Source organism: Mycobacterium sp. 050134, from assembly GCF_036409085.1.
Lineage (GTDB): Bacteria > Actinomycetota > Actinomycetes > Mycobacteriales > Mycobacteriaceae > Mycobacterium.
The window spans coordinates 225,058-280,633 of sequence record NZ_JAZGLV010000002.1 but is presented as its reverse complement, the minus strand read 5'-3'; the positions used below and the strand labels follow the sequence as shown (position 1 = coordinate 280,633).

Sequence of the window (55,576 nt, the reverse complement as noted above, 5' to 3'; positions counted from 1 at the left end):
CACACGCCGTCCGCCCCGCGCAGCCGGCCGGTCTGGTCGACGGGGCACCGCTGCCCGTCGGCGCCCGCGGCCGCCGTGCCGGTGGGGTGGAAGGCGGCCAGATGCAGGCTCCGGGGGGCGCTGCGCCGCAACGCATCCTGCAGCTCCGGCGGCGACGTCACCGTCGGCGCGTGCGGCAGACCGGTGAGGACCTCTACCGCCCCGGCGGCGAACAGCAACCGTCCCATGGCCTCGATCGCCACCATCAGCTTCCCGACGTCGGACCGGTCGATGTTGTAGCGCAGCAGCGTCTCGCCCCGCACCGAGGTCACCGAGCCGACGCCCTTGTCGGCCACCATGGCGCCGAACGTCGCGACGTGCGTGGCCCGGTCGAGCCAGCCGAGCAGGTCGGCACCGTAGCCGGGAAAGACCATGGACCCCATCCCCGGCGGGGTCGAGGTCGCTTCGATGAGCACGCCGTGTGACTCGTGGAACTCGTGCACGGCGGCGCTCTGCAGCACCCCGCGCCAGGCGAGGACGTTGTCATCGAAGCGGCCGGCGAGCATCGTCGCCGGATGCACGGCGAGGTTGCGGCCCAGCCGCGGGTGCGCACCAAGCCCGCTGCGCCGCAACAGCCCCGGCGTCTCGGTGGCGCCGGCGGCCACGATCACCGTGTCGGCCAGGACGTCGAGCGCCGTGCCGTCGGGCCGGCGGGCGCGCACCCCGCGGGCACGCCCGTTCGCGTGCAGCACCCGTTCGACGCGGGCCTGCGCGATGATCCGCGCGCCCGCCGCGCAGGCCTCGGGCAGGGCGTTGAGGTGGACGCCGAACTTGGCGTTGCGCGGGCAGCCGATGGCGCACTGGCAGCAGCCCTCGCAGCCCGGCGCGTTGCGCGGGATGGGCGCCGCCTGCCAGCCGAGCGTGTGGGCGGCGTCGAGCAGCAGCCGACCGTTGCGCCCCATGATCTGCAGCGGCACCGGGGCGACCCGCAGGGTCCGCTCGACGTCGTCGAGGTGGCCGGCCAGCCGGTCCGGGTCGGCCAGGCCGAGCCCGTACTCGTCGCGCCAGCGTCGCTGCACGGCCGTCGGCGGCCGGTAGCAGGTGCCGGAGTTGACGACGGTGGTTCCCCCGACGGCGCGGCCGATCGGCAACACCACCGACGGGCGTCCGAGCGCCACGGTGGCCCCCGCCCCGCGGTACAGGCCGGCATAGCGGTCCATCGGGTGGGTCGCGCGGAACTCCTCGACCGTCCAGCGCCGCCCCTCCTCGATCAGGACGGTCTCGAAGCCGCGCCGGGCCAGCGTGCGGGCCGCCATCGCGGCGCCCGCGCCCGACCCGACGATCACCGCGTCGGCGGTGACGACCGACGGGCTGTCGTCGGATCCGATGACGGTGAGGGCCGCGTCGGGGCGTGCCACGTCGTGCTCCTGAGCGCGGGCCAGCAGTTCGGGTGCGTAGGTGGCGGCGCCGTTGGCGAGCAGCACGATCGCCTTCATGGCCTCCAGGGCCGCGCCGACGTCGGGGTTCAGGCCGGCGACCCGGCGCAGCACCCGGTCGCGGTCGCCGGGGCCGAGCCGGGACAGGGGTCGACCCGTGGTGAGGTAGCTGGCCGCCGACACCCCGAAAAGCCCGGCCCGCAAGGCCATTCGTGAGCTCGCCGGCAGTTGGGTGAGGTAACGGTCGACGCGGTCTTGGAGGTCGGCGGGCGCCGGGCCGCCGTGCTCCTCGGGCAGCAGCGCGCCGCCGAACGAGGCGGCGAGCCGGCTCATGCCCGCCCTAGCCGGCGGCCCAGCTTGATGAAGAGCGGATAGGTCGCGAAGAGGCCGCCCGCGGCGGCGTGCATGGGCCAGTCGAGCCGCTCGGTCTGCACGCCGAAAACTCCACTGTTCCACATGAAGTCGCGGCCGTTGCGGGCGCGGAAGGGGCGCCACAGCACGCCCAGCCCGGGCACGTTGTTGTAGAGCCCGAACGACCCGCCGAAGAACACCCCCAGGGTGGCGGCCTCGGCCAAGTCACGGCGCCCGGCCGGCAGGCGGCGCTCGATCAGGACTCCGGCGGCAAGCAGCAGCGGCGGGTCGAAGAGAAAGCTCATGCGGGGATCCTTTCGTTGAGGGCGGGCGCTCCCGAACCGTCCGGGGTGCCGCGCAGGCCGACCTCGGCGTGCCCGGTGCCCAGCACCGACCAGTGCCGGTCGTCGATGTCGAGGTGGATGTCGGCCTGCTCGGTGTTGGTGCACACCGCCGTGGCGCCGTCAGGGTCGGTGTAACCGAGGCTCACGCATCGTTCCGGAGGCTGGTCGACCCGGATCAGCACCCTGCGCCCGCCGATGCGTCCTTCCAGCTGCCAGTGCCGGAGGCCGAGCGTGGTCCGCATCCGTAGGGACGGCAAATTCCCTGCGGGCCAATCATTTCCGTCAATGCGGAAACGCACGAACGCCAGCGGCGCCAGCCGCCGCAGCCCGGGCTTGTGCGACACCGCGGTGACGGCCTCCACGAGGTCGCCGCCGCCGAGGTCCGCGTGAATCCAGCCCCAGCGCTTGGCGTTGCCGTGCCCGTAGATGTGGGCGACCGCGCCACGCCAGCCGTCGACCCGGAGGGGCTGGTCGGCGACGGTCACCGAGCCGGCGAAGTCGGCGGTGGGGGCGAGCACGACCTGGGCGCCGGGCAGCAGCTCCCGCTCCCATGCGGCCCGGGGAAAGGTCCATAGTGGCGCGCCGGAGTCCTTCCAGGACAGGTCCCAGGCGATCGACCGGGCGCGTCCGCCGAGGTGTTCGGGGCCGAAGCGCGCGCCCGCGGCGTCGAACCACAGGGCCCCGGCGGCGGGGCGGACGGGTTCCGGGCCGAATCGTTCGGTGCGCGGCGGCCCGTCGGCCGGAAACCAGGTCGCCCAGCCGTGGGCGTAGGCGTCGGCCCGCGGCGGTGCCACCGTCTCGCAGTGCACCCACAGGGCGGCGCGGGTGACCGGGTCGGACAGGGTGGCGTACCAGACCTCCAGCCGCCCGGGCTTGCCCCGCCAGCGCGGGGACGCGGCCGATCGCAGTTCGTCGTCCATTGTTCACCTCCGGTCGATCGGTCCACTATATTGGTTGAACCAATGAACCAGTCAAATCCCTTTCAGCCTCCCGACCGGCAGCGCCTCGACGAACAGATCGCCGCGTCGATCGCCGACGCCATCCTCGACGGCGTCTTCCCGCCCGGCTCGGCCCTGCCGCCGGAGCGCGAGCTGGCCGAACGGCTGGAGGTCAACCGCACGTCGCTGCGGCAGGGGCTGGCCCGGCTGCAGCAGATGGGCCTGATCGAGGCCCGGCACGGCAGCGGGACCGTGGTGCGTGACCCGCAGGGGCTGACCCACCCCGCGGTGGTCGAGGCGCTCGTCCGCAAACTGGGCCCCGAGTTCCTCGTCGAGCTGCTGGAGATCCGGGCCGCGCTTGGTCCGCTGATCGGCCGGCTCGCCGCCCAGCGCGGCGGTCCCGAGGGCACCGATGCGTTGCGCGCCGCGTTGGCGGCGGTACAGGGCGCCGACGGCGCCGCGGCGCGCCAAGCCGCCGACCTCGACTACTTCCGGGTGCTCATCAGTTGCAGCCGCAACCGCGCGCTGGGGTTGCTGTATCGCTGGGTCGAACAGGCCTTCGGCGGCCGCGAGCACGAGCTCACCGCCGCCTACGAGGACGCCGACCCGGTGGTGGCCGACCTGCGGGCGATCACCGAGGCGGTGCTGGCGGGTGACGCGGCGGCGGCCGGGGCGGCCGTCGAGGCGTACCTGCTCGCCAGCGCGCAACGAATGGTGTTGGCGTACACCAACATTCAGCCGGACTGAGCCCGCGGTTATTCGGCGATCCGTGTCGCAGGGTGCACCGCGACGAGGCCTAACTTGCTGCGGCGCTTACACATTGCCGCCAGCTCGGCGTAAGCCTTGGCGCCCAACAGCTCGGTCAGCTCGTCGGCCATGCTCTCCCACACCTGCTTGGCGCCGACGTGGGCGCCGGGATCGCCGGTGCAGTACCAGTGTAGATCGGCACCGCCGGAACCCCAGCCGCGCCGGTCGTATTCGGTGACCCAGGTCTTGAGGATCTCGGTGCCGTCCGGCCGGGTCACCCACTCCTGGCTGCGCCGGATTGGTAGCTGCCAGCAGACGTCGGGCTTCATCGTCAGGGGCGGCACGCCCAGCTGGAGCGCCTTGATGTGCAGTGCGCATCCGGCGCCCGCGGCAAACCCCGGCCGATTCAGGAAGATGCACGCTTCCCTGTGCTTGCGGGTCCGGTACTGGGGCTGGCCGTCGTGCTCGTCGAGTTCGAGGTACCCCTTGCGGCCCAATCCCTTGTCGCGGAACTGCCAGTCGTCGTCGGTCAGCTGCTCCACCGCGGCGTCGAGGCGGGCACGGTCGTCGTCGTCGGACAGGAAAGCCCCGTGCGAGCAACAGCCGTCATCCGGGCGCCCGGCCACCGTACCGTGGCACGCCGGCGTGCCGAACACGCACGTCCACCGCGACAGCAGCCAGGTGAGGTCGGCCGCGATCAAGTGTTCGGGATTGTCCGGGTCGTAGAACTCCACCCACTCACGGGCGAAGTCGAGCTCGACCTCGTGTCCCGGCCCCGGCTGCGAATTCGCCACGGGGTCAACGTTAGACCACGGTTCCCGCCGCTCGCTCGGTCGACACCCGGCCTCACCACCCCGGGTAGCGATACGCCGGTCCCGTCGCCCCGCTAGTTTGATTACCGTGCGATTAGGCGTGCTCGACGTGGGCAGCAACACGGTTCACCTCCTGGTGGTTGATGCCCACCGTGGCGGGCATCCCACACCGATGAGTTCGACGAAGGCCACCTTGCGGCTGGCCGAGTCGATCGACAGCTCGGGGAAGATCACCAAGCGAGGCGCCGAGAAGCTGATTTCCACGATCGACGAGTTCGCCAAGATCGCGGACAGCTCGGGCTGCGCCGAGCTGATGGCCTTCGCCACCTCCGCGCTGCGCGACGCCGTGAACTCCGACGACGTGCTCGGCCGGGTCCGCAAGGAGACCGGTGTCGAGCTGAAGGCGCTGAGCGGGGTCGACGAGTCGCGGCTGACCTTCCTGGCGGTGCGCCGGTGGTACGGCTGGAGCGCGGGCCGCATCATCAACCTCGACATCGGTGGCGGCTCCCTGGAAATGTCCAGCGGCGTCGACGAGGACCCCGAGGTGGCGCTGTCGCTGCCGCTGGGCGCCGGGCGGCTCACCCGAGAATGGCTGCCCGACGACCCGCCCGGCCGGCGCCGCGTGGCGATGCTGCGGGACTGGCTGGATGCCGAGCTGGCCGAGGCCAGCGAGCAGGTGCTCGACGCCGGGCCGCCCGACCTCGCGGTCGCGACGTCGAAGACCTTCCGCTCCCTGGCGCGCCTCACCGGTGCGGCACCGTCCGCCGCCGGGCCCCGGGTGAAGCGCACGCTGACGGCAAACGGCCTCAGGCAACTCATATCTTTCATCTCTAGGATGACCACCGCCGACCGCGCCGAACTGGAGGGAGTGAGCGCCGAGCGGGCACCGCAGATCGTGGCGGGTGCCCTGGTGGCGGAGGCGAGCATGCGAGCCCTGTCGATCGAGATGGTGGACATCTGCCCGTGGGCGTTACGGGAAGGTCTCATCTTGCGCAAACTCGACAGCGAAGCCGACGGAACCGCCCTCATGGAGACCTCCATGCGCGATGCTGGAGGGCAGGCGGTGGATCGGGACGGGAACCGATCGAAAGGCGACAAATGACCGGACCACACTCCGAGACCGAGAGCCCCGGCACTCGGCCCATCTCGGTGGCCGAGCTGCTGGCCCGCAACGGCACCATCGGCGCCCCGGCGGTCACCCGGAGGCGTCGCCGTCGCCGCGGTGACAGCGACGCCGTCACGGTCGCCGAGCTCACCGGAGAAATCCCCGTCGTCCGCGTCGACGACCACGACGAGAGCGAGCCGCCCGCGGCGGTTCGCGTCGACGAACCGGTTCGCGAGCGCGCCCAGCGCGCGGCCCCGGAGAGCCCCGAGACCCTCGCCCCCCGGGACCGCCCGACGACGGCCTACTGGTCGGAACCCGAGCCCCGCTGGCCCAAGTCGCCGCCGCAGCCCGAGCGCGCGTCCGGGCCCGAGCGCAGCGAGTACCCGCGGCCGCTGCGCCACGCCGACGACGGGCGCGCCGAGCAGGGCGGCCAGGCCGGCGCCGAGGACATGAGCCCGGACCCGATGGACCATTACGCGGACATCCCCGTTGACGTGATGGATGCCGAGGTCCGCGAGGCGGAGCTCGGGGTCGACGACGATTCGGCGTACGTGCGCTCCTACCTGCGCGACTCGGACTCCACCCTGTTCGGCGGCCAGACCCTGGCCGACGAGCTGGCGCGGCAGGGCGGCGCCAAGCCGGTGACCGCGGCCGACGAGGGCCCGGACCACGACACCGAGCGGGGCCCGGCCGGCGCCGAGCCCGACGACCGCACCGGACCCGGTGGCCGGCTGGAGGCGCTGTGGCGCGGCACCGTGGTGGTGTTCCAGTCGGCCCTGGCCGTCGTGTTCGGGGCCGGGCTGTTCGTGGCGTTCGACCAGCTGTGGCGCTGGAACAGCATCGTGGCGCTGGTGCTGTCGGTGCTGGTCATCCTGGGCCTGGTGGTCGGGGTCCGGGTGGTGCGCAAAACCGAGGACATCGCGAGCACCCTGATCGCGGTGGCGGTGGGCGCGCTGATCACCCTCGGCCCGCTCGCGCTGTCGTTGCAGTCCGGCTAGGCGAGCCCCCGGACCGTTGCGCCCCGCCATCAAAGTCGGACTGTCGACGGCCTCGGTGTACCCCCTGCGGGCCGAGGCCGCGTTCGAGTACGCGGCCCGGCTCGGCTACGACGGGGTTGAGCTGATGGTGTGGAGCGAGTCGGTCAGTCAGGACATCGACGCCGTGGCGAAGCTGTCCCGGCGCTACCGGGTGCCGGTGCTGTCGGTGCACGCCCCCTGCCTGCTGATCTCCCAGCGGGTGTGGGGCGCCAACCCGATCCCGAAGCTGGAACGCAGCGTTCGGGCCGCCGAACAACTTGGCGCGCAGACCGTCGTCGTCCATCCGCCGTTTCGCTGGCAGCGCCGCTATGCGGACGGATTCAGCGAACAGGTAGCGGACCTCGAGGCGTCGTCCGAGGTGCTGGTCGCGGTCGAGAACATGTTCCCGTTCCGCGCGGACCGGTTCTTCCCCGGTCAGTCGCGCGAACGGATGCGCCGGCGCGGCGGCGGCCCCGGGCCGGCCATCTCCGCGTTCGCGCCGTCCTACGATCCGCTGGACGGCAACCACGCCCACTACACGCTGGACCTGTCGCACACCGCAACGGCGGGCAGCGACTCGCTGGAAATGGCCCGCCGCATGGCCGACGGGCTGGTTCACCTGCACCTGTGCGACGGGAGCGGCCTGCCCGCCGACGAGCACCTGATCCCCGGGCGGGGCACCCAACCGACCGCCGAGGTGTGCCAGCTGCTGGCGGCCGGCCAGTTCGCCGGCCACGTCATCCTGGAGGTGTCCACGTCCAGCGCGCGTTCGGCCAGTGAGCGCGAAAACATGCTCACCGAATCGTTGCAGTTCGCCCGCACGCACCTGCTGCGTTGACACCACAGGAGACCATGAACGCGTTATTCACCACCGCAATGGCGTTGCGGGAGGCCGAGCCCGGCGTGTTCGAAGCGGAACTGAACAAGCACTGGACCATCGGGCCGAAGGTGCACGGCGGGGCCATGCTGGCGCTATGCGCCAACGCCGCCCGCGCCGCGTGTGATGGGCAGGAGCTCGCGGTCGAGCCCGTCGCCGTGTCGGCGAACTTCCTCTCGGCGCCGGACCCAGGGCCGATGCGGGTGGTGACGTCGATCCGCAAGCGCGGGCGCCGGATCAGCGTGATCGACGTCGAGCTCACCCAGGGCGAGCGGACCGCGGTGCACGCCGTGGTCAACCTCGGGCAGCCGGAGCACTTCCCGCTCGACGGGTCGGGAGAGGGCGCCAAGCCCCTGCTGTCGGCGAACCCGGTCCTGCACTTGATGGCACCCGAACCGCCCGACGACATCGAACCGATCGGTCCCGGCCATCCGCTGGCGGGCCTGGTCCATCTGGGGGAGGGCTGCGACGTGCGGCCCCTGCTGTCCACGATGCAACCAGGCGCGGACGGCCACCCGCCGATGATCCAGATGTGGGCCCGCCCCCGCGGCGTGGCCCCGGACACCTTGTTCGCGCTGATGTGTGGTGACCTGTCGGCGCCGGTCACCTTCGCGGTGAACCGCACCGGCTGGGCCCCCACCGTGCAACTCACCGCCTACCTGCGGGCGGTGCCCGCCGACGGCTGGTTGCGTATTCTCGCCACCTGCATGGAGATCGGTCACGACTGGTTCGACGAAGACCACATCGTGGTCGACAGCCTGGGCCGGCTCGTCGTGCAGGCGCGCCAGCTGGCCCTCGTCCCTGCCGCTCGCTGACCGTCGCCGTCTGCGATGCTGTCCGGCATGGCAAGAATCGCGATCATCGGTGGCGGCAGCATCGGGGAGGCACTGCTGTCGGGTCTGCTGCGCGCCGGCCGGCAGGTCAAGGACCTGGTGGTGGCCGAGCGGGTACCCGAGCGCGCCAAGTACCTGGCGGACACCTATTCGGTGTTGGTCGCACCGGTCGCGGACGCGGTGGACAACGCGTCGTTCGTCGTCGTCGCCGTCAAGCCGGCCGACGTCGAGCAGGTGATGGGGGAGGTGTCCCGGGTGGCCGCCGCGGCCGAGAGCGACACGGCGGAGCAGGTGTTCGTGACGGTGGCGGCGGGCGTCACGATCGCGTACTTCGAGTCCAGGCTGCCGGCCGGGGCGCCCGTGGTGCGCGCGATGCCGAACGCGGCGGCGCTCGTCGGCGCCGGGGTCACCGCCCTGGCCCGGGGCCGGTTCGTCACGCCTGCGCAGCTCGAGGAGGTCTCGGCGCTGTTCGACTCCGTCGGCGGCGTGCTGACCGTCCCCGAATCCCAGATGGACGCCGTGACCGCCCTGTCCGGCTCGGGGCCGGCCTATTTCCTGTTGATGGTCGAGGCGCTGGTCGACGCCGGGGTCGCGGCGGGCCTGACCCGGCGGGTGGCCACGGACCTCGCGGCCCAGACGATGGCCGGGGCGGCGGCCATGCTGCTGGAACGGCTCGACTCGGACGCCCAGCCCGCGGTGGACCGGCTGCCCGACGCCACCCCGGCGCAACTGCGGGCGACGGTCACCTCACCCGGCGGCACGACCGCCGCTGCGCTGCGCGAACTCGAACGGGGCGGGCTGCGGGTGGCCGTCGACGCCGCGGTTCAGGCCGCAAAAAACCGCTCTGAGCAGCTAAGAATTACATCGGAATAATTAGAGATTTTGGAACTGATTGTCCCCCACCAGTACCAGTAACCCCATCAGTCCCGCTATTCTCCTCTTTGTATGCACGCGTGGGTGCCAGCGGAGGGGAAGCCGCTGGGGTTGCGTGTGCCTGACACGATTGGGTTGCGATGACGTCTACGAACGGGCCATCAGCGCGAGATTCTGCAGGTAAGGCACGGGAAACCGGAGCCGGGGATGGCCAGCAGGCCCGGACGCAATTTCTCACGGTCGCCGAGGTGGCGGCCCTGATGAGGGTGTCCAAGATGACGGTGTACCGGCTGGTGCACAACGGCGAACTGCCCGCGGTTCGGGTCGGGCGGTCTTTCCGGGTGCACGCCAAGGCCGTGCACGACATGCTGGAGACCTCGTACTTCGACGCGGGCTGACCCTGGCCCGGCCTGCGCCGGCGGTGCTGTGACCCGGCGGCCGACCCGGGCGCCATTTGGTGTTCGGTGCGGCCGCCCGGGTAAAGTGGCGGGGTCCTTTTCCATAGTCCTTTCAGGTCCTGCCAAGCAGTCACTGGTCAGATAGCGGAGTTAGCGGAGTCCATGGGTTCAGTTATCAAGAAGCGGCGCAAGCGTATGTCGAAGAAGAAGCACCGCAAGCTGCTGCGCCGCACCCGGGTGCAGCGCAGAAAACTCGGCAAGTAAGCCCCGCGCCCCACCGACCTTGACGTTGCCGTAAACGCCGCTGCCGCGGTTTGCCATTAGGCTAATTTGGATGGATTCGTCGAGCGGGGTAGGTCCCGACACTGGCGGCGCCGGGGGTGGCGCGGTGGGCGACACCGTGCACTACCCCAAGGTCGTCCTGGTTACCGGTGCGTGCCGGTTCCTGGGCGGCTACCTGACCGCTCGGCTGGCCCAGAACTCCTTGATCAAGACGGTGATCGCGGTGGATGCGATCGCGCCGAGCAAGGACATGCTGCGCCGGATGGGCCGCGCCGAGTTCGTCCGCGCCGACATTCGGAATCCCTTCATCGCCAAGGTGATTCGTAACGGCGAGGTGGACACGGTGGTGCACGCTGCGGCGGCGTCGTACGCGCCTCGGTCCGGCGGCACGGCCGCGCTCAAGGAAATCAACGTGATGGGCGCGATGCAACTCTTCGCGGCCTGTCAGAAGGCACCGTCGGTGCGGCGCGTCGTGCTCAAGTCGACGTCCGAGGTCTACGGCTCCAGCCCGCGTGACCCGGTCATGTTCACCGAGGACAGCTCCAGCCGAAAACCGTTCCGCGGCGGCTTCGCAAAGGACAGCCTCGATATCGAGGGCTACGCGCGCGGCCTCGGCCGCCGCCGCCCCGACATCGCGGTGACAATTCTGCGGCTGGCCAACATGATCGGGCCCGCGATGGACACGACGCTGTCGCGGTATCTCGCGGGACCGTTGGTGCCCACGATGTTCGGCCGCGACGCGCGACTGCAGCTGCTGCACGAACAGGATGCGCTCGGCGCGCTGGAGCGTGCGGCGATGGCGGGTAAGGCCGGCACGTTCAACATCGGCGCCGACGGCATAATCATGCTGTCCCAGGCGATTCGGCGCGCGGGCCGTATTCCTTTGCCGGTGCCGGGATTCGGCGTCTGGGCGCTCGATTCGCTGCGGCGCGCCAACCGGTACAACGAGATCAGCCGGGATCAGTTTGATTATTTGAGTTACGGCCGCGTCATGGACACCAGCCGGATGCGGGCGGAGCTGGGCTACCAGCCGAAATGGAGTACGGCGGAGGCGTTCGATGACTACGTTCGTGGTCGCGGCCTCACTCCCATTATCGATCCTGATCGGGTACGCTCCTGGGAAGATCGCGCCATAACCCTCGCGCAACGCTGGGGTAGCCGAAATCCATTTTCATGGGGTGGGGTCAGGTAGATATCGTGGCGGCCGACAACAGAGCCAATGTTATTCCACTGCATACTAATCGGGGTCGGGTAGCGGCGCGTCGCAGAGCCGATCAACGGTCCGATCCGTCCCGCCAGCACCCGTCGCTGCTGACGGATCCGCGGGAGCGGGCGTCGGCCGAACAGATCGCCGCCGTCGTCCGCGAGATCGACGAGCACCGGCGCGCCGCGGGTGCGGCCGGCACCACCGAGGCGCCCCTCAGCGAGCTCGCTCAGCGCGTCGCGGCGGTCGCGGGATTCCTGCGCCAGCGGTTCACCGGTGACTACACGGTCGACGAGTTCGGCTTCGACCCGCACTTCAACAGCGCGATCGTCCGCCCGCTGCTGCGGTTATTCTTCCGCTCTTGGTTCCGGGTGGAGGTGAGCGGCATCGAGAACCTGCCCGCCGACGGCGCCGCGTTGCTGGTGGCCAACCACGCCGGGGTCCTGCCGTTCGACGGACTGATGCTGTCCGTGGCGGTGCACGACGAGCACCCCGCGCATCGGGACCTGCGGCTGCTGGCCGCCGACATGGTGTTCGACCTGCCCGTGGTGGGCGAGGCAGCCCGGAAGGCCGGCCACACCATGGCCTGCGTGACGGACGCGCACCGGCTGCTCGCCGCCGGCGAGCTGACCGCGGTGTTCCCCGAGGGCTACAAGGGGCTGGGCAAGCGCTTCGAGGACCGTTACCGGTTGCAGCGGTTCGGCCGGGGCGGCTTCGTGACGGCGGCCCTGCGCACCAAGGCGCCGATCATCCCGTGCTCGATTATCGGCTCGGAAGAGATCTACCCGATGCTCACGGACGTGAAGCTGCTGGCGAGGCTGTTCGGCCTGCCCTACTTCCCGGTCACACCGCTGTTCCCGCTGGCCGGGCCCGCTGGCCTGGTGCCGCTGCCGTCGAAGTGGCGCATCGCGTTCGGGGAGCCGATCTACACGAACGACTACGCCGCGTCCGACGCCGAGGACCCCATGGTGACGTTCGAGCTGACCGATCAGGTGCGCGAGACCATCCAGCAGACGCTGTATCGGTTGCTCGCGGGGCGCCGCAACATCTTTTTCGGCTGAACGTTCGCTGACCTTCTTCACTTCGTTTCCCTGCGCGGAAACGGCGAACGCCCCGGAGCCAACGGCTTCCGGGGCGCTTTCGCTGACGAGTTACTTGACCATCGTGAACTGGCAGACGTTGGTGTAGCCGTCGCGGAACAGGTCCGCGCAGCCCCGCAAATACTTCAGGTAGATGTCGTAGGTCTCCTGCCCCTTGAGGGCGATCGCCTCATCCTTGTGCGCCTCGAGGGCGTCGGCCCAGGCCGTCAGCGTCGGGACGTAGTTCTTGCCGATGAAGTGGTGCCGCTCGATCTTGAAGCCCGCATCCTGCGAGTACTTGTCGACCAGGTCGACCTGGGGCAACTTCCCGCCCGGGTAGATCTCCTTGAGAATGAAGCTGATGAACCGCAGCAGGGACATGGTGACCTTAAGGCCCATCGCGTCGCCCTCTTCGCGGCTGGGGACCACGATCGAGTGCAGCAACATGCGGCCGTCGTCGGGCAGTAGGTCGTAGTACTTCTTGAAGAAGGTGGCGTAGCGCTGGTACCCGGCGTCACCGGCGCCGTCGGCGAAGTGCTCGAACGCACCCAGCGATACGATGCGGTCGATCGGCTCGTCGGGGAATTCTTCCCAACCCTGGATCCGCACCTCCTTGCGGCGCGGGCTGTCCATCTTCTCGAACTCCGCCACGCAGTGCGCATACTGATTCTCGCTGAGCGTCAGGCCGATGACGTTGACGTCGTATTCGGCCACCGCGTGCCGCATCGTCGAGCCCCAGCCGCTACCGATGTCCAGCAGCGTCATGCCGGGCTCGAGATTCAGCTTGTCGAGTGCGAGCTTGCGCTTGGCGTACTGGGCCTCTTCCAACGTCGCTGCGCCCTCTTCCCAGTAACCGCAGCTGTACGTCATCGACGGGTCGAGCCAAAGCTTGAAGAACTCGTTGGACTTGTCGTAGTGGGATCGGACTGCCGCAACCGGCGGCTTCAGCTGGGTGCCACCCGTTTCACCCTGTGACGTCATTAAATTGACCCTACTTTCCACCCGATATTGATGCAATTGCGGCGACGGTGTCTTCGGCGCTCGCCTCTTGATGCGCGGCTTCCCCCAGCATCGTGACGACACCTGTGACAACCGGCTTGCCCTCGGCGTCTGTGATCTCGCTGCGGATTTCGGCGAGGACAGTGCCGTGTGACTCGATCACGGAGTCTAAGTAGGTGTCGAAGAACAGCTTATCGTGAGCCAGGATCGGGCGGTGAAACTTCAATTTCTGGTCGCGGTGGAAGACCCGGGCGATGTTGATCGGGATCTTGAACTTGGTGAAGATCTCCAGCTGCACGCGCCGACCCGCGATCGCCGCGAAGGTCAGCGGGGCGACCAGGCTCGGGTAACCGAGTTCGGCGGCGTCAGCCTCGTTGTAGTGCGCCGGGTGGTCGTCGAGGATGGCTGCCGCGAACTCGCGGATCTTCTCCCGCCCTACCTCGAAATAGTCCGATCCTCGGTAGTTACTGCCGATGAGTCCTTGCGCTTCTTCCGGGACTGTCATGCCGCTGTGCTCCCCGCTCGATTACGTCTAGCGGCGGAGCTTATCAGCGGGATTGGCGCCGGGATGCCAGTGCAGCCAGCGCGCCGCCGGCCGCGCCGAGGGCCAGCGCCGACGGCACCCCGATCCTGGCGGCCTTCCGCGCGGTGCGGAAGTCGCGGATCTCCCAGCCACGCTCGCGCGCCAGCGTGCGCAGGCGGGCGTCGGGGTTGATCGCCACCGCCGTGCCGACCAGGGACAGCATGGGCACGTCGTTGTAGCTGTCGGAGTAGGCCGTGCAGCGCTTGAGGTTGAGGCCCTCCCGGATCGCCAACGACCGCACGGCGTGTGCCTTTCCGGTGCCGTGCAGGATGTCACCGACCAGCCGGCCGGTGAACACGCCGTCGACGGATTCGGCGACCGTGCCCAGCGCGCCGGTCAGGCCCAGCCGGCGCGCGATCGTCGCCGCGAGCTCGTAGGGGGTGGCGGTGATCAGCCAAACCTGCTGCCCGGCGTCGAGGTGCATCTGGGTGAGCGCGCGGGTGCCGGCCCAGACCTTGTCGGCGATGATCTCGTCGTAGATCTCCTCGCCCAGGCTCACCAGCTCGTCTACCGATCGTCCCTCGATGAAGGCGAGCGCCTTGCGCCGGCCGGCGGCGACGTCGTCGCTGTTCTCCTTGCCGAGCAGCTGGAACTTGGCCTGGGCGTAGATAAAACCGAGGACGTCGCGGTACGTGAAATAGTTTCGGGCCGCCAGGCCGCGACCGAAATGCACCGCCGACGAGCCTTGCACCAGCGTGTTGTCCACGTCGAAGAACGCGGCGGCGGTCAGGTCGACAGGTGGCTGCGGACGGTCCGTTGCATCCGCGTGCTTGAGGTCCTCGAGTGCGCGCGCGGCGCTGGCGTCGGCGGCGAGCGACTCCAGGTCGGCGCGGGTGGTGTCGTCCACGCCGTCCGGGTCAGAGGAAGTCATCGTCCAACCTCCTAGATCGCTGTCCTGCCCGTGGGTGACCGGTATCCAACCCTATCGGGCAGATGCGATGCGGGCGTTGAGGCCTCGGGCCGCGGCGCCGTGGCTCACGCCCACATGGACAGGTTCCGCGCCACCGCGCCGGTGTAGTTGCGGTGGGCGGTCTCGCCGGCGGTCCGCAATTCGGCCAACGCTTGGCGCATCATCGCCTCGCCCCGGACCCACTGCCGATGGGCCTCGGCGTGCGCCGCCGCGGTGTCTCCCGTCCAGGCGGCGTGCAGGCCCTGGACGCGAGAATCGATTTCGACGAGCATCTCTTCGACGTGGCGCTGGAACGCGGTCATCCGTCGCGTCGCGTCGCCCAGCGCTTCGGGGTCGACGCGAAAAGCGTCAGCCACGGTAAACCTCCCGCATTTCGTGTGCGGCCCTCGCCTCGTTCTGGTCGAAGGAGTCGCCGGCCTCACCCACCAGCCGCGCCAACGTCGCCAGGCCCGCCTGCACCTCGCGGGCCCCGTGATGCCACAGCTCCCACGCGGACCCGTACGCGTCCCCCGACGCCCCGCGCCAGCCGCCCAACATCCGGCCCACCTGGTCGTCGAGCTGCGCCAGCTCAGCCCTCAGGTGGTCGGCCGCTCCGCCGACGGAGACGGCGAATCCCCGCGTCACCACTGGATCGACGTGCAAGGCCCGCTCAACACCCATAGCGGCACGTTAAGGAACCGGGCCCGGCCTCACAATTCACCCGGGGCCGGGCCCGGCCCCACAATTCACCCGGGGGCCGGGCGCGGTGCCACAATCCACCCATGAGCCGATCCCACGTTGAGCTACTGACCCGCGACGGGTGCACCATCTGCGATCGCGTGCACGCACGGCTGGCCGAACTGGCCGCGGAGCTCGGGTTCGACCTGTCGACCACGGACGTCGACGCGGCCGCGGACGCGGGCAATCCGGCGCTGCGGGCCGAGTTCGGCGACCGGCTGCCGGTCATCCTGCTCGATGGGCGCGAGCACAGCTACTGGGAGATCGACGAGCCGAGGCTGCGCGCGGATCTCGCCGGCTGAGGTACGGGCCGGCGACCGGGAGTGACGTCGGTCAATTATTTGGTAGCCCACCTCATAAACGTTTACCGTGGACAGCAGTTCATTCACTGGAAGAAGCAAGGGAGCTGGCCAGGTGATGCTGCCGTGAGCATCCTGCTCTTCGGGGTTTCGCACCGCAGTGCGCCGGTCTCCGTCCTGGAACAACTGAGCATCGACGAGTCCGATCAGGGCAAGATCGTCGACCGGGTGCTGCAGTCACCGCTGGTGACCGAGGCCATGGTGCTATCGACGTGCAACCGGGTCGAGGTCTACGCGGTGGTGGACGCGTTCCACGGCGGGCTGGCTGCGATCGGGCAGGTGCTGTCCGAGCACTCGGGCATGCCAATGGGGGACCTGACCAAGCACGCGTACGTCCGCTATAGCGAGGCCGCCGTCGAGCACCTGTTCGCGGTCGCCAGCGGTCTCGATTCGGCGGTCATCGGCGAGCAACAGGTACTGGGCCAGGTCCGGCGCGCCTATGGCTCGGCCGAGTCCAACCGCACCGTGGGCCGGGTGCTGCACGAGCTGGCGCAGCGTGCCCTGTCGGTGGGCAAGCGGGTGCACTCCGAGACCGCCATCGATTCCGCCGGCGCCTCGGTGGTGTCGGTCGCCCTTGGCCTCGCCGAACGCCGGCTGGGCGGGCTGCAGGGCAGGACTGCCGCGGTGGTCGGCGCCGGCGCCATGGGCGCGCTGTCGGCGGCCCACCTGACGCGCGCCGGCATCACCCGCGTCCACGTCCTGAACCGGTCATTGCCCCGGGCCCAGCGGCTGGCCCGCAAGATCCGCGAAGCCGGGGTGCAGGCCGACGCGCACACGCTGGATCGCCTGGCGGACGCGCTGGCGGACGCCGACGTGGCGGTCAGCTGCACGGGTGCGGTGAGCCCGGTGGTGTCGCTGGCCGACGTGCACCACGCCCTGGCCGGGGCGCGCCGCTCGGGCCTTGATGAGTCGACCCACCCGCTGGTGATCTGCGATCTGGGCATGCCGCGCGATGTCGACCCGGCGGTTGCCGGGCTGCCCGGCGTCTGGGTCGTCGATGTGGACCGCGTCCAGCATGAGCCTTCCGCGCACGCCGCAGCCGCCGACGTCGACGCCGCCCGGCTCATCGTGGCTGCCGAGGTCGCCAACTACCTCGCCGGTCAGCGGATGGCCGAGGTCACCCCGACCGTGACGGCGTTGCGGCAGCGCGCCGCCGATGTGGTCGAGGCGGAGCTGCTGCGGCTGGACAACCGGCTGCCCGGGCTTGCCAGCGCCGAACGCGAGGAGGTGGCCCGCACGGTGCGGCGGGTGGTGGACAAGCTGCTGCACGCGCCGACGGTGCGGATCAAGCAGCTGGCCAGTTCCCCCGGCGGCGACAGCTACGCCGAGGCGCTGCGCGAGCTGTTCGAACTCGACCAGACCGCGATCGACTCGGTGGCCGCCGTCGCGGCGGGCGAATTGCCCGCCGTGCCAAGCGGATTCGACACGGGCGTGGCCGGCGCCCCGCAGGCTTCGGGCGAGTAGCCGATTGCCGAACGTGATCCGGATAGGCACCCGGGGCAGTCTGTTGGCCACCACCCAGGCCGGCACCGTACGCGACGCCCTCATCGCCAGGGGTCACCCCGCGGAACTGGTGACGATCTCCACCGCGGGCGACCGGTCGGCGGCTCCCATCCAGACCCTGGGTGTCGGCGCCTTCACCACGGCACTGCGCGAGGCCATCGAGGACGGCCGCGTCGACGCCGCGGTCCACTCGCACAAGGATTTGCCGACCGCCGACGACCCGAGATTCACGATCGCCGCGATACCCCCGCGCAACGACCCCCGCGACGCGGTGGTGGCCCGCGACGGACTGGTGCTCGGGGAGTTGCCGGCCGGGTCGCTGGTGGGCACCTCATCCCCGCGCCGGGCCGCGCAGCTTAGAGCACTGGGTCTCGGTTTGGAAATTCGCCCCCTACGAGGCAACCTAGATACCAGGTTGAACAGGGTGAGCAGTGGTGATCTTGACGCGATCGTGGTGGCCCGCGCCGGCTTGGCGCGGCTGGGCCGCCTCGGCGACGTCACGGAGACGCTAGAGCCGGTGCAGATGTTGCCAGCACCAGCTCAGGGCGCTCTCGCCGTCGAATGCCGCGCCGGCGACGAGCTGGTGGCGGTGCTGGCGGAGCTGGACGACGCCGACACGCGAGCGGCGGTCACCGCCGAGCGAGCCCTGCTGGCCGAACTGGAGGCGGGTTGCTCCGCACCGGTGGGCGCGATCGCCGAAGTGGTCGAGTCCATCGATGAGGACGGTCGCGTCTTCGAAGAGCTGTCGCTGCGCGGTTGCGTGGCGGCGCTGGACGGGTCCGATGTGATCCGCGCGTCCGGCATCGGCGCTCCCGGTCGGGCTCGAGAGCTTGGGCTCTCGGTGGCCGCGGAGTTGTTCGAGCTCGGCGCCCGGGAGCTCATGCGGGCGGCGCGGCAAGAAGAACCCGCGCGAGAAACTGAATGAAACGACTTGGGAGCGACAATGACGACGCGAGGGCGTAAGCCGAGACCGGGCCGCATCACCTACGTGGGTTCCGGCCCCGGTGACCCCGGATTGCTGACGACGCGGGCCGCCACGGTGCTGGCCAACGCCGCCCTGGTGTTCACCGACCCCGACGTGCCCGAACCGGTGCTAGCGCTGATCGGCAGGGACCTGCCGCCGGTGTCGGGCCCGGCTCCGGCCAACCCGGCCGCGCTGGACGGCGACGGGAGCGCCGACCCCGAACCCGCCTCCCCGGCGGTGATCACCGGCGCTCCCGACATCCGGCCGGCGCTTGGTGATCCCGCCGAAGTCGCCAAAACGCTGACCGCGGAGGCCCGTTCCGGCGCAGACGTCGTGCGGCTGGTGGCCGGCGACCCGCTGACGGTCGACTCGGTGATCACCGAGGTGAACGCCGTCGCACGCAGCCACCTGCACCTCGAGATCGTGCCCGGCCTGTCGGCCACCGGCGCCGTCCCCACCTATGCGGGACTGCCGCTGGGGTCGTCGCACACGGTCGCCGACGTGCGCGGCGACGTGGACTGGGAGGCCCTGGCCGCGGCGCCCGGCCCGCTGATCCTGCAGGCCACGGCGTCGCACCTGGCGGACGCGGCGCGCACCCTGATCGAGCACGAGCTGGCCGAGGCCACCCCCTGCGTGGTGACCGCGCACGGCACCACCTGTCAGCAGCGGTCCGTCGAGACCACCCTGCAGGGCCTCACCGACCCGGCGGTGGTCGGCGCCGCCCTGCACGACCATGGGGCCGGGCTGCCCGGAGACCCCCAGGGCGGTTCGCTGGTGGTCACCATCGGCAAGACCGTCGCGAACCGGGCAAAGCTGAACTGGTGGGAGAGCCGGGCGCTGTACGGCTGGACGGTGCTGGTGCCGCGCACCAAGGACCAGGCCGGCGAGATGAGCGAGCGACTCACGTCCTACGGCGCCCTGCCCATCGAGGTCCCGACCATCGCCGTTGAGCCCCCGCGCAGCCCCGCGCAGATGGAGCGGGCGGTCAAGGGCCTGGTCGACGGGCGATTCCAGTGGGTGGTCTTCACCTCCACCAACGCGGTGCGCGCGGTGTGGGAGAAGTTCGGCGAATTCGGCCTGGACGCCCGCGCGTTCTCCGGCGTCAAGATCGCCTGCGTCGGCGAGCAGACGGCCGACCGGGTGCGCGCCTTCGGGATCAGCCCCGAGCTGGTGCCCGCCGGGGAGCAGTCCTCGCTGGGCCTGCTCGACGACTTCCCGCCCTACGACAGCATTTTCGACCCGGTCAACCGCGTCCTGCTGCCGCGCGCCGACATCGCCACCGAGACGCTGGCCGAGGGCCTGCGGGAGCGTGGCTGGGAGATCGAGGATGTCACCGCCTACCGGACGGTGCGCGCCGCGCCGCCGCCGGCGGCCACCCGGGAGATGATCAAGACCGGCGGCTTCGACGCCGTGTGTTTCACCTCCAGCTCGACCGTGCGGAACCTGGTCGGCATCGCCGGCAAGCCGCACGCGCGGACGATCATCGCCTGCATCGGCCCCAAGACCGCCGAGACCGCCGCCGAGTTCGGCTTGCGGGTCGACGTCCAGCCGGAAACCGCCGCGGTCGGTCCGCTGGTCGACGCCCTGGCCGAGCACGCCGCGCGATTGCGGGCCGAGGGCGCGCTGCCGCCGCCGCGTAAGAAGAGCCGCAGGCGCTGAGTGAGTCCCGGACCCGCGAGCGTGCGTGTTTGTACGTCGCCACGTGGTAAGGCGCGTACAACTGTGCACGCTCGCGGCCTCGGAACCGCACGGTGAGCGCGGGCGGTTACCCCCGGCAGCGCCCGCGCCGGCTCCGCTCCACTCCCGCGCTTCGGCGGCTGGTGGCCCAGACGTCCTTGGAGCCAAGACATTTGGTGCTGCCGATGTTCGTCGCCGACGGCATCGACGAGCCGCGGCCGATCGCTTCGATGCCGGGAGTGGTGCAGCACACCCGGGACTCGCTGCGCGCGGCCGCCGCCGACGCCGTCGCCGCCGGGGTGGGCGGGCTGATGCTGTTCGGCGTCCCCCGCGACGAAGACAAGGACCCGTCCGGATCGCCGGGCACCGACCCGGACGGCATCCTCAACGTCGCCCTGCGTGACCTGGCGACGGATCTCGGCGATGCCACCGTGCTGATGGCCGACACGTGCCTCGACGAATTCACCGACCACGGCCACTGCGGCGTGCTCGACGACCGGGGCCGTGTCGACAACGACGCCACCCTGCTGCGGTACGTCAAATTGGCTGTGGCGCAAGCGGAATCGGGCGCCCAGGTGGTGGGGCCGAGCGGGATGATGGACGGTCAGGTGGCCGCGATCCGCGACGGCCTCGACGCCGCGGGCTATACCGATGTGGCGATCCTGGCCTATGCCGCCAAGTTCGCGTCGGCGTTCTACGGGCCATTCCGGGAGGCGGTGAGCTCGAGCCTGTCCGGGGACCGGCGCACCTATCAGCAGGAGCCGGGCAACGCGCGCGAAGCGCTCCGCGAGATCGAGCTCGACCTCGGCGAGGGCGCCGACATCCTGATGGTCAAGCCCGCGCTGGGATACCTCGACGTGGTCGCGGCGGCGGCCGGGGTCTCACCGGTCCCGGTGGCCGCCTACCAGGTGTCGGGGGAGTACGCGATGATCTGCGCCGCCGCCGCCAACAAGTGGATCGACGAGCGCGCCGCCGTGCTGGAGTCGTTGATCAGCATCCGGCGTGCCGGAGCCGATATCGTGCTGACCTACTGGGCCGCGCACGCGGCGGACTGGCTGTCGTGAGGTAGGGCTTGGGGTGAGATCACAGACATCAGCGCGGGAGACCACGCCGAAGCCGTTGTTCTACGAGCCGGGCGCCAGCTGGTATTGGGTCCTGTTGGGCCCCGTCTCCGCCGTCTCCATGGTGTTGATCGAGGTGTGGAGCGGCGCGGGCGTGGGCCTGTTGGTCCCGGCCATCTTCCTGGTCTTGGTGTCAGCGTTCGTTGCGCTGCAGGTCAAGGCGGCCCGAATTCACGTTTCGGTGGAGCTGACCGAGGACGCGCTGCGCGAGGGCACCGAAACGATCTTGGTACGCGAGATCGTCAGGGTCTACCCGGAGCCGGAAAACCACGAGGCGTCCGGCAAGGAACTGGCGAAGTGGCAGTCGGCGCGGGCGCTCGGCGAACTGGTGGGGGTGCCGCGCGGCCGGGTCGGCATCGGTCTGCGGCTCACCGGGGGCCGCACCGCGCAGGCCTGGGCGCGCCGCCATCGTCAGCTCCGAGCGGCGCTGACGCCGTTGGTGCAGGAACGGGTGGAGCCGGGGGACGTCTTGGACTCCGATCACGCCGGAGATCACGCCTCCGATCACGACGACGACACCGGGTCGGCGCTGTGATCGGACGATACCGGGCCCTGGTCGAGCTCGGCCTGGCCTGTGCGGCGCTCGTCGGGGCCGGCGTGAGTTGGGTCAACGCCAGGCACATCGTGGCGGTGGCGCCCATCGTGGAGGGGCAGCCGTCCACCACGGCGTTGGTCTACGACCCCCAGGCGTTGTTGCTGACCATGTTGCTGCTGATCGCGGCAGGGGTGCTCGCCGTGCTCGGTGCGACCAGGTTGCGCCGAGCACGAAACGGCGTTATGCCGACTTCTTGATGAGCGGCAATACCAGCTGACGGCGGCTGTCGATGGCCTCGGCCAGACCGCGCAGCGCCTCGTGCACCGAGTGGGTGGCTCCGAAGATGTCGCCAACCATGGCGCTGACGGCCTCGCTCGGGACCAGCGTCCACTCGACACCGGCGGCGTTGCAGCCGTCGTCGAACATGGACAGCAGCGCCACGCCGGCCGGGGTGAATTCGGTGACACCACTCATGTCGAGCACCACCGGGCTGTTGCCGAGGATGAAACGCCGGAGGTACTCGCCCACCCGATCGATGTTGTCTCGGTCGATCTCGCCCCAGATGCTCACCACGGTCGCCAGGTGCCGGCAGTGTGCCCGGATGCGGGCGCCGCCGCAGTCGAAGGTGGTGATCGCGATGGTCATGAGCATCCTCCCGCACGGCCGCTCCAGGTCAACGAGACCCACGCTAAGCGGCAAACCTAAGGGGACCGGTAGCCCGCTCTAACTCTTTGGTAAGAGGCGGTTTCGCCGTCGTCGGGCGGGAACCAAGCAAAGGTCGGAACCCCTACCCACGGCAACACCGCTTAAACCCCTCACCGCGTTCTTGCCTCCGCGCTGTTAGGCTGCCGGTTGCTGGTCGGGGGGCCGGAGCCGCCAGATCGCCCGCTCAGCCGGACTGTCGAGACAGCAGCGTCCACACGGAAAGAGCATCGTGCGCACCGCAGAGATCAGGGGAGAGATCAAGGCCCTGACGGGACTGCGCATCGTGGCCGCGCTCTGGGTGGTGCTGTTCCATTTCCGCCCCATGCTCGCCGACGCCTCGCCCGACTTCCGCGACGCGCTCGCCCCGGTGCTCAACTGCGGCGCGCAGGGCGTCGACCTGTTCTTCATCCTCAGCGGTTTCGTCCTGACGTGGAACTACCTCGACCGCATGGGCCGCGCCTGGTCGACGCGCGCCACGCTGCACTTCCTGTGGCTGCGCCTGGCCAGGGTATGGCCGGTGTACCTGGTAACCCTGCACCTGGCCGCGCTCTGGGTGATCTTCACGCTGCACGTGGGCCACGTGCCGTCGCCGGACGCCGGCCAGCTCACCGCGATCAGCTATGTGCGCCAGGTCCTCCTGGTGCAGCTGTGGTTCCAGCCGTTCTTCGACGACTCCAGCTGGGACGGCCCCGCCTGGTCTATCAGCGCGGAATGGCTGGCCTACCTGCTCTTCGGCGTGCTCGTGCTGGTGATCCTGCGCATGAAGCAGGCAACCCGGGCGCGCAGCCTCATGCTGCTCGCATTCGCGGCGTCCCTGCCGCCGGTCGTGATGCTGCTCGCCAGCGGCCACTTCTACACCCCGTGGAGCTGGCTGCCGCGGATCGTGACGCAATTCACCGCGGGCGCGCTGGCGTGCGCCGCGGTGCGCAGGTTGCGGCTGACCGACCGCGTTCGCCGCATCGCGGGGTACATCGCCCTGCTCGTGCTGGCCGCCATGGTCGGCACCCTCTACTGGTTCGACGCGCATCCGATCAGCGGGGTGGTGGAGAACGACAGCGGCGGCGTGGTCGACGTGCTGTTCGTCCCGCTGGTCATCACGCTGGCAATCGGCGTCGGGGGGTTGCCGGGGGTGCTGTCGACGAGGCCGATGGTCTACGGGGGAAAGATCTCGTTCTGCCTGTACATGGTCCACGAGCTGGTGCACACCGCTTGGGGATGGGCCGTCGAGGAATTCGACCTGACTCCGCAGGACAATCCCTGGAAGTGGAATGTCTTGGCGCTGCTGGCAATTGCGGTGGGCGCCGCAATCCTGCTCTACTACCTGGTCGAAGAGCCTGGCCGCCGTTGGATGCGCAGGATGGTCGACGTGCGGTCCGCGAAGCCGAGAATCGACGCCGGCGAGGCGGGTACCGCCAAGCTGCATCCGATCGACGGTGCGCTGGAACCGGTTTCGGCGCGCGCCGGATAACGGTTCGACGCGCGGTTCTGGTCGTTTCCTTCCGTAGTATTTTCGGTTGTTCAATTGCGGCACACGAGGATGCCGTTCGGGGGAGGTATGCAGTGAGCCGTCTGATCACGTTCGCGATCAGTCTCGCGTTTCTCGTCGGGCTGGCGTGTGACGACGTTGCGTACTCCGCGCCGCTGCGGGCCTATGAGACGCTCACGCTGGATTCCCGGATGAGCCACGTCGCCGTGGTCGGCGACTCGTACACCACCGGGACCAACGAGGGCGGCCTGGGCCCAAGGTCCTGGACCGCCCTGGCGTGGCGGACGCTCGGCTCGCAGGGCGTGCGGATCGCGCCCGACGTCGCGGCCGAGGGCAGGGCCGGCTACGGAGTCCGGGGGGACCACGGCAGCATCTTCCAGGACCTCACCGCGCGCGTGGTCAAGCCCGAGGACGCGCTGGTGGTCTTCTTCGGCTCCCGGAATGACCAGGGCTTTGATCCCATTGCGCTGGCCGGAAGGGCGCACGACGCCTTCGATCTGGCCCGCCGGCTCGCGCCGTCCGCCAAGATCCTGGTGATCGGCCCGCCGTGGCCGACGGCCGACGTTCCCGGCGACGTGCTGCAGATCCGCGACGTACTCAACGCCGCCGCCCACGCCGCGGGGGCGGCGTTCGTGGACCCGATCGGCGACCGCTGGTTCGTGGACAGGCCCGACCTGATCGGCCCGGACGGCGTGCACCCCAACGACGCGGGGCACCGCTACCTGGCAGACATGATCGCACCGCTGATCCGGATGCAATTGTTCGCCTGAGTGCGCCAAGGCGCCGGCCGCCAAGGCCGGACGCCAGCGCCGCGGGGCGTTCAGTCTTCCGCGTGCCGTTCGTAGTCCCAGCGCTCCAGGCGGGCCTGGAGCTGCATCAGGCCCATCCCCGCAACGGGCGCGGCGAGCGCGATACAGACCAGCATCAGCGGAGTCATCTCACAACCTCCAAAAAGCTTTCTCCAGTATGACGTTCGCTTGCGAGAATTTGGTTCATTTCGGCCCATCTGCCGTGGCGCGTTCGGTGAGTGCGGCGATGACCGGCGCCAGTAGCCGCGCGTACTCGGGCGTGACGTGATTGTCGTCGCGGAACACCAGGGTGTTGCCCACAATCACCGGGCAGCGGTCGGCGGCGCAGAACAGGTCGCTCAGATCCGCGTAGTGCCCGCCGGCGTCGGCGGTGGCGCGTTGTTCGTCGGCGATCCCGCGGGGGTCGAGCGCGTCGACGCGCGTTGGCGCGCAGGCGCCCGCGTCGTCGAGATGACCCGACAGGCACGTCGGCACGGACGAACCCGGGTCGGCGACGGGCCCCAGTACGAGCACGGTCGCACCCGTGCGCCGCAACCCGGCGACGGTGCGGCCGAGGGTGTCGAGCCACGCCGGGTCATAGGACGTGAAACCGAAGTCGGCGCCGTAGCGCCGGCTCATGCTCACCACGACCAGCCGCGGGCGTTCGGCCTGCAGACGGTCCATGACCTGGCCGCGCCATTGCTCGCACTCGGTGTATTCGCGACCCAGGTAGGGGCTGGTGATCCGCAGATCCTGCAACGGGCAGGTCACCTTGGCCATCGTCTCCAGCCGCCAGTGCCGCTGCCCGGCGAGCTCTTCGATGGCCGGCTGCCACATCGCGGCATGCGAGTCGCCGACCAATGCCACGGTGGTCGGGGATGCGGTGTCGCCGGACGCGCATTCGCCTTGGCCTACGTCGCGCCACGACCGCACACAGCCGTTGACGAAGGCGGCCGGCTTGTCGGCCGGTGCCGCGGCGAGCGGCGGGTCCAGGTTCGACGGGACGCCCCCTGCTTGACGGCCGCGAGCACCGCGTCGCGCACCTGCGCGGAGGCCTGGCGGACCGCCGCTTCGGGCGCCGCGACGCCGGGGAGGCTCGGCAGCGCGACGATGTTGGCCCTGGCCGCGGCGGACCCGTGGCCCACCGGCGCCGGGACGACGTTGAGCAGCAGCGCGCAGGCGCAGCCCGCGACGGCGGTGGCGCCGGCGGCCATCGCCAGGGTGGCCTTCGCCGACCGGCGCAGCGCGGCGGCGAACCGGCCCGGGTTTTCCACCAGGTGCAACGTGATCACCGCCAGGCCGGCCGAGACGACGATCGCCGCCAGCCGGCCCGCCAGGCCCGCCGGCAGGCCCAGCAGCGGCGGCAGGAGCAGCAGCACCGGCCAGTGCCACAGGTACCACGAGTAGGACACCCGGCCGATCGCCCGTGGCGCCGGCCGGCAGAGGAGCCGGCCGACGCCCAGCCCCCTGGTCGCGCAACCGCCGCCGATCACCAACGCTGTGCCCAGTACGGGCAGCAGCGCCGAGGTGCCGGGGTAGGGCGTCTTCGGGCCGAGTTGGGTGGACGTCAGCAGGATCAGGCTCAGCCCGCCCCAGCCGGCGATGGTCGCGGGCAGCAGCGGCAGCCGGCGCCATTGCGGGATCGACAGCGCCACCAGACCGCCCGCGGCCAGCTCCCAGGCCCGGGTCGGCAGCGAGAAGAACGCCCACGACGGCGATACGCGCGTGCAGAGCACGGCGGCCGCCAGCGACGCCGCGCCGACGAGCGCGAGGACCGCCGCGTACGGCGCCATCCGGGACGCGGCGCCGCCCGGCCGCACCCGCCCGAGCAGCCAGGCCGTGCCGACCAGCAACACCGGCCAGGCCAGATAGAACTGCTCTTCGACGCCCAGCGACCAGTAGTGCTGGAACGGCGAGGGGGCATCGGATCCGAGGTAATCCGCGCTCTGCGCGGCGAACCGGTAGTTGCCGACGTAGAGGGCGCTGGCGATGCCGTCGACGAAGACGCGGCGCGCCTGCAGCGGCGGCAGCGCCACCGCCGCCGCGACCGCGGTGACGACGCCCACGGTGGCGGCCGCGGGCAGCAACCGGCGCGCCCGTGCACCGTAAAAGCGGCCCAGCGCAACCGTGTTGGTGGTGCTGACCTCGCGCCACAGCAGCCCGGTGATGAGGAAGCCGGAGATCACGAAGAACACGTCGACACCGATGTAGCCGCCGGTGATGCCCGGCACGCCGGCGTGGTAGAACACGACCGCGAGCACCGCCACGGCGCGCAGGCCTTCGATGTCGGGCCGAAACCCCTTGCGGGAGACTCGCGGCTCCGCCTGAGGTGGTCTGCTGGCGAGTGGTTGTGGCGGTGTCGTCATCGGGCTCGCTAGGTCGCCATCCAGGCCAGCTCGCCCGGCAGTTGCATCCGCCAGTAGGCGATGTCGTGGCCGCCCAGGGAAAAGCTGCCCGCCGGTTGACTTTTCAGTTGGCTGACGAATTGCCTTGTGGCGAAGTAGAAGCGGTCGAAGGTGCCGCAGTCCACCCGCAGCGGAATCGAATTCAGCGCCGGCACGCCCAGGACGCTGTTCTGCACCCAGTCGTCGTAGCTGTCGAACGCGCCCGGGGTGCTTCCGGTGAAAGAGGTGAACAGCGCGGGGCTGATCGCGCAGATTCCGGCGGTGCGCCCCGGCCCGAGCCGGGCGCCCAGGTGCAACGCCCCGTACCCGCCCATGGACCACCCCATGAAACCCACCCGCGAGGTGTCGAAGCCCATCGTGGTGAGCATCGGCAGCAGCTCGTCGAGCACCATCGCGCCCGAGTCGACGCCGGAAGCGCGCTTGTGCCAGTAAGTGTTTCCGCCGTCGACGCCCACCACCGCGAACGGCGGCTTGCCCTGTTTGGCCAGCTGGGCCAAGCCCTCGGTGACGCCCATGTCCAGCATCTGGCTGGCGTCACCGTCGACGCCGTGCAGCGCGATCACCGGGCGCAGCGCCGTGGTCTGCCCCGGCGGCATGGCGATCACGTAGTTGGTCTTGATGCCGCCCCGGGCGGCCGAGACGAACGAGCCGGTGAGCTTGGTGGGCAGGGAGGCGCCCGCGGTCGGCGGCTCGAACGGCGCGGGCGCCGCCTGCGGCTTGATCGGATCGAGCAGGGCGCTCAGGGCGAACACGCCAGCGGCCCCCAGGCCGGCGCCGGCTCCCATGCGCAGCACCGCCCGGCGTGTCAGGTCAGGCATGATCGCAACTATGCCGCCCTGACCGGCCACCACCGCCCGAGCCACGCCGTATTGGAAGCATTGTGTGATCTGGCGTGACCCGCCGGTCACCGACCGGTGATGTCGCACGGAATGTGGGATCGAATCTGCGCGGTTTCAACCCTCGTGTGCGCGCCCGGATTCACCGAGTATGGAGCTTTCGTGTCGACTGGGGAGGGTGGTTAATGAGTCTGGCATTTCATTGGTTCCTGCCGACCTACGGCGATTCGCGGAACCTGGTCGCCGGCGGGCACGGCACCCCGATGTCCGGTGACCGGCCGGCGACGCTGCGGTACCTGCACCAGATCTGTGCGGCGGCCGAGGACAACGGCTTCGAGGCGGTGCTGACACCGACGGGGTTGTGGTGCGAGGACGCCTGGTTGACGACCGCCATGCTGGTCGAGCGCACCGAGACGTTGAAGTTTCTGGTGGCGTTCCGCCCCGGCCTGCTCAGCCCGACGCTGGCCGCCCAGATGGCCGGCACCTTCCAGCGCCACTCGGAAGGGCGGCTGCTGCTCAACGTCGTCACCGGCGGGGAGCCCCACGAGCAACGGGCCTACGGTGACTTCCTGGACAAGGAGGCGCGCTACGCCCGCACCGCCGAGTTCCTGCACGTCGTGCGGCAGCTGTGGACCGCCGGTGAGCCGGTCACCTTCGCCGGCGACCACGTTCACGTGGAGGGCGCGCAGCTGAACAACCCGCCGGACCCGGTGCCCGCGGTGTTCTTCGGCGGGTCGTCGGCCGCCGCCGGCCCGGTCGCGGCCAAGTACTCCGACGTCTACCTCACCTGGGGTGAACCGCGCCCGGCGGTGGCCAAGAAGCTGGACTGGATCAGGGAGCTGGCCGCGGACGCCGGCCGAATCCTGCGGTTCGGACTGCGGATTCACGTCATCAGCCGGGACACCGCCGCCCAGGCCTGGGCCGAGGCCGACCGGCTGCTGGCGGCCGTCGATCCGGCCGACGTCGAGCGGGTGCAGGCCAGCCTGGCCCGCAGCGAGTCCGAGGGCCAGCGCCGCATGCTCGATCTGCACGGCGGCGACAGCGGCCGGCTGCTGGTCGGCCCGAACCTGTGGGCCGGGGTTGGCCTGGTGCGCGGCGGCGCCGGCACGGCTCTCGTCGGGTCGCACGCCGAGGTTGCCGAGAGGCTGATCGAGTACTCCCGCCTGGGGATCAGCCACTTCATCCTGTCGGGCTATCCGCACCTGGAGGAGGCGTACTGGTTCGGGGAGGGCGTGCTGCCGCTGCTCGAGCGCGAGGGCCTGTGGCAGCACCCCAACCGCCACTCGCACCCGGCGCCGGCGACCCCGTTCGCGGTCGCCTCGGCGCACTAGACAACGATGGCCACCACGTTGCCCGGCGTCGGCGTCGCCACGCCGGAGGAAGCCGGCGATCCCGGAACCCGCCATCGGCTGCGCGTCGTCGTCGCGGCCAGCCTGCTCGGCACCACCGTCGAGTGGTACGACTTCTTCCTGTACGCCACGGCGGCGGGCCTGGTGTTCAACAAGGTCTTCTTTCCCGATGAAAGCTCTTTTGTCGGAACGCTTCTCGCGTTCGCGACCTTCGCCGTCGGGTTCGTCATGCGACCGGTCGGCGGGCTGGTGTTCGGCCACATCGGGGACCGGATCGGGCGCAAGCGGAGCCTAGCCCTGACCATGCTGATCATGGGTGTCGCCACGGCCCTGATCGGCGTGCTGCCGACGGCCGCGCAGATCGGTGTTTGGGCGCCGGTGCTGTTGCTGACGCTGCGCATCCTGCAGGGATTCGCGCTGGGCGGCGAGTGGGCCGGCGCCGTGCTGCTCGCCGTCGAACACAGCCCCACGGGCCGGCGCGGCCGCTACGGGGCGATCCCGCAGATCGGCCTGGCGCTCGGATTGGCTTTGGGCACAGGAGTATTCGCATTTCTGCAGATCGCGCTGGGGCAGGCCCGGTTCCTCGCCTACGGCTGGCGCATCGGGTTCCTGCTGAGCCTGGTGCTGGTCGTGATCGGCGTCGTGGTGCGGCTGCGGGTCGAGGAAACCCCGGCCTTTCGCGAATTGGCCGAGCTCGAGGCCACGTCCACCGTGCCCATCCGCGAGATCATCCGCGAACCCCGTTCGCGGCGCAACACGCTGCTCGGCTTGCTGTCGCGTTGGGCCGAGGGGTCGGCGTTCAACACCTGGGGCGTGTTCGCCATCAGCTATGCCACGGGCGCGTTGGGCTTCAACAAGGTGTCCGTGCTGGTCGTGGTGACCATCGCGGCGTCGCTCATGGCGGTGCTGCTGCCGGTGTCGGGCCTGCTCGCCGACCGCTTCGGCCCACGCCGGGTGTACCTCGCGGGGGTGGCATGCTACGGGGTGGTGGCCTTTCCCGCGTTCGCGTTGTTCGGCACCCGCAACCTGGTGCTGTTCGCGCTGGCGATGGTCGTCGTGTTCGGGATCGTGCACGCGTTGTTCTACGGCGCGCAGGGCACGCTGTATTCGGCGCTGTATCCCACCGCCACCCGCTACACGGGGCTGTCGTTCGTCTACCAGTTCTCGGGCATCTACGCCTCCGGGGTCACCCCGTTGATCCTGACCGCCCTGATCGCGGCGGTTGGCGGGGCGCCGTGGCTGGCGTGCGCGTATCTGGTTGCCACTGCCGCGATCAGCGTGGTCGCCACCGCGCGCATCCGCGACGCGGATCTGCACCTGTAGGGCGGCGCGCGCCGGGCGGCCGGGTGCTCGCGCGGCGACCACACCGCCCCAAGCTGCTAGCGTCCGCGCATGCAAAGCATGCGACGGCAGATGAATTCCCGGCCCGGCCCGACCGGCTCCGGCGCGGGGAAGCGTGGCGAAACGCAACTGCGACAGGGATTGTCGCAGCGCCAGCTCAACATGATCGCGATCGGCGGCGTGATTGGCGCCGGGCTGTTCGTCGGGTCCGGCGTCGTAATCAGGGACACCGGCCCGGCGGCGTTCTTGACCTACGCGCTGTGTGGCGTGCTCGTCGTCCTGGTGATGCGGATGCTCGGCGAGATGGCCGCCGCCAACCCGTCGACGGGTTCGTTCGCCGACTACGCCGGGCGCGCGTTGGGCGGCTGGGCGGGCTTCTCGGCGGCCTGGCTGTACTGGTACTTCTGGGTGATCGTGGTCGGCTTCGAGGCGGTCGCCGGCGGCAAGGTCCTCAGCTATTGGTTCCACGCGCCGCTGTGGCTGCTCTCGCTGTGCCTGATGGTGCTCATGACCGCGACCAACCTGTTCTCCGTCACGTCGTTCGGCGAATTCGAATTCTGGTTCGCCGGAATCAAAGTCGCGACGATCGTCGCCTTCCTCGCGGTGGGTGCGGTGTTCGCCCTGGGCCTGCTGCCGGGCCGGCACGCGGACTTCTCCAACCTGACGTCGCACGGCGGCTTCCTCCCGAAGGGCGTCGGGGCGGTGTTCGCGGCCATCGTGGTGGTGATCTTCTCCATGGTGGGCGCCGAGATCGTCACCGTCGCCGCGGCCGAGAGCCGCGATCCCGAGCTCGCGGTCGCGCGCGCGACGACGTCGGTGGTCGCGCGCGTCGGGATCTTCTTCGTTGGCTCGATCTTTCTGCTGGTCGTCATCATGCCGTGGAACTCCGTCGAGCTCGGCGCCTCGCCGTATGTCGCCGCGCTCAAGCAGCTGGGGCTGCCCGGCGCCGACCAGGTGATGAACGCGGTGGTGCTCACCGCGGTGCTCTCCTGCCTGAACTCCGGCCTGTACACGGCGTCGCGCATGTTGTTCGTGCTCGCCGACCGGGGCGAGGCCCCGACAGCGCTGGTCACGCTCAGCCGGCGCGGCGTTCCGTCGTACGCCATCCTGGCCTCGTCGGCGGTCGGTTTCGGTTGCGTGATCATGGCGTGGCTGTCGCCGGACACGGTGTTTCTGTTCCTGCTCAACTCGTCCGGGGCGATCATCCTGTTCGTGTATTGGCTGATCGGGCTGTCGCAGATCATCCTGCGGCGCCGGACGCCCGACGACCGGCTCTTGGTGAAGATGTGGTTGTTCCCGGGGTTGTCCGTACTCACCCTCTGCGGGATCACCGCCGTGCTGGTCCAGATGGCGTTCGACCGCTCGGCGCGCAGTCAGCTGTGGCTGAGCCTGTTGTCATGGGCGGTGGTGCTCGGGCTGTACCTCGCCACGCGGGCCCGGCGCCGAGATCGCGCTCACGCCTTTCGCCAGAACCCGTCGTAGCCGTAGTCGGAGAAGGGATCCGAACCGGCGGTCAGTCGGCCGTTGTAGTTCTGATCGAAGATCCGGCCGTTGTACCAGATCGCGACGTGGCCGTAGGAGAGTCCGGCGAAGCGGGGGTCCTGGCGCCACACCAGGATGTCGCCGTTGGCGAAACCCTGATCGGGATGCCAGTCGAATCCCCGGGATTCCAGGCGGTTGCCGCCGGTGCCCCCCTTCCCGTACGCGTACGCGTCGCCCCATCCGCCGTCGGTGATGCCGTACACGTCGCCCAGGTACTTGCGGACCAGGGCGACGCACTGACCGTCACCGACCTGCTGGCCCGTGACAGTTGCGACGAAATTGTCGAGCCGGGTCGTGGCGCCGAAGCCCGGATCTGTCGGGCAGGGTGGTGCGGCGACACCCGTCGCCCCCGTGTCGATGTCGACGTCGGCCACGAAGTGGCCGTCGGACGTCTCGTACCAGAGGTTGTCGGAGCCCTTCACGACGTCGCCGCGCTTCGAACAGACCAGGGTCAGGCGGTCGCCGGGGTTGTACCAGCCGTCCTGCCCCGAGCTCAGGGTGGCGTCGGACATCCGCTGGGTTCTCGCTTTGACCGTGCCGGTTGCCGCGGCGTCGACGGGCGACGCGGAGGCCGGAGCGAGCACGCCGGTTCCGGCCAGGACGACGGCGACGCCGGCAGCGGAGCGACGCATGATCAAGAAGTCCCCGACCATGGCGATGTTCCCTTCGCCGAAAAGTTACGAGATTGATGCCGCTTTGCTGCTGAGCAGTTCGCGTTCGAGCGAACTTCCGTTACCGGGCATGCGGATCACGGCGGTCAGGGGGTGCGGGTGAGCAACACCGCCTGCTCGAAAGGCAGCCTCGCGAAAACCGCGTGCCCCCGGCCGACGTGCTCGGCCGCCTCGGCCTTGCTGACCACTCGCGGGTCCGCGACGCCGAAGGTCTTGCCGTTGCGGCGCATCCGCCCGCCGCCCGCGGCGGACAGGTTCTTCAACCAGTCGCGGTCGGGGCCGTAGGTCAACATGATGGCCACACCGGGCTGGCCGTCGACGGTGGCGGTGAACACGCTGACCGGCGTGCGGTAGGCCTTCCCGGACCGCCGCCCGACGTGCTCCACGATGGCGAACGGGGGAAGCCAGCCGGCCCAGAGCCGCTGGACCGGGTTGGTGACGTGGCGGTTGAACCGGGCGAGCCCCTGCGGCATCTGCATACCCCCATCCAACGCCCCGGTGCCGCCCGGCATCAACCGTCATTTCGCCGCGCGGGCGTCTACTGTCTTGTCATGGCCGACTCACCGGGCGGCGAGGCCGCCGAGCGGGCCGCGGAGCTGCAGCGCAGGGGCGCGGAACTGGCCGCGGGCAAGGCCATCACCCCCAGCGACCTCAAGCGCGCCGCCGAGCACGCCGAGCGGGCCCACGAGCGCGATCAGGAGGCCCATCGCCGGGATTCGCATCGGCACTTCGAGGCCGCCGGCGCGCACGAGCGGGCCGCCGAGATCCAGGAGCTCGCGGTCGAGGAGGGCCTCGGCGACGTCGCCGCGCACCAGCGCGCGGCGGAACGGGAACGCGACGCCGCCCGCCGCGACTACCTGGCCGCCCAGGAGGCCCAACGGGAAGAGGGCCCGTAACTCCCGTTCTGCTACACCCTGTAGTTGAACCGGCCGCGGATGCTGGGACACTGGTGGTTATGGCTAGCAGTGATCAGGCGACCGCGCACGCCGCCACGGCCGCGTCGGCCCGGCTGTTCTCCGACGCCTGCGCGGTGATTCCCGGCGGGGTGAATTCCCCGGTCCGCGCGTTCACGGCGGTCGGCGGCACCCCCCGCTTCATCACCGAGGCGAGCGGCTGCCGGCTCACCGACGCCGACGGCAACCGCTACGTCGACCTGGTCTGCTCCTGGGGCCCCATGATCCTCGGGCACGCCCACCCGGCCGTGATCGACGCGGTCGTGCGGGCCGCGTCGCACGGCCTGTCGTTCGGGGCGCCGACGCCGGGGGAGAGCCGGCTGGCGGCCGAGATCATCGGTCGCGTCGCGCCGGTCGAGCGGGTCCGGCTGGTCAATTCCGGCACCGAGGCCACGATGAGCGCGATCCGGCTCGCCCGCGGCTTCACCGGCCGCCCCAAGATCGTCAAGTTCGCCGGCTGCTACCACGGCCACGCCGACGCGCTGCTCGCCGACGCCGGGTCCGGCGTCGCGACGCTGGGCCTGCCGTCGTCGCCCGGGGTCACCGGCGCGGCCGCGGCCGACACGATCGTGTTGCCCTACAACGACATCGACGCCGTCCGGGAGAGCTTCACCCGATTCGGCGACCAGATCGCCGCCGTCATCACGGAGGCCAGCCCCGGGAACATGGGCGTCGTGCCGCCCGCGCCGGGCTACAACGCGGCGCTGCGCGCGATCACCGCCGAGCACGGTGCCCTCCTGATCGTCGACGAGGTGATGACGGGATTTCGGGTCAGCCGAAGCGGTTGGTACGGAATCGATCCCGTCGACGCCGACCTCTTCACCTTCGGCAAGGTGATGAGCGGCGGCCTGCCGGCCGCCGCGTTCGGCGGCCGGGCCGAGGTGATGGAGCGGCTCGCGCCGCTGGGGCCGGTGTACCAGGCCGGCACGCTGTCGGGGAACCCGGTGGCGGTGGCCGCGGGGCTCGCGACGCTGCAGGCCGCGGACGACGCCGTGTACGCCACGCTGGACGCCAACGCCGACCGGCTGGCCGCGCTGTTCGCCGACGCGCTGATCCAAGCCGGTGTGCCGCATCAGGTTCAGCGGGCCGGCAACATGCTCGGCGTGTTCTTCAGCGAGACGCCGGTGACCGACTTCGCGTCCGCGCGGGCCACCCAGACCTGGCGCTACCCGGCCTTCTTCCACGCGCTGCTAGACGCCGGCGTGTACCCGCCGTGCAGCGCCTTCGAGGCGTGGTTCGTCTCGGCGGCGCTGGACGGCGAGGCGTTCGACCGCATCGCCGACGCCCTGCCCGCCGCGGCCCGCGCGGCCGCCCAGGAGGACCAGCCCTGATGGCCGAACAGACCCGCGTCCACGTCGTCCGCCACGGCGAGGTGCACAACCCGAGCGGCATCCTGTACGGCCGGCTGCCCGGATTCCACCTGTCGGACACGGGCCGGGCGCAGGCGTCGGCGGTCGCCGACGCGCTGGCCGACCGGGACATCGTCGCCGTGATCGCGTCGCCCCTGCAGCGGGCGCAGGAGACCGCCGCGCCGATCGCCGCGCAGCACGGCCTGCCGGTGGACACCGATCCCGACCTCATCGAATCGGCCAACTTCTTCGAGGGCCGCCGCGTGAGCCCGGGCGACGGCGCGTGGCGGGACCCCCGGTTCTGGTGGCGGCTGCGCGACCCCTTCACCCCGTCGTGGGGCGAGCCCTACGCCGAGATCGCCGCGCGGATGTCGGCGGCGGTCGACAAGGCGCGCGCCCGCGGCGCCGGCAGTGAGGTGGTGTGCGTCAGCCACCAGCTGCCGGTGTGGACGCTGCGGCTGCACGTGACGGGCCGGCGGCTCTGGCACGACCCGCGGCGGCGCGAATGTGGGCTGGCGTCGGTGACCACCCTGGTCTACGACGGCGATCGGCTCGTCGACGTCGAGTACCGCCAGCCGGCGGCGCCCTAATCATGCGGCGACTGGCGATGGCCGGGGCCGCGCTGGCGGCCCTGCTCGTCGGCTGTTCCTCCGGTCACGACGCCGTCGCCCAGGGCGGCTCCTTCGAGTTCGTCTCGCCCGGCGGGAAGACCGACATCTTCTACGACCCGCCGTCGTCCCGCGGGCGCCCCGGCCCGCTGTCGGGGCCCGACCTGGCGGACCCGGCACACACCCGGTCGCTGGACGACTTCACCGGCCAGGTCGTCGTCGTCAACATCTGGGGGCAGTGGTGTGGGCCGTGCCGTGCCGAGATCACCCAGCTTCAGCGGGTGTACGACGCCACCCGGGCCGCCGGGGTGTCGTTTCTCGGCATCGACGTCCGCGACAACAACCGGCAGGCCGCCCTGGACTTCGTCGACGACCGGCACGTGACGTTCCCGTCCCTGTACGACCCGGCGATGCGCACCCTCATCGCGTTCGGCGGCAAGTACCCCACCACCGTCATCCCGTCGACGCTGGTGCTCGACCGTCAGCACCGGGTCGCCGCCGTGTTCCTGCGGCCCCTGCTGGCCGACGACCTGCAGCCCGTGGTGCAGCGCGTGGCCCAGGAGGCGGGGGCATCGCCGGCATGACCGGGTTCACCCAGATCGCCGCCGCCGGGCCGTTGGCCCTGGCGCTGGGGGTGTGCGTCCTGGCGGGCCTGGTGTCGTTCGCCTCGCCGTGCGTGGTGCCGCTGGTGCCCGGCTACCTGTCCTACCTGGCCGCGGTGGTCGGGGTGGAGGAGCAGCCGCAGCCGGGCGCCCTCAAGGCACCGCCGGCGGCGCGCTGGCGCGTGGCGGGATCGGCGCTGCTGTTCGTCGCCGGATTCACCGCGGTGTTCGTGCTGGGCACCGTCGCCGTGCTCGGCATGACGACCGCGCTGATCTCCAACCAGCTGCTGCTGCAACGCGTCGGCGGCGTGCTGACCATCGTCATGGGCCTGGTGTTCGTGGGCCTCGTCCCCGCGCTGCAGCGGCAGGCGCGGTTCAGCCCGCGGCAGCTGACGACCATCGCCGGCGCGCCGGTGCTCGGCGCGGTGTTCGCGCTGGGCTGGACGCCCTGCCTGGGGCCGACGCTGGCCGGCGTCGTCACCGTCGCCTCGGCCACCGACGGGGCGAGCGTGGCCCGCGGGATCGTCCTGGTGATCGCGTACTGCCTGGGCCTGGGCATCCCGTTCGTGCTGCTGGCCTTCGGCTCGGCCGGCGCGGTGGCCGGCCTCGGCTGGCTGCGGCGGCACACCCGGGCCATCCAGGTCTTCGGCGGCGCGCTGCTGATCACGGTCGGGGCCCTGCTGGTGACCGGCGTGTGGAACGACCTGGTGGCCTGGCTGCGCGACGCGTTCGTGTCCGACGTGAGGCTGCCGATTTGAGCGGCCCAGTGGATGCGCGAGCAGACGCAAAAGCACCCAATCAGCGGCGTGTCGGGCGACTTTTGCGTCTGCTCGCGCCGCTGGGCGCGCGGGCCCGCAACACCTGGCGCGGGCTGACCTCGATGGGCACCGCGCTGGTGCTGCTGTTCCTGCTGGCGCTGGGCGCGATCCCGGGCGCCCTGTTGCCGCAGCGCAACCTCAACGCACAGAAGGTCAATGACTACCTGGCCGCCCACCCGGTGATCGGGCCCTGGCTGGACCGGCTGCAGGCCTTCGACGTGTTCTCCAGCTTCTGGTTCACGGCCATCTACGTGCTGCTGTTCGTGTCCCTGGTCGGCTGCCTGACGCCGCGGATGGTCGAGCACGCCCGCAGCCTGCGCGCCACGCCGGTCCCGGCGCCGCGCAACCTGTCCCGGCTGCCCAAATACGCGAGCACACGGATCGAGGCCGGCCCCGAGCAGGTGAACGCGCTGGCGAATGCGGTCAGCGCGCGGCTGCGCGGCTGGCGCACCGCCGTGCGCCACCAGGGCACCTCGGCGGAGGTTTCCGCCGAGAAGGGCTACCTGCGCGAGTTCGGCAACATCGTGTTCCACTTCTCGCTGCTGGGCCTGCTGGTCGCGGTGGCCGTCGGCAAGCTCTTCGGCTACGAGGGCAACGTCATCGTGATCGCCGACGGCGGCCCGGGCTTCTGCTCCGCCTCACCCGCCGCGTTCGACTCGTTCCGCGCCGGCAACACCGTCGACGGCACCTCGCTGCACCCGATCTGCATCCGAGTCAACGACTTCCAGGCCCACTACCTGCCGTCGGGCCAGGCCACCTCGTTCGCCGCCAACATCGACTACCAGTCCGGCGCCGACCTGGGGGCCAACACCTGGCGGCACTACCTGCTGGAGGTCAACCACCCGCTGCGCGTCGGCGGTGACCGGGTGTACCTGCAGGGCCACGGCTACGCGCCCACCTTCACCGTGACCTTCCCGGACGGGCAGACCCGCACGTCCACCGTCCAGTGGCGGCCCGACAACCCGCAGACCCTGCTCTCCTCCGGGGCGGCGCGCATCGACCCGCCCGCCGGCAGCTATCCCAACGCCGTCGACCGGCGCCAGCATGAGATCGCGATCCAGGGCCTGCTGGCACCCACCGAGCAGCTTGACGGCGCCCTGCTGTCCTCGAGGTTCCCGGCGCTGAACGCCCCGGCGGTCGCCGTCGACATTTACCGCGGCGACACGGGCCTGGACACCGGGCGACCGCAGTCCCTGTTCACGCTGGACCCGCGGCTGATCGAACAGGGCCGGCTGACCAGGGAGAAGCGGGTCAACCTGCGCGCCGGGCAGGCGGTCCGTATCGAGGCGGGGCCGGCGGCCGGCACCGTCGTCCGCTTCGACGGCGCGGTCCCGTTCGTCAACCTGCAGGTCTCCCACGATCCGGGCCAGACCTGGGTGCTGGTGTTCGCCATCTCCATGATGGCCGGGCTGCTGGTGTCGCTGCTGATCCGGCGGCGCCGGGTGTGGGCCAGGCTCACGGTGGCCGAGGGTGACCCGGCCGGTACGGTGAACGTCGAATTGGGCGGCCTGGCCCGCACCGACAACTCCGGCTGGGGCGACGAGTTCGAGCGGCTGACCGAGCGGTTGTTCGCGGGGCTCGGCGGCGCCGACGGAGTCGAGCCCACGCCATCGTCCAAAAGGAGTTCTCAGGTGGACGTCACATGAACACCCTGCACGTCAACATCGGCCTCGCCCGCTACTCGGACTGGGCCTTCACCTCGGCGGTGGTGGCCCTCGTGGTGGCGTTGCTGCTGCTGGCCGTCGAGCTCGCCTACGTCGGCGGCCGCCGGGTGGCCGACCGCGAACGCGTCCTTGCCGGGTCCGCCGGGTCGGTCGCCGCCGACAGCGCGACCCCGGGCATCGTCCAGCAAGTGCCGCAGCGGCCGTTCGACGAGCGCGTCGGGCGGGCCGGCCTGGCCGTGGTCTACCTCGGCATCGGGCTGCTGGTGGCGTGCGTCGTGTTGCGCGGGCTCGCCACGCTGCGGGTGCCGTGGGGCAACATGTACGAGTTCATCAACCTGACCTGCCTGTGCGGGCTGATCGCCGGGGCGATCGTGCTGCGCCGCCCGCAGTACCGCCCGCTGTGGGTCTTCCTGCTGGTGCCGGTCCTGATCCTGCTCACGGTCTCGGGCCGCTGGCTGTACACCAACGCCGCGCCGGTCATGCCCGCGCTGCAGTCCTACTGGCTGCCCATCCACGTGTCGGTGGTCAGCCTCGGGTCCGGCGTCTTCATGGTCGCCGGCATCGCCAGCATCCTGTTCCTGTTGCGCACGTCGCCGCTGGGCGATCCCGACCGCCAGGGCACCCTGGCCGGCGTGATCCAGCGGTTCCCCGACGCCCAGACCCTGGACCGGCTGGCCTACCGCACCACGATCTTCGCGTTTCCCGTGTTCGGCTTCGGGGTGATCTTCGGCGCCATCTGGGCCGAGGAGGCCTGGGGCCGGTACTGGGGCTGGGACCCCAAGGAGACGGTCTCGTTCGTCGCGTGGGTCATCTACGCCGCCTACCTGCACGCCAGGTCGACGGCGGGGTGGCGGGACCGCAAGGCGGCGTGGATCAACGTCGCGGGTTTCGTGGCGATGGTGTTCAACCTGTTCTTCGTTAACCTGGTGACCGTGGGCCTGCATTCCTATGCGGGCGTGGGCTGACTGGCGACCGACCCAAGTAATAAGAAAACAAGGGGGAGTGCACGTGTCTGACCATCCCGGCGTGGGGGCGCCCGAGGAACCGACCACGCAGCTGCCGCCGCAGGTAGCCGCGCAACCCGACGAAGCCGGCGGGGACCCGCCGACCCGCGCGTTCACCGGCTTCCGCACCGAGCGCCGCGCGCCCGGTCCCGAGAAGCGCGAGGCGGCGCCCCCCACGGCGCCGCGGCCCGCTCCGGGCATGCCGCCCTGGGACCCCACCCCGGTCACCGGGATGGCGCGCGTCGACCCGACCGCCTTCGGCGCCTACTACAACGGGCCGGCCGAGCCGCCGGCGCCTGCGCCGCCGCCGTACCGTCCGGAGTCCGTACCGCACTCGCCCTACCCCGAACTGTCCACCGGGATGCTGCTGCGCCCGGTCAAGCCGCCGCCCTCGGAGGGCTGGCGCCGCCTGCTCTACGTGATGTCCGGGCAGCTGATCAACCTGGGGGAGAGCCCGCGGGCCGCCCGCTACAACAACCTCGTGGCCCGGGTGAACCGGCCGCTGTGGGGCAGCTACCGGATCGCGGTGCTGTCGCTCAAGGGCGGCGTCGGCAAGACCACCATCACGGCGACGCTGGGCTCCACCTTCGCCTCGCTCCGCGGCGACCGGGTGGTCGCCCTGGACGCGAGCCCCGACCGCGGCACGCTGAGCGGCAAGATCCCGCTGGAGACGGTGGCGACGGTTCGCCAGTTGCTGCACGACGCCAAGTCCATCGAGCGCTACAGCGACGTGCGCCGCTATACGTCCAAGGGCCCCAGCGGGCTGGAGGTGCTGGCGTCGGAGAGCGACCCCGCCGTATCGAACGCCTTCAGCGCCGAGGACTACAGCCGCACCCTGGACGTCCTCGAGAGGTTCTACGGCCTCGTGCTGACCGACTGCGGGCCGGGGCTGCTGCACTCGGTGATGTCGTCGGTCCTGGACAGGGCCGACCTGCTGATCGTGGTCAGCTCCGGTTCCATCGACGGCGCGCACAGCGCGTCGGCGACGCTGGACTGGCTCGACGCGCACGGGCACGGGGAGCTGGTCCGCAATTCGATCGCGGTGATCAACGCGGTGCGGCCCCGGCCGGGCCGGGTCGACATGAACAAGGTGGTCGAGCACTTCTCCCGGCGCTGCCGCGCGGTGCAGCTGGTGCCGTTCGACCCGCACCTGGAGGAGGGCGCGGAGATCGAACTGGACAGGTTGAGGCGACCTACCCGGGAGGCGGTCACCGAGCTGGCCGCCAGCGTCGCCGACGGGTTCCCCGGCGATCAACGCAATGCGGGGCTGGGGTAACGCGCAACGGCCGTGCTAGCGGGGGCCGTCGCCGCGGCCTAACCGCCGCAGGAAGTCGGGGTCGTCGTCGGGCCCGATGACTCGGGTCTTCGGGCGCAGGGCCTGCGATCGCGCGGCGCGCCATCCGGCGTAGACCAGCGTCCCCAGGATCACGACGAGCAGCAGGTAGAGCACGCAACACCTCCTTGGAGCGAATATACCTGCGCTCCGTAGGCTCGACCCGTGTCAGAAAGGCCCGCCGAAAAGAGCGCCGAGAATCACACCGACAACCGAGCCGGAAGCCGCGTCGCCGTCGACGTCGCGCTCTACGCGGGCGCGCGCCTGCTGTTGGCGGCGGCGCTCGCCGGCCTGATCTACGGGACCGCGCGCCTGCTGGGGATCACGCAGTTCCCCCTCGCGATCGCCGTGTTGTTCGCGCTGATCATCGCGATGCCGCTGGGTATCGTGGTATTCAGCCCGCTGCGCCGGCGCGCCACCGCGTCGCTGGCCGTCGCCGGCGAACGACGCCGACGGGAGCGCGAAGAGCTGCGGGCGCGGCTGCACGGGCAGGCCCCGGACGACGAGCCCGACGAGGGCGGCGAGCGTCCCGGCGCCTAGTCCGGGTGCCTAGGCCGGGTGCCACCGAGATTGCCGAGGTGGTCGCGATCAACCGGTCAAGCACGACCCTCACCGCGATCTCGGCGATAGGAACCCCGAGGCGGCCGGGCTGCCGCCCCGGGCGCGGTCAACCGGCCAGCGCCAACGCCGCCGACACCGCGGTCGCCCACACCATCATCGCCAGCCCGGTGTCGCGCAGCACCGGGATCAGCTCGGGGCCGGCGCGACCCGACCGCACCGGCCGCGCGGCCCGCGCCGCGAGCGGTGTGGCCAGCAGACCGGCCGCGCACCACGGCGTCGCCGCCATCAGCACCAGCGTCACGGCGGCCGCGGTCAGCAGCAGGGCCTGGTAGAGGACGCGGGTGCGGGCGTCGCCGAGGCGCACGGCGAGGGTGATCTTGTGCGACCGCGCGTCGGTGGGGATGTCGCGCAGGTTGTTGGCGACCAGCACCGCCGACGACAGCGCCCCGATCCCCACGGCCAGGGCCAGCCCGACCCAGTCCATCCGCAGCGCCTGGGTGTACTCGGTGCCGAGCACGGCGACCAGTCCGAAGAACACGAACACCGCGACCTCGCCGAAACCGGCGTAGCCGTAGGGCCTCGACCCGCCGGTGTACAGCCAGGCGCCGGCGATGCACGCGGCCCCCACGGCGATCAGCCACGGCGCGCTCGACAGGGCCAGCGCGAGACCCGCGGCGGCGGCGATCGTCAGGCTCGCGACCGCCGCGGTGAGCACCGACCGCGGGGCGGCCAGCCGCGACCCGACCAGCCGCACCGGCCCGGCCCGGTCGTCGTCCGTGCCGCGGATGCCGTCGGAGTAGTCGTTGGCGTAGTTGACCCCGACGACCAGCGCGAGCGCCACGGCCAGCGCCAGCAGCGCCTTCCACCACACGGCGGCGTGCAGCCACGCCGCCGCGCCGGTGCCCGCGACGACCGGCGCCACCGCGTTGGGCAGCGTCCGCGGCCGCGCCCCCGACACCCATTGCCCGAAACTCGCCACGCAACGATCCTGCCAGGGCCCGGGCGCCGGCCCCGCGGGCCCCGCACCGGCGGGCGCCCGATCGTCATGCACGACAATGGGCGGATGCTCGGAGTGATCGGCGGGAGCGGCTTCTACGCGTTCTTCGAATCGGGTGCGGCCAAGGCCCGGAGCGTCACCGTGGACACGCCGTACGGCGAACCCAGCGCCCCGGTGACGGTGGGCACCGTCGGGGACCACGAGGTCGCGTTCCTGCCCCGGCATGGCGCCGCCCACCAGTTCTCGGCGCACACCGTGCCGTACCGGGCCAACATGTGGGCGCTGCGCAAGCTCGGGGTGCGACGGGTCTTCGGCCCGTGCGCGGTCGGCAGCCTCAACCCCGACACCGGCCCGGGCGCCGTGGTGGTGCCCGACCAGCTGGTCGACCGCACCAACGGCCGCGCCGACACCTACTTCGACTCCGGCGCGGTCCACGTCGACTTCGCCGACCCGTACTGCCCCACCCTGCGGTCGGCGGCCGCCGGCCTGCCCGGCGTGGCCGACGGCGGCACCATGGTGGTGATCCAGGGCCCCCGGTTTTCCACCCGAGCGGAGAGCCGATGGTTCGCGTCCGCCGGGTTCAGCCTGGTCAACATGACGGGCTACCCGGAGGCGGTGCTCGCCCGCGAGTTGGAGATGTGTTACGCGGCAATCTGTCTGGTGACCGACCTGGATGCCGGCGTGTCGGCCGGCGAAGGCGTCAAGGCCGTCGACGTGTTCGCGGAGTTCGAGAAGAACATCGGTCCGTTCAAGGAATTGGTCCGCCAGGTGATCGGCCGCGTCGCCGCCGAACGCTCCTGCACCCACTGCCTGGCGCACACCGGCGTCACGCTGCCCGTCGAGCTGCCGTGAGGGTGCTGCTGACCGGGGCCGCCGGCTTCATCGGGTCGCGGGTGGACGCGGCGCTGCGGGCGGCGGGTCACGACGTGGTGGGCGTGGACGCGCTGCTGCCGGCCGCGCACGGTCCGGACGCGGTCCTGCCGCCCGGGTGCCACCGGGTCGACGTCCGCGACGGCGAGGCGCTGGCCCCGCTCCTGGAGGGCGTGGACCTGGTGTGCCACCAGGCGGCGATGGTGGGCGCCGGGGTGAACGCCGCCGACGCGCCGGCCTACGGCGGTCACAACGACTTCGCCACCACGGTCCTGTTGGCGCGGATGTACGCCGCCGGGGTGCGCCGCCTGGTACTGGCCTCGTCCATGGTGGTCTACGGGCAGGGCGGCTACCACTGCGAGCGGCACGGGGACGTCGACCCGCTGCCGCGGCGACGGGCAGACCTCGACGCCGGGATCTTCGAGCACCGCTGCCCGATCGGGGGCGAGGAGCTGCGGTGGAGCCTCGTCGACGAGGACGCCCCCCTTCGGCCGCGCAGCCTGTACGCCGCCAGCAAGACCGCGCAGGAGCACTACGCGCTGGCCTGGTCGGAGGCTATGGGTTCCAAGGGCGGGTCGGTGGTCGCGCTGCGCTACCACAACGTCTACGGGCCGGGGATGCCGCGCGACACCCCCTATTCCGGGGTGGCGGCGATCTTCCGGTCGGCGCTGGAACGGGGTGAGCCGCCGCGGGTGTTCGAGGACGGCGGCCAGATGCGCGACTTCGTGCACGTGGACGACGTGGCCGCCGCCAACCTCGCGGCCACCGCCGAGAACGCCGGGTTCACCGCGGTCAACGTGTGTTCGGGCCGGCCCATCTCGATCCTGCAGGTCGCCACCGCGCTGTGCGCCGCGCGCGGGGGGTCGCTGTCGCCCGTGATCACCGGCCAGTACCGCAGCGGCGACGTGCGCCACATCGTCGCCGACCCCGCCCGCGCGGCCGAGGCGCTGGGCTTCCGCGCGGCGATCGATCCGCTCGAGGGCCTGCGCGATTTCGCATCTGCGCCGCTGCGCTGACGCTTTGGTGCTGGCGGCTGTGCGCTGGCTCAGCCCTGCGGCGGCCGGTAGATCTTCGGTTGCTGGACCGGTATTTCGCCGGTGGCCGAATCGTCGCCCCGGAAAATGCGGGGCGCGCCGGCCAGCTGCGGGATCTCCGTGGTGGGCGAGTCCTGCTGGGCGCCGGCCGGGATCCGCGTCGTCGGCGCGGCCGACGGCGCCGCCGGGCGGCCGACCGGTACACGGGTCCGGGGCGCCGACGCCGGCGGCCTGGCTCCGGTAGCCGCGGCCCGGGCGCGGGCGGCGCGGCGCCGTTGCCGCAGGCGCAGGCCGCTGAGGTGGCCGGTGACGATCGCCGCCCCGAGGATGCTCAGGCCGACGCCGCACAGCGCCACGTCGAAGACGCTGGTGATCTGCTGGGCCAGGTTGTTGCCGTAAACGGGATGCTGCGCGGGGGAATTGGGTGAGTCGGCAAACCGAGGCGCGAGCGCGACGCCGACGACGACCCGGGCGACGCTCAGCGTCGCGACGAGCCCACACAGCGCCGTGACGAACCGCGCGGGGAGCCCGTCGTGGGCCAGGTTGATGCGCAGCCAGATCGCGAGGACCGCGGTGACCAGGTCGAACGCGGCCAGCACCACGCTGTCGTATCGCGAGTACGGATAGTTGAGGCTCACCGCGACGCCGAGGTCGGTGATCCGCATCGCCATCGACCCCAGGCCCCAGATCGCGATGAGCGCCAGCCCGGACCGTGCCGCGCCCCGCCACGCGTCCTCCTCGGCCGCCGAGGGGTTGCGGTATCCGGACAGCGCGCACGGGGCGAGGATGCCGGCCGCCGCCGCCCAGGCCAGGAACCCCTCGAACCCGACGCCGGCCGTCGACGTGTTCTGGGCGATGCCGTGGAAGGCGTCGATGTCGCGTCCGACGGGCAGGACCCACACGACCAGCCCGGCCAGCACCGTCGACGCGCCCAGGGCGACGGTCGCGAGCCGGGCGGCCTTCGTGGCGCGCAGCAGCCATCGGGATGCGGCGAGGACGGCGATCAGGGCGACGGCGCCGTAGACCACCGCGGTCACGATGACCGCGATGTTCTGCTTGCCGAAGTCGGTGGCCCCGCCCGTGCTGTGCAGCGCATACCGAACCCGCCAGTACAGGTTGAAACAGAAGCTCAGGACCGCGCCCGCCATGGACGCGTAGCCGATGAACCGGACGGACCGGGGCGCCTCGGCCTCCGCGGCCGGACCGGTGATCGGCGCGCCCGCGGCCAGCACCGCTCCGGCGATCCCCAGCCAGGCCCCGGGCCCGACGCCGCCCGGCACGTTGACGGTGCCGGCGAAGCGGGCGGTCTCGTAGATGTCGAAGGCGACGAAGGCCAGCGCCAGCGAGACGTAGGGAAGGTTGAGCGCCAGGCGGAGCCGGCCCGAGCCGCCGGGGGAGGACCGCCACTTGCCGGCCACCCCGACTGAGGCGATGGACAGCACGGTCACCACCAGCAGCACCACGAATAAGCCGGTGTTGCTGCCCGGGACTCCCACGCCGAAATACAGGTTCCACGGCAGGAACGCGGCGACGGCGAGCAGCGCGACGGCGGTCAGGTCGACGGCCAGACTCCACCGCCGCGGTGGCTCGGCGAGGGAACGGATGCGGACCGTGCCGGGCTCCGGCGTTTGCTGAGCGGGCCCGCCGATGGGGCCGGTCGGGGCGTCGTCGCTGCTCTGAGTCACGGTTCCCCCGGGGTATCGAGAACGATTACTGGCCGCGCCACGCGGGCCGCGGGCCGCGAGAACCCCCTGCCGCGCCGACTGCGTTGCTCACTTGGAAACATAATCTCCGTTCGGGCGATGCGGCAGCGGCCTCAGACGTGCGGTCCGGGGGTTTGGCTATCCGGTTACGCTGCCGTCATGGGCGAACGGTGTCGCCCGAATGACGGATACTGCCGACGGTATCGCAGTCTAATGATGCCGGGACATTGCTGGTGGCGGGGTGGCCAGCCGAAGGAGAGCCGGGATGGACGTCGTTTTGGGGGTCGCGGTCACCGGCCCCGTTGCCCGCTTGGCGTTGGTGGGTGCGGGTGCGCGGGGCGGGGACGTGATCGACCAGTCCGTCGTCAACCTCGACAACCATCCGATCGAGAAGCTGACCGAGACCGTGGTCGGCACGAACCAATTGCTGGCCGGCGAACACCACCGGCTGGTGGCCACGCGGCTGTGCTGGCCCGACGATTCGCTGGCCGATCGGCTGCGCCGCGCGCTGGAAGACTCCGGGGTGCAGAACGTTGCGGTGCTGTCGCAGTCGCAGGCGGTGACGGCGCTGATGCGCGCGGCGGGCCGGGCGGGGGGCGTGCTGGTCGTCGACGACAACACCGCGACGCTGTCCGTGGTGGGTTCGGCCGCCGAGGCGGACGCGCCGCCGACCGTGCTCGCGCGGGAGCCGCTGGCGGGTGGCGACGCGACGGCCGCGCTCGACACGATGATGGCCAGGCTCGGCGACCACCCGGACGCCCCGGGCGATCTCTATGTGCTGGGCGGCTCGTCGGACGTGGGCGCGGTCGCCGACCAGCTGCGCGACGCGTCGACGATGCGGGTGGAAATCCCCGACGACCCCACCTTCGCGATCGCGCGCGGCGCCGCGCTGGCCGCGGCCCCCGCCGCGGGGGCCGGCCTGGACGGCGGCGCCACCGCGATGGCCCCGGCGGTGGGTCTGGACGGTGGGGCGACCGCGATGGGCCCCGCGGCCGGCCTGACCGGCGACGAGACGGCGTTCGCGCCGGCGGCCGAGCCGGTCGCCGAGGAGCAGCAGCTGGCGTACTCGATGGCCGGCGAGGGTGAGCCGCTCGAGATGGACGAGTACGGCCCAGACGACTTCGACGCCCTCGATGAGGCCGAGGGCGAGCGGGCGCGGCTCAGCCGCCGCTCGCTGCTGATCGGCAACGCGGTCATCGCGTTCGCGGTGATCGGGTTGGCGTCGCTGGCCGCCGCGGTAGCCATCGCCATCCGGCCGACCGCGGCGCAGCAGCCGGTCGAGGGGCACCAGAACGCTGCCCCCGGCAAGTTCATGCCGTTGCTGCCGACACAGCAGCAGGCGCCGGTGCCGCCGCCGCCGATCGACACGCCCAACGCCGGTTTCCAGGGCGGCAGCATCCCCGCTCCTGCCGCCCCCGTCCCGCAGGCGCCGCCGCCCGTCGTGAACGGAACGCCGGAGGCGCCGGTGGGCCCGGTGACCCCGGGCACCCCGGGCTTCGTGCCCAACCCGAACGGGCCGATCCCCGTCCCGATCATCGTGCCGTTCCCGGGTTGGCGTCCGCCGTATCCGTACCCGAACCCGTATCCGTCGCCGTACCCGCCGACCACGACGGTGTCGCCCCCGACGACGACGGTGTCGCCGCCCACCACGACGGTGTCGCCCCCGACGACGACGGAGCCGCCGACGACCACGACGGTGTCGCCGACGACCACGACGGTGTCGCCCCCGACGACGACGGAGCCGCCGACGACGACGGTGTCGCCGCCCACCACCACGAATTCGCCCCCGACGACGACGGAGCCCCCGACGACCACGGAGGCCCCGCATACGACGACGGAGCCGCCGACGACCACGTACTCGCCGCCGGCCACCCAGACGCAGAGCCAGCCGCCGGTCACCCAGACGCAGACCCAGGCCCCGCAGACGCAGACCCAGGCCCCGCAGACGCACACGCAGGCCCCGCAGACGCAGACCCAGGCGCCGCAGACGCACACGCAGCAACCGGTGGTGCCGCAGCAGCCTCACACCGGCGGCGGCACCGGCGGCGATCACCACGGGTTCGGGTTCTGAGCGGACCGCTGACGGTTGATGCCCGATCCCGAGGTTTCCGTCACGGTCGTGCTGCCCTGCCTGAATGAGGAGGAGTCGCTGCCGGCGGTGCTGGCGGCCGTTCCGGCCGGATATCGGGCGCTGGTGGTCGACAACAACAGCACCGACGACACCGCCCGTGTGGCCAGGCGGCACGGCGCCGAGGTGGTCGTCGAGCCGCGGGCCGGGTACGGCTCGGCGGTGCACGCCGGCGTCGTCGCCGCGACCACCCCGGTGGTGGCCGTCATCGACGCCGACGGCTCGATGGACCCTGGCGACCTACCGCGGTTGGTCGCCGCGCTCGACGGCGCCGACCTCGTCGTCGGCCGCCGCCGTCCGGTCCGCGGGTTGCACTGGCCGTGGGTCGCGCGGGTGGGCACCGTGGTGATGAGCTGGCGGCTGCGCACCCGCCACGGCCTGCCCGTGCACGACATCGCGCCGATGCGGGTGGCGCGACGGGGCGCCCTGCTGAACCTCGGGGTCGAGGACCGGCGGTCGGGTTATCCGCTGGAGCTTCTGGTGCGCGCGGCGGCGGTCGGCTGGCGGGTGGTCGAGCTCGACGTCAGTTACGGACCCCGCACGGGCGGCAAGTCGAAGGTGAGCGGTTCGCTGCGCGGCAGCGTCACCGCGATCCTCGACTTCTGGAAGGTGATCTCGTGAGCCTGCTGCCCGTCACCGTGCTGGTGGTCGCCAAGGCGCCGGAGCCCGGCCGGGCCAAGACCAGGCTCGCGGCGACGGTCGGCGACCAGCTCGCCGCGGACATCGCCGCCGCCGCGCTCCTCGACACGCTCGACGCGGTGGCCGCGGCGCCGGTGGCCGCCCGCGTGGTGGCGATGACCGGCGACCTGGACGCCGCGGCGGGCGCGGCCGAGATCCGGCAGCGGCTGGAGTCCTTCGCGGTCATTCCGCAGCGCGGTGACGAGTTTGCCGACCGGCTCGCCAACGCCCACTCCGACGCCGCCGATGGCTACCCGGTGCTGCAGATCGGGATGGACACCCCCCAGGTCACCGACGATCTGCTGACCGGTTGCGCGCGCGAATTGCTGGGGGCGCCCGCCGTCCTCGGGCTGGCGCACGACGGCGGCTGGTGGGTGCTCGGGGTGTCGGCGCCGGGGATGGCCGAGTGCTTGCGCGACGTGCCGATGTCGCACCCCGATACCGGGGAGCTGACGTTGAAGGCGCTGCGCGACAACGGTATCGACGCGACCCGTGTACAACCGCTGGCCGACGTCGACGTGGCCGGCGACGTCGCGGCGGTGCGCGACGCCTGCGCGCCCGGCAGTCGCTTCGCCCGCGTCACCCGCGCGGCGGGACTGTAAACACGCGGGTGACGGTCAGCGCACGCGCAATTGCGTACGCCTGAGCCGGTTCAGGTTCCAATGCGGTGCTGCTGCACCAGCTCTAGGTGTTGGTTGGTGGTGGTTGGGGTTGGAAGGGTTGGTACCACCACCAGTTGGCGCGTTCGCCGGTGGGGCCGGGGTAGGGGGCGACGGTGGGTGGGGGAAGGTTGGGCGGTCTCGCGAGTGATCCGGCGTTGAGTGGTCGCCCGGTGCTGTCGGTAACGACCGGGTCGGTGGCGGGTCCGGTGATGGTGATGGCGCCGTGGTGGTGTTGTCGGTGGTGGAAGGGGCAGACCAGGACCAGGTTGGCCAGTTCGGTGGGGCCGCCGTCTTCCCAGTGGTGGAGGTGGTGGGCGTGTAGGCCGCGGGTAGCGCCGCAGCCGGGCACCGCGCAGGCGCGGTGGCGGTGTTCGAGGGCGCGGCGCAGCCGCCGGGAGATCACCCGGGTGGTGCGGCCGGTGCCGATCGGCTCGCCGGCGCGTTCGAACCAGACCTCGCCGGTGGCGTCGCAGGTGAGGTATTGGCGTTCGGCGTCGGTGAGCAGCGGGCCTAGGTGTAGGGCGGCGGCGCGCGTTTGGACGTCGAGGTGCACCACCACGGTGGTGTGGTGGCCGTGGGGGCGGCGGGTGGCCTCGGCGTCCCAGCCGGCGTCGACTAGACGCAGAAACGCCTCCAGGGTGCCCGGGAGGGGCGGGGTGGTGTCCGTGGTGCGGTCGCCGCTTTCCCGGTTGTGTTTCCATTCGGCGATCAGGGCGTCGCGGTGCGCGGCCAGGGCGGTGTCGAATTTCGCGGCGTCCAGGTGCGGAAGGGTGATCCGCCACGAAGTGAATTCCTCGGTCGCGGTCTTGGTGATCGCGGGCTGTGGTTGTGGCCGGGGGTTGGGGTCGGGGTGAGGCTCCAACTTGACCGCGGTGCGCAATTGGGAGACCGTGGCCGCCTGGGCGAGCTGCGCGTAGTGCGCATCAGAACCTGAACCGGCGCGGGCGGCGATGACGCCGACCTGATCCAGTGAGAGTTGGCCCTCGCGCAGGCCCTGGGTGCAGCGCGGGAATTCCTCGACCCGGCGTGCCACGGTGGTGATCGTGTGGGCGTTGGCCGCTGACACCCCCAGCTTCCAGGCCACCAGGGCCGCGACCGACCGCGCCCCCGTCAGACCGCAGAGCTCGTCGCGATCCAGCTCGGCGACGATCTCCACGATGCGCCCATCGATCGCGTTACGCTGACCGGCCAACTCCGCCAACTCGCCGAACAACACATCCAGCCGATCAACAGGACTCACCACCCCGGCGGGAGCGGATCCGGTCAACGACATAACCCGATCATCGCAGCCAGGTCCGACAAAACCCGGCCGCGCAAATCCACGCCGGGCTATCAGCACCGCCAAACGCAGATGCTTACCAGTTGGTGACGATGACGGTGTTCACCATCAGGGCCCCGGCGGCGTTGACCGCCAGCCACATCCGGTGCGACCGCGCCGGCAACAGCGCCGGAGCGGCGGTGAGCCAGACCGTGAACGGCAGCCAGATCCGCTCGACCTCGGCCTTGCTGAGCATGCTCAGGTCGGCGCAGGCGATAGCGGCCAGCATCGCCAGCACCACCAGGTGGAATCCGGAGCGCCGGCGGAGCGCGCCCGGGTCGACGATGCGGCTGAGCCCGGCGACGCTGCCCAGGCCGATCGCGCACACCACGCAGGCCAGATTCGCCCAGACCCAGTATGGAAACGGCCGGTCCTTGGCAATCCCCTGCCAATAGCGCTGCTGCACCAGGTCGTAGCCGTCGAACCAGTAGAAGCCGGCGACGGCGAACGTCACCGCGACCGCGAGCGCGGCGAGCGCGGCCGGACCGAGCGCGCGCAGCGCGGCGCGCCAGTCGCGCGCGGATACCAGCACGGCCGCCGCCGGGAGCCCCAGCAGGATCAGCCCGTAGCTGAGGAAGACGGCCCAGCCCAGCAGCAGCCCGGCGCCGGCCGCGAGCAGCGCGGGGAAGCGCACCGCGCGGTGCACCGCGACGGCCAGCAACGCCAGCCCCCATGCCGCAACCCCGGCGAAGTATCCGTCGGCGGACACCGCCACCCAGATCGCCGTCGGCGCCACCGTGACGAACGGCGCGGCCCGCCGCGCGGTCGGCTCGCCGGCCAGCGCGCGGACGGCGACCACTACGGCGGCCGCCGCGCTGGACCCGATGAGTAGGCACAACAGGCCGGCCCACGCCCCGCCGTGCAGCCCGAGGCGGTCGAGCCAGACGAACGTCAGCACCGCGCCCGGCGGATGGCCCGAGACGTGGGTCGTCCACGAATTCGGTTGGTAGTCGAGGATCCGGCTGGAGAAGGTGCGGACCGCGGCCGGGATGTCGGTGATGCCCGGTACCTGAGACAGGTATTCGTCCCGGGTGGTCAACCGCCCGGCGAAACCGCGCTGCCAGCCGTCGATCATCGCCAGCGCGAATGCCCACGCGCACGCGGTGGCCCAGCTGCCCAGGGTCAGCGCGCGCCACGAAAGCCGCTGCGCGACAACCGGTCCCCAGATCACCGCGGCCACGGCGATGAGGATTGCCGGACCGGTGCCCCAGCTGGCGTGGACCTCCCACTCCCCGAAGATCGGTGGGGACCCGGCGTGAGTTGCGAGCCGGTCGGGCGGGATGTCCAGACGCTGGCGGACGCCCCAGTTCAGGTGCGGCAGCACGAACGCGGCCGCCACCAGGACGGCGGCGCCCACGGCGGTTAGCCCCTCCCGCAATCGTTCCCGCCGCGCGATGCCCACGGGCGACCAGCCTATTGACCGCCGCCGAACCGGTGCGTCAGCGCCCGGCGATCGAGCTTGCCGATGCCGCGCCGGGGGAGCGCGTCGACGAGGTGCAGCCCGCGCGGGGCGGCGGTAGCGGGCAGGGAGCGCGCCACGTGGGACCGCAACGCCTCCAGCGTCGGGGGTTCGCACCCGTCGGCCACCACGATGGCGGCCACCACCCGCTGGCCCAGCCGGTCGTCGGCCACGCCGAAGACGGCGCACTCGCCGACGGCGGGGTGGGTGGCGAGCGCCGCCTCGACGAGCTGCGGCAGCACGGTCAGCCCGCCCGTGCTGATCGCGTCGTCGGCGCGGCCGAGGACGGTCAGGCCGCCGGCGGCGTCGAGCGCGCCCAGGTCGTCGGTGCGGAACCAGCCGGATTCGGCGAACGGGTCGGGGTCGACCGGGTTGCGGTAGCCCTTGGCCAGCGTCGCGCCGCCGAGGCTGATGCGGCCGTCGGCCGCGACGCGTACCCGCGCGCCGTCTAGCGGGACGCCGTCGTACACGCAGCCCCCGGCGGTTTCGCTCATCCCGTAGGTCCGCACCGCCGTGACGCCGGCCGCTGCCGCCGCGTCGAGGACGCGGCGCGACGCCGGTCCGCCGCCGAGCAGCACGGCGTCCAGCTCCGCGAGCGCGGCGGTCGCCGCCGGATCGGTGAGGGCCTTGTCGAGCTGGGCGGCCACCAGCGAGGTGTAGCGCCGGCCCGGCCCCAACCGGGCGACGGCGGCCGGCAGCGAGGCGACGTCGAACCCGGCGGAGACGTCCAGCTCGACCGGAATCGTGCCGGCGAGCACGCTGCGGACCAGCACCTGCACCCCGGCGATGTGGTACGGCGGCAACGCCAGCAACCAGCCGCCCGGCCCGCCGAGGCGGTCGTGCGTGGCGGTGGCGCTGGCGGTCAGGGCCGCCGCCGTCAGTAACGCGCCCTTCGGCGCGCCGGTGGTGCCCGACGTCGTCGCCACCAGGGCCACGTCGTCGTCGATGGCCTCGCCGATTCGCAGGGCGTCCAGCGCGGCCTCGGCGTCCGGGGACAGTGGCACCAGGGCGGCGTCGCGGCCGTCGAGCACCCGTTCCAGGGCCGGCATCAGCGACGTGACGGCCGAACCCGGTCGGACGCTGAGCGCACGCAGAACCGCTATGCCGGCTCCCCGGCCTCCCGGGACTGGTCGAACGGCCAGCCCTTGGCAGCAAGTCGTTCGCGCACCCGCTCGATGTCGTCCGGCGACGGCAGCTCGTCGGTGACCTGCGTGATCAGCACGCCGATGTCGACATCGTCGAAGTCGCCCCGCTGGATGAGCTCGTGCGCCACTTCCATGACCTCGTCATGGCTCAACCGGCGCGTCAGCAGGGCCAGGATTGGAAACGTGTCGGTCGGGGGGATGCCCTCCGGGTAGCCGGCGCGCAACCACGAGACGATCGAACTGAGAAATCCGTTCACTACGGCGACCCCCCGGGCGGTGGTTCGGCGGCTGGGTGGGCATCTTCGATGCTACTTGGGCTTCGCCCCCAGGAAGGACTGCCCGATCTGATGCGCGATGAAGTCGCGGGAGATGTAGAGCAGGGCGAAGAGGATGACGGCGACCACCACGGCGTAGATCACCCAGGCGACGGCCAGCAGCGCCGGATTCTTGTGCGGCTGGCCACCGTCGGGGCTGACCTCACCGCCACCGACGGCGTGGAACCGGAGCCCGAGAGCGAACAGCCCGGGCAGCGCGGCGCCGGCCAGCATGCTGAAGACCAGGATCTTCAGGGACGCCTCGTAGTTGAACCACTCACCGAACCCGCTCATGAGGGGTTCCCCGCGGCCACGGTGTCGCCTTCGGCGCTGTACCGGGACCGCGCCCCGGTGCCCGCCGTGGGGCCGGTATCGGTCGGCGGCTTCTGGGCCTCCGTGCCGTCGAGACCGGCCGTCAGGCTGCCCTCCCATTCGGCGTTGACGTTGTTGTGGTCGACCTTGACCCGCCGCGACCGGATGTAGATGGCCGCCGAGACGGCGACCAGCAGGCTGAACCCGATGATGGCGCCGGGGTAGCCGCCGATGAGGTGCACGATCCAGTAGGTGATGGCCCCGACCAGCCCGGCCAGCGGGAGGGTGACGAGCCACGCGACCACCATCCGGCCGGCGACGCCCCAGCGGACCTCGCCGCCCGGCTTGCCCAGGCCGCTGCCCAGCACCGAACCCGTGCAGACCTGCGTGGTGGACAGCGCGTAGCCGAAGTGGGTGGACAGCAGGATGACGGCGGCCGAGGACGATTCTGCGGCCATGCCCTGCGGCGACTTGATCTCGACCAGACCCTTGCCCAGGGTGCGGATGATCCGCCAGCCGCCCAGGTAGGTGCCCGCCGCCATCGACAGCGCGCAGCCCACGATCACCCACAGCGGCGGGGCGGCGGTGGTCTTGCTGATCGACCCGTAGGACATCAGCGCCAGGAAGATGATGCCCATCGTCTTCTGCGCGTCACCGGTGCCGTGCGCGAGCGAGACCAGCGAGGCCGAGCCCCACTGGCCGTACCGGAAGCCGGCCTCGGTCCGCTTGGCGTCCAGGCCGCGGGTCACGCGGTACACCAGCCACGTCGCGATGGCCCCGACCCCGATGGCCAGGATTGCGGCGACCACGGCCGGGATGAGCACGTGGGACACCAGGCCCTTCCAGATCACCCCGTGCGCGCCGACCGCGGCGATGGTCGCGCCGACGATGCCGCCGATCAGGGCATGCGACGAGCTCGACGGGATGCCGAGGAGCCACGTCAGCAGGTTCCAGACGATGCCACCGACCAGGCCGGCAAACACCAGTTGCAGCGTGACGATGTGCCCGTCGATCAGCCCCTTGGCGATGGTGGCGGCGACCGCGGTGGACATGAACGCGCCGACGAGATTGAGTACCGCGGACAGTGCGACTGCCGCCTTGGGCTTCAGCGCACCGCTGGCGATGGACGTCGCCATCGCGTTGCCGGTGTCGTGGAAGCCGTTGGTGAAATCGAAGGCCAGTGCCGTGATTACGACAATGATCAAGAGGAACAATTCTATGTTCACAATGCCTGATTCTGGTGGTAGGGGCATTCAATTGTCGAACCCACGAAGAGCCGAAACGCCGCTCGTCGCCAGA

Annotated in this window: 58 protein-coding genes and 1 pseudogene (1 of these 59 cut by a window edge); 36 read left to right on the top strand and 23 right to left on the bottom strand. The window is 71.2% G+C overall.

Annotated features, from left to right (window positions below):
- The 3 genes in view from SKC42_RS03430 to SKC42_RS03420 are tightly spaced (each overlapping or abutting the next) and all read right to left on the bottom strand, a layout consistent with a single transcriptional unit that may run on beyond the window.
- Positions 1–1,748: the 5' portion of a GMC family oxidoreductase gene (locus SKC42_RS03430; RefSeq protein WP_330962894.1), read on the bottom strand. It extends 112 nt beyond the left edge of the window; the window shows 1,748 of its 1,860 coding nt (coding positions 1–1,748); it begins with the start codon at positions 1,746–1,748; the stop codon falls past the left edge of the window.
- Complete coding sequence (locus SKC42_RS03425) at positions 1,745–2,071, bottom strand: hypothetical protein (RefSeq protein ID WP_330962893.1); 327 nt, start codon at positions 2,069–2,071, stop codon at positions 1,745–1,747. Before SKC42_RS03425 ends, SKC42_RS03430 begins: the two co-directional genes overlap by 4 nt.
- Positions 2,068–3,030 carry a hypothetical protein gene (locus tag SKC42_RS03420; protein ID WP_330962892.1) on the bottom strand — a complete coding sequence of 321 codons (963 nt, stop codon included), beginning with the start codon at positions 3,028–3,030 and terminating at the stop codon, positions 2,068–2,070. Before SKC42_RS03420 ends, SKC42_RS03425 begins: the two co-directional genes overlap by 4 nt.
- Positions 3,031–3,072: 42 nt before the next feature.
- Here SKC42_RS03420 and SKC42_RS03415 point away from each other — a divergent pair, with 42 nt between their 5' ends.
- Positions 3,073–3,795, top strand: coding sequence for a FadR/GntR family transcriptional regulator (locus SKC42_RS03415; protein WP_330962891.1), 723 nt, complete (start codon positions 3,073–3,075; stop codon positions 3,793–3,795).
- Between the two features lie 8 nt (positions 3,796–3,803).
- Here SKC42_RS03415 and SKC42_RS03410 read toward each other — a convergent pair whose 3' ends face one another.
- Entirely contained in the window at positions 3,804–4,589 is a 786-nt protein-coding gene (locus SKC42_RS03410; RefSeq protein WP_330962890.1) for a hypothetical protein, read from the bottom strand.
- Positions 4,590–4,695: 106 nt separating this feature from the next.
- Here SKC42_RS03410 and SKC42_RS03405 point away from each other — a divergent pair, with 106 nt between their 5' ends.
- From SKC42_RS03405 to SKC42_RS03365, 9 genes are all read left to right on the top strand, one after another.
- On the top strand, positions 4,696–5,709 hold the full coding sequence (locus tag SKC42_RS03405) for a Ppx/GppA family phosphatase (protein ID WP_330962889.1): 1,014 nt from the start codon (positions 4,696–4,698) through the stop codon (positions 5,707–5,709).
- On the top strand, positions 5,706–6,710 hold the full coding sequence (locus tag SKC42_RS03400) for a hypothetical protein (protein ID WP_330962888.1): 1,005 nt from the start codon (positions 5,706–5,708) through the stop codon (positions 6,708–6,710). Before SKC42_RS03405 ends, SKC42_RS03400 begins: the two co-directional genes overlap by 4 nt.
- Positions 6,711–6,726: 16 nt before the next feature.
- Positions 6,727–7,566: a sugar phosphate isomerase/epimerase family protein gene (locus SKC42_RS03395; protein ID WP_330962887.1), complete on the top strand. Its 840-nt coding sequence runs from the start codon at positions 6,727–6,729 to the stop codon at positions 7,564–7,566.
- A gap of 14 nt (positions 7,567–7,580) precedes the next feature.
- Entirely contained in the window at positions 7,581–8,420 is an 840-nt protein-coding gene (locus SKC42_RS03390) for a thioesterase family protein (protein ID WP_330962886.1), read from the top strand.
- 27 nt (positions 8,421–8,447) lie between these two features.
- A complete protein-coding gene (gene proC, locus SKC42_RS03385) occupies positions 8,448–9,311 on the top strand; it encodes a pyrroline-5-carboxylate reductase (protein ID WP_330962885.1) in 864 nt (287 codons plus the stop codon).
- Positions 9,312–9,451: 140 nt separating this feature from the next.
- Complete coding sequence (locus tag SKC42_RS03380; protein WP_330962884.1) at positions 9,452–9,709, top strand: cell division/environmental response transcriptional regulator; 258 nt, start codon at positions 9,452–9,454, stop codon at positions 9,707–9,709.
- A gap of 162 nt (positions 9,710–9,871) precedes the next feature.
- Complete coding sequence (locus SKC42_RS03375) at positions 9,872–9,973, top strand: 30S ribosomal protein bS22 (RefSeq protein WP_003402602.1); 102 nt, start codon at positions 9,872–9,874, stop codon at positions 9,971–9,973.
- A gap of 70 nt (positions 9,974–10,043) precedes the next feature.
- Positions 10,044–11,183, top strand: coding sequence for an SDR family oxidoreductase (locus tag SKC42_RS03370; protein ID WP_330962883.1), 1,140 nt, complete (start codon positions 10,044–10,046; stop codon positions 11,181–11,183).
- Positions 11,165–12,256 carry a lysophospholipid acyltransferase family protein gene (locus SKC42_RS03365; protein ID WP_330962882.1) on the top strand — a complete coding sequence of 364 codons (1,092 nt, stop codon included), beginning with the start codon at positions 11,165–11,167 and terminating at the stop codon, positions 12,254–12,256. Before SKC42_RS03370 ends, SKC42_RS03365 begins: the two co-directional genes overlap by 19 nt.
- 90 nt (positions 12,257–12,346) lie before the next feature.
- Here SKC42_RS03365 and SKC42_RS03360 read toward each other — a convergent pair whose 3' ends face one another.
- The 5 genes from SKC42_RS03360 to SKC42_RS03340 form a co-directional block, all read right to left on the bottom strand.
- Positions 12,347–13,255, bottom strand: a complete 909-nt coding sequence (locus SKC42_RS03360) for a cyclopropane mycolic acid synthase family methyltransferase (protein ID WP_330962881.1) — start codon at positions 13,253–13,255, stop codon at positions 12,347–12,349.
- Positions 13,256–13,265: 10 nt separating this feature from the next.
- Positions 13,266–13,778, bottom strand: coding sequence for an FAS1-like dehydratase domain-containing protein (locus tag SKC42_RS03355; RefSeq protein ID WP_330962880.1), 513 nt, complete (start codon positions 13,776–13,778; stop codon positions 13,266–13,268).
- Positions 13,779–13,821: 43 nt separating this feature from the next.
- A complete protein-coding gene (locus tag SKC42_RS03350) occupies positions 13,822–14,727 on the bottom strand; it encodes an HAD family hydrolase (RefSeq protein ID WP_330962879.1) in 906 nt (301 codons plus the stop codon).
- Positions 14,728–14,831: 104 nt separating this feature from the next.
- Positions 14,832–15,122, bottom strand: coding sequence for a WXG100 family type VII secretion target (locus SKC42_RS03345; protein WP_330962878.1), 291 nt, complete (start codon positions 15,120–15,122; stop codon positions 14,832–14,834).
- A complete protein-coding gene (locus SKC42_RS03340; protein WP_330962877.1) occupies positions 15,115–15,426 on the bottom strand; it encodes a WXG100 family type VII secretion target in 312 nt (103 codons plus the stop codon). Before SKC42_RS03340 ends, SKC42_RS03345 begins: the two co-directional genes overlap by 8 nt.
- A 101-nt stretch (positions 15,427–15,527) precedes the next feature.
- Here SKC42_RS03340 and SKC42_RS03335 point away from each other — a divergent pair, with 101 nt between their 5' ends.
- The 7 genes from SKC42_RS03335 to SKC42_RS03305 all read left to right on the top strand — a co-directional run bounded on the left by SKC42_RS03335 (position 15,528) and on the right by SKC42_RS03305 (position 21,899).
- Positions 15,528–15,785 (top strand): glutaredoxin family protein, encoded by a 258-nt coding sequence (locus SKC42_RS03335; RefSeq protein ID WP_330962876.1) that lies wholly within the window; start codon positions 15,528–15,530, stop codon positions 15,783–15,785.
- A gap of 123 nt (positions 15,786–15,908) precedes the next feature.
- On the top strand, positions 15,909–17,306 hold the full coding sequence (locus tag SKC42_RS03330) for a glutamyl-tRNA reductase (protein ID WP_330962875.1): 1,398 nt from the start codon (positions 15,909–15,911) through the stop codon (positions 17,304–17,306).
- Positions 17,307–17,319: 13 nt separating this feature from the next.
- A complete protein-coding gene (hemC, locus tag SKC42_RS03325; RefSeq protein ID WP_330962983.1) occupies positions 17,320–18,270 on the top strand; it encodes a hydroxymethylbilane synthase in 951 nt (316 codons plus the stop codon).
- 18 nt (positions 18,271–18,288) lie between these two features.
- Complete coding sequence (locus tag SKC42_RS03320; RefSeq protein ID WP_330962874.1) at positions 18,289–19,968, top strand: uroporphyrinogen-III synthase; 1,680 nt, start codon at positions 18,289–18,291, stop codon at positions 19,966–19,968.
- 92 nt (positions 19,969–20,060) lie between these two features.
- On the top strand, positions 20,061–21,050 hold the full coding sequence (hemB, locus tag SKC42_RS03315) for a porphobilinogen synthase (protein WP_330962873.1): 990 nt from the start codon (positions 20,061–20,063) through the stop codon (positions 21,048–21,050).
- Positions 21,051–21,105: 55 nt separating this feature from the next.
- Entirely contained in the window at positions 21,106–21,642 is a 537-nt protein-coding gene (locus SKC42_RS03310) for a DUF3093 domain-containing protein (protein ID WP_442931966.1), read from the top strand.
- Positions 21,639–21,899, top strand: coding sequence for a hypothetical protein (locus tag SKC42_RS03305; protein WP_330962871.1), 261 nt, complete (start codon positions 21,639–21,641; stop codon positions 21,897–21,899). The genes SKC42_RS03310 and SKC42_RS03305 overlap by 4 nt, the downstream gene beginning before the upstream one ends.
- Here the strand turns inward: SKC42_RS03305 and SKC42_RS03300 are convergent.
- Positions 21,883–22,287 carry an STAS domain-containing protein gene (locus tag SKC42_RS03300; RefSeq protein ID WP_442931953.1) on the bottom strand — a complete coding sequence of 135 codons (405 nt, stop codon included), beginning with the start codon at positions 22,285–22,287 and terminating at the stop codon, positions 21,883–21,885. The genes SKC42_RS03305 and SKC42_RS03300 overlap by 17 nt on opposite strands.
- A gap of 289 nt (positions 22,288–22,576) precedes the next feature.
- Here SKC42_RS03300 and SKC42_RS03295 point away from each other — a divergent pair, with 289 nt between their 5' ends.
- Together SKC42_RS03295 and SKC42_RS03290 are read left to right on the top strand one after the other, a co-directional pair.
- A complete protein-coding gene (locus SKC42_RS03295; RefSeq protein ID WP_330962870.1) occupies positions 22,577–23,815 on the top strand; it encodes an acyltransferase family protein in 1,239 nt (412 codons plus the stop codon).
- A 92-nt stretch (positions 23,816–23,907) separates the two neighbouring features.
- A complete protein-coding gene (locus SKC42_RS03290) occupies positions 23,908–24,603 on the top strand; it encodes an Rv0518 family GDSL lipase (RefSeq protein WP_330962869.1) in 696 nt (231 codons plus the stop codon).
- Positions 24,604–24,825: 222 nt separating this feature from the next.
- On the opposite strand, the pseudogene SKC42_RS03285 reads toward SKC42_RS03290, so the two are convergent.
- Positions 24,826–26,987, bottom strand: a pseudogene (locus SKC42_RS03285) (acyltransferase family protein).
- Positions 26,988–26,995: 8 nt separating this feature from the next.
- Entirely contained in the window at positions 26,996–27,844 is an 849-nt protein-coding gene (locus SKC42_RS03280; protein WP_330962868.1) for an alpha/beta hydrolase, read from the bottom strand.
- Between the two features lie 203 nt (positions 27,845–28,047).
- Between SKC42_RS03280 and SKC42_RS03275 the strand changes: the two genes are divergently transcribed.
- The 3 genes from SKC42_RS03275 (at position 28,048) to SKC42_RS03265 (ending at position 32,034) form a co-directional block, all read left to right on the top strand.
- Positions 28,048–29,193, top strand: a complete 1,146-nt coding sequence (locus SKC42_RS03275; protein ID WP_330962867.1) for an LLM class flavin-dependent oxidoreductase — start codon at positions 28,048–28,050, stop codon at positions 29,191–29,193.
- 6 nt (positions 29,194–29,199) lie between these two features.
- The gene (locus SKC42_RS03270) at positions 29,200–30,534 is read left to right on the top strand and encodes an MFS transporter (protein ID WP_330962866.1); all 1,335 of its coding nucleotides are present in this window, start codon (positions 29,200–29,202) and stop codon (positions 30,532–30,534) included.
- 78 nt (positions 30,535–30,612) lie between these two features.
- Positions 30,613–32,034, top strand: coding sequence for an amino acid permease (locus SKC42_RS03265; RefSeq protein WP_442931965.1), 1,422 nt, complete (start codon positions 30,613–30,615; stop codon positions 32,032–32,034).
- Here SKC42_RS03265 and SKC42_RS03260 read toward each other — a convergent pair.
- Together SKC42_RS03260 and SKC42_RS03255 are read right to left on the bottom strand one after the other, a co-directional pair.
- A complete protein-coding gene (locus SKC42_RS03260) occupies positions 32,007–32,747 on the bottom strand; it encodes a hypothetical protein (protein ID WP_330962865.1) in 741 nt (246 codons plus the stop codon). The genes SKC42_RS03265 and SKC42_RS03260 overlap by 28 nt on opposite strands.
- A gap of 104 nt (positions 32,748–32,851) precedes the next feature.
- Positions 32,852–33,244 (bottom strand): nitroreductase family deazaflavin-dependent oxidoreductase, encoded by a 393-nt coding sequence (locus tag SKC42_RS03255; protein WP_330962864.1) that lies wholly within the window; start codon positions 33,242–33,244, stop codon positions 32,852–32,854.
- 72 nt (positions 33,245–33,316) lie between these two features.
- Here SKC42_RS03255 and SKC42_RS03250 point away from each other — a divergent pair, with 72 nt between their 5' ends.
- The 8 genes from SKC42_RS03250 (at position 33,317) to SKC42_RS03215 (ending at position 41,039) form a co-directional block, all read left to right on the top strand.
- Positions 33,317–33,661 carry a hypothetical protein gene (locus tag SKC42_RS03250; protein WP_330962863.1) on the top strand — a complete coding sequence of 115 codons (345 nt, stop codon included), beginning with the start codon at positions 33,317–33,319 and terminating at the stop codon, positions 33,659–33,661.
- A gap of 59 nt (positions 33,662–33,720) precedes the next feature.
- The gene (hemL, locus tag SKC42_RS03245; protein WP_330962862.1) at positions 33,721–35,049 is read left to right on the top strand and encodes a glutamate-1-semialdehyde 2,1-aminomutase; all 1,329 of its coding nucleotides are present in this window, start codon (positions 33,721–33,723) and stop codon (positions 35,047–35,049) included.
- On the top strand, positions 35,049–35,657 hold the full coding sequence (locus SKC42_RS03240; RefSeq protein WP_330962861.1) for a histidine phosphatase family protein: 609 nt from the start codon (positions 35,049–35,051) through the stop codon (positions 35,655–35,657). Before hemL ends, SKC42_RS03240 begins: the two co-directional genes overlap by 1 nt.
- 2 nt (positions 35,658–35,659) lie before the next feature.
- The gene (locus SKC42_RS03235; RefSeq protein ID WP_180150386.1) at positions 35,660–36,259 is read left to right on the top strand and encodes a TlpA disulfide reductase family protein; all 600 of its coding nucleotides are present in this window, start codon (positions 35,660–35,662) and stop codon (positions 36,257–36,259) included.
- Positions 36,256–37,035: a cytochrome c biogenesis CcdA family protein gene (locus tag SKC42_RS03230; RefSeq protein ID WP_330962860.1), complete on the top strand. Its 780-nt coding sequence runs from the start codon at positions 36,256–36,258 to the stop codon at positions 37,033–37,035. The genes SKC42_RS03235 and SKC42_RS03230 overlap by 4 nt, the downstream gene beginning before the upstream one ends.
- A gap of 122 nt (positions 37,036–37,157) precedes the next feature.
- The gene (locus tag SKC42_RS03225; protein ID WP_330962980.1) at positions 37,158–38,741 is read left to right on the top strand and encodes a cytochrome c biogenesis protein ResB; all 1,584 of its coding nucleotides are present in this window, start codon (positions 37,158–37,160) and stop codon (positions 38,739–38,741) included.
- The gene (gene ccsB / locus SKC42_RS03220; protein ID WP_330962859.1) at positions 38,738–39,724 is read left to right on the top strand and encodes a c-type cytochrome biogenesis protein CcsB; all 987 of its coding nucleotides are present in this window, start codon (positions 38,738–38,740) and stop codon (positions 39,722–39,724) included. Before SKC42_RS03225 ends, ccsB begins: the two co-directional genes overlap by 4 nt.
- Positions 39,725–39,767: 43 nt before the next feature.
- Positions 39,768–41,039 carry a MinD/ParA family ATP-binding protein gene (locus tag SKC42_RS03215; RefSeq protein WP_330962858.1) on the top strand — a complete coding sequence of 424 codons (1,272 nt, stop codon included), beginning with the start codon at positions 39,768–39,770 and terminating at the stop codon, positions 41,037–41,039.
- A 15-nt stretch (positions 41,040–41,054) separates the two neighbouring features.
- Here SKC42_RS03215 and SKC42_RS03210 read toward each other — a convergent pair whose 3' ends face one another.
- Entirely contained in the window at positions 41,055–41,213 is a 159-nt protein-coding gene (locus tag SKC42_RS03210; protein ID WP_330962857.1) for a hypothetical protein, read from the bottom strand.
- Between the two features lie 48 nt (positions 41,214–41,261).
- Between SKC42_RS03210 and SKC42_RS03205 the strand changes: the two genes are divergently transcribed.
- Complete coding sequence (locus SKC42_RS03205; RefSeq protein WP_330962856.1) at positions 41,262–41,636, top strand: DUF4229 domain-containing protein; 375 nt, start codon at positions 41,262–41,264, stop codon at positions 41,634–41,636.
- Between the two features lie 127 nt (positions 41,637–41,763).
- Here the strand turns inward: SKC42_RS03205 and SKC42_RS03200 are convergent, their stop codons facing one another.
- Positions 41,764–42,636, bottom strand: coding sequence for a 1,4-dihydroxy-2-naphthoate polyprenyltransferase (locus tag SKC42_RS03200; RefSeq protein WP_330962855.1), 873 nt, complete (start codon positions 42,634–42,636; stop codon positions 41,764–41,766).
- 84 nt (positions 42,637–42,720) lie between these two features.
- Here SKC42_RS03200 and SKC42_RS03195 point away from each other — a divergent pair, with 84 nt between their 5' ends.
- Together SKC42_RS03195 and SKC42_RS03190 are read left to right on the top strand one after the other, a co-directional pair.
- On the top strand, positions 42,721–43,506 hold the full coding sequence (locus SKC42_RS03195; protein ID WP_330962854.1) for an S-methyl-5'-thioadenosine phosphorylase: 786 nt from the start codon (positions 42,721–42,723) through the stop codon (positions 43,504–43,506).
- On the top strand, positions 43,503–44,540 hold the full coding sequence (locus SKC42_RS03190; RefSeq protein WP_330962853.1) for an NAD-dependent epimerase/dehydratase family protein: 1,038 nt from the start codon (positions 43,503–43,505) through the stop codon (positions 44,538–44,540). Before SKC42_RS03195 ends, SKC42_RS03190 begins: the two co-directional genes overlap by 4 nt.
- Before the next feature lie 29 nt (positions 44,541–44,569).
- Here the strand turns inward: SKC42_RS03190 and SKC42_RS03185 are convergent, their stop codons facing one another.
- Positions 44,570–46,162, bottom strand: coding sequence for a DUF7937 domain-containing protein (locus tag SKC42_RS03185; RefSeq protein WP_330962979.1), 1,593 nt, complete (start codon positions 46,160–46,162; stop codon positions 44,570–44,572).
- A gap of 364 nt (positions 46,163–46,526) precedes the next feature.
- Between SKC42_RS03185 and SKC42_RS03180 the strand changes: the two genes are divergently transcribed.
- The 3 genes from SKC42_RS03180 to SKC42_RS03170 are packed head-to-tail and all read left to right on the top strand — an operon-like array spanning position 46,527 to position 49,669.
- Positions 46,527–48,332: a hypothetical protein gene (locus SKC42_RS03180; RefSeq protein ID WP_330962852.1), complete on the top strand. Its 1,806-nt coding sequence runs from the start codon at positions 46,527–46,529 to the stop codon at positions 48,330–48,332.
- 18 nt (positions 48,333–48,350) lie between these two features.
- Complete coding sequence (locus SKC42_RS03175) at positions 48,351–49,010, top strand: glycosyltransferase family 2 protein (protein WP_330962851.1); 660 nt, start codon at positions 48,351–48,353, stop codon at positions 49,008–49,010.
- Positions 49,007–49,669: a TIGR04282 family arsenosugar biosynthesis glycosyltransferase gene (locus SKC42_RS03170; RefSeq protein WP_330962850.1), complete on the top strand. Its 663-nt coding sequence runs from the start codon at positions 49,007–49,009 to the stop codon at positions 49,667–49,669. The genes SKC42_RS03175 and SKC42_RS03170 overlap by 4 nt, the downstream gene beginning before the upstream one ends.
- Positions 49,670–49,751: 82 nt before the next feature.
- Here SKC42_RS03170 and SKC42_RS03165 read toward each other — a convergent pair whose 3' ends face one another.
- From SKC42_RS03165 to SKC42_RS03140, 6 genes are all read right to left on the bottom strand, one after another.
- Complete coding sequence (locus SKC42_RS03165) at positions 49,752–51,002, bottom strand: HNH endonuclease signature motif containing protein (RefSeq protein ID WP_330962849.1); 1,251 nt, start codon at positions 51,000–51,002, stop codon at positions 49,752–49,754.
- 82 nt (positions 51,003–51,084) lie between these two features.
- Positions 51,085–52,425 carry a hypothetical protein gene (locus SKC42_RS03160; RefSeq protein ID WP_330962978.1) on the bottom strand — a complete coding sequence of 447 codons (1,341 nt, stop codon included), beginning with the start codon at positions 52,423–52,425 and terminating at the stop codon, positions 51,085–51,087.
- A 35-nt stretch (positions 52,426–52,460) separates the two neighbouring features.
- Complete coding sequence (gene menE, locus SKC42_RS03155) at positions 52,461–53,537, bottom strand: o-succinylbenzoate--CoA ligase (protein WP_330962977.1); 1,077 nt, start codon at positions 53,535–53,537, stop codon at positions 52,461–52,463.
- A 68-nt stretch (positions 53,538–53,605) separates the two neighbouring features.
- A complete protein-coding gene (locus SKC42_RS03150) occupies positions 53,606–53,908 on the bottom strand; it encodes a DUF3349 domain-containing protein (protein WP_330962848.1) in 303 nt (100 codons plus the stop codon).
- Positions 53,909–53,959: 51 nt separating this feature from the next.
- Complete coding sequence (locus tag SKC42_RS03145; protein WP_330962847.1) at positions 53,960–54,259, bottom strand: hypothetical protein; 300 nt, start codon at positions 54,257–54,259, stop codon at positions 53,960–53,962.
- Positions 54,256–55,503, bottom strand: coding sequence for an inorganic phosphate transporter (locus SKC42_RS03140; RefSeq protein WP_330962846.1), 1,248 nt, complete (start codon positions 55,501–55,503; stop codon positions 54,256–54,258). Before SKC42_RS03140 ends, SKC42_RS03145 begins: the two co-directional genes overlap by 4 nt.
- Positions 55,504–55,576 lie beyond the last annotated feature (73 nt).

Coding starts and splice junctions, on each gene's coding strand:
- SKC42_RS03400 (WP_330962888.1), top strand. CDS start 5,706: ATGACCGGACCACACTCCGAGACCGAGAGCCCCGGCACTCGGCCCATC.
- SKC42_RS03280 (WP_330962868.1), bottom strand. CDS start 27,844: ATGCCTGACCTGACACGCCGGGCGGTGCTGCGCATGGGAGCCGGCGCC.
- SKC42_RS03415 (WP_330962891.1), top strand. CDS start 3,073: ATGAACCAGTCAAATCCCTTTCAGCCTCCCGACCGGCAGCGCCTCGAC.
- ccsB (WP_330962859.1), top strand. CDS start 38,738: ATGAACACCCTGCACGTCAACATCGGCCTCGCCCGCTACTCGGACTGG.
- SKC42_RS03365 (WP_330962882.1), top strand. CDS start 11,165: ATGGGGTGGGGTCAGGTAGATATCGTGGCGGCCGACAACAGAGCCAAT.
- proC (WP_330962885.1), top strand. CDS start 8,448: ATGGCAAGAATCGCGATCATCGGTGGCGGCAGCATCGGGGAGGCACTG.
- SKC42_RS03335 (WP_330962876.1), top strand. CDS start 15,528: ATGAGCCGATCCCACGTTGAGCTACTGACCCGCGACGGGTGCACCATC.
- SKC42_RS03250 (WP_330962863.1), top strand. CDS start 33,317: ATGGCCGACTCACCGGGCGGCGAGGCCGCCGAGCGGGCCGCGGAGCTG.
- SKC42_RS03195 (WP_330962854.1), top strand. CDS start 42,721: ATGCTCGGAGTGATCGGCGGGAGCGGCTTCTACGCGTTCTTCGAATCG.
- SKC42_RS03420 (WP_330962892.1), bottom strand. CDS start 3,030: ATGGACGACGAACTGCGATCGGCCGCGTCCCCGCGCTGGCGGGGCAAG.
- SKC42_RS03300 (WP_442931953.1), bottom strand. CDS start 22,287: ATGACCATCGCGATCACCACCTTCGACTGCGGCGGCGCCCGCATCCGG.
- SKC42_RS03270 (WP_330962866.1), top strand. CDS start 29,200: ATGGCCACCACGTTGCCCGGCGTCGGCGTCGCCACGCCGGAGGAAGCC.
- SKC42_RS03275 (WP_330962867.1), top strand. CDS start 28,048: ATGAGTCTGGCATTTCATTGGTTCCTGCCGACCTACGGCGATTCGCGG.
- SKC42_RS03165 (WP_330962849.1), bottom strand. CDS start 51,002: ATGTCGTTGACCGGATCCGCTCCCGCCGGGGTGGTGAGTCCTGTTGAT.
- SKC42_RS03390 (WP_330962886.1), top strand. CDS start 7,581: ATGAACGCGTTATTCACCACCGCAATGGCGTTGCGGGAGGCCGAGCCC.
- SKC42_RS03360 (WP_330962881.1), bottom strand. CDS start 13,255: ATGACGTCACAGGGTGAAACGGGTGGCACCCAGCTGAAGCCGCCGGTT.
- SKC42_RS03380 (WP_330962884.1), top strand. CDS start 9,452: ATGACGTCTACGAACGGGCCATCAGCGCGAGATTCTGCAGGTAAGGCA.
- SKC42_RS03235 (WP_180150386.1), top strand. CDS start 35,660: ATGCGGCGACTGGCGATGGCCGGGGCCGCGCTGGCGGCCCTGCTCGTC.
- SKC42_RS03375 (WP_003402602.1), top strand. CDS start 9,872: ATGGGTTCAGTTATCAAGAAGCGGCGCAAGCGTATGTCGAAGAAGAAG.
- SKC42_RS03255 (WP_330962864.1), bottom strand. CDS start 33,244: ATGCAGATGCCGCAGGGGCTCGCCCGGTTCAACCGCCACGTCACCAAC.
- SKC42_RS03180 (WP_330962852.1), top strand. CDS start 46,527: ATGGACGTCGTTTTGGGGGTCGCGGTCACCGGCCCCGTTGCCCGCTTG.
- SKC42_RS03340 (WP_330962877.1), bottom strand. CDS start 15,426: ATGGGTGTTGAGCGGGCCTTGCACGTCGATCCAGTGGTGACGCGGGGA.
- SKC42_RS03355 (WP_330962880.1), bottom strand. CDS start 13,778: ATGACAGTCCCGGAAGAAGCGCAAGGACTCATCGGCAGTAACTACCGA.
- SKC42_RS03225 (WP_330962980.1), top strand. CDS start 37,158: ATGGGCACCGCGCTGGTGCTGCTGTTCCTGCTGGCGCTGGGCGCGATC.
- SKC42_RS03265 (WP_442931965.1), top strand. CDS start 30,613: ATGCGACGGCAGATGAATTCCCGGCCCGGCCCGACCGGCTCCGGCGCG.
- SKC42_RS03425 (WP_330962893.1), bottom strand. CDS start 2,071: ATGAGCTTTCTCTTCGACCCGCCGCTGCTGCTTGCCGCCGGAGTCCTG.
- SKC42_RS03350 (WP_330962879.1), bottom strand. CDS start 14,727: ATGACTTCCTCTGACCCGGACGGCGTGGACGACACCACCCGCGCCGAC.
- SKC42_RS03240 (WP_330962861.1), top strand. CDS start 35,049: ATGGCCGAACAGACCCGCGTCCACGTCGTCCGCCACGGCGAGGTGCAC.
- SKC42_RS03320 (WP_330962874.1), top strand. CDS start 18,289: ATGACGACGCGAGGGCGTAAGCCGAGACCGGGCCGCATCACCTACGTG.
- SKC42_RS03145 (WP_330962847.1), bottom strand. CDS start 54,259: ATGAGCGGGTTCGGTGAGTGGTTCAACTACGAGGCGTCCCTGAAGATC.
- hemL (WP_330962862.1), top strand. CDS start 33,721: ATGGCTAGCAGTGATCAGGCGACCGCGCACGCCGCCACGGCCGCGTCG.
- SKC42_RS03230 (WP_330962860.1), top strand. CDS start 36,256: ATGACCGGGTTCACCCAGATCGCCGCCGCCGGGCCGTTGGCCCTGGCG.
- SKC42_RS03175 (WP_330962851.1), top strand. CDS start 48,351: ATGCCCGATCCCGAGGTTTCCGTCACGGTCGTGCTGCCCTGCCTGAAT.
- SKC42_RS03260 (WP_330962865.1), bottom strand. CDS start 32,747: ATGGTCGGGGACTTCTTGATCATGCGTCGCTCCGCTGCCGGCGTCGCC.
- SKC42_RS03370 (WP_330962883.1), top strand. CDS start 10,044: ATGGATTCGTCGAGCGGGGTAGGTCCCGACACTGGCGGCGCCGGGGGT.